The organism is Pontiella sulfatireligans (genome assembly GCF_900890705.1).
GTDB classification, from domain to species: Bacteria; Verrucomicrobiota; Kiritimatiellia; order Kiritimatiellales; family Pontiellaceae; genus Pontiella; species Pontiella sulfatireligans.
This window is the reverse complement of sequence record NZ_CAAHFH010000001.1, coordinates 57,672-115,342: the sequence shown is the minus strand read 5'-3', so window position 1 is coordinate 115,342 and position 57,671 is coordinate 57,672. Positions and strand designations below refer to the sequence as shown.

Below are 57,671 nucleotides of genomic sequence, written 5' to 3'. Positions count from 1 at the left end.
TTTCAGATAATCCAAATGTGCTGCCGGCGCCGTATACACGACTTCCGTTCCTGCATCATGCAGTTCTGCATTATGACTCTTTTTTTCGGCCGCGTTTACGGTACCTACCATTGCAACAAACAACAGACTACGAACACTCACGATATATTTTTTCATTCCCCATCCCATCCAAATTAAAGCCTACACTTATTGACGTCACCGCTTCGCCAAAACTAGACAGCACCGCTACTCAGACCAAACTCCGGCACGATAAAAACGAACGGCTTCCATCGAATTTGTATCCGTGATCATTGAATCAACATCAACCGCCAAAACATTTTCCGCGCCGGGCAAAAGAAGCCACTCGTTCAGATTGGTTGAATATTCCACAAAGTAGGTTCTGCCCGGCACACTCATCCACAGCAACTGATTCGATGCGACGCCGGTATAGAGCCCCGAGATCGCAAATACGGATTCAGGATCGTTCGGAAGGGTTCCGGCAAACAGCTCATTGCCGTTCGACATGCCGTCTGCATCAGCATCCCCGTTTGCATCCGCTGGATCGTCCGGCTTGAAGCCGTAGAAGGTTTCAGCGATATCGGGCATACCGTCTTCGTCGGAGTCTGCGCGTGTCCCGATCAATTCGACGATCAACGCGGTGAACCCTTGAGAACCGCTGTCGCCAGTAACCGTCAGCGTGGCGTCTTGCGGAAGCCGTTCGGTTGCGTCAAACGTATAGGAGCTCGTCCCAATCAGCGAGTTGCTCTGGCCATCGCCCCAGCTGAGGGTAAAGTCTCGCGCGCCGGCAAATTGGATGTGCTTCAAGGCCACCTCTTGATTGAAGCGGAACACGATTCGCTCATCCACATCGACCTTCCGGCTATCCGCTCCGCCATCGACCCCAAGGTTGGCAAGATTCCCGCCAAAAGTGGATTCCTCGGTCAAGTTGGTGTAGGCCGTTGCATAAATAATCAGGTTTGCTCCGGTCGGGTCAAACGTCATAAATCCATCGTCCGACATGATCGATTGGCTGTCATCTCCGCTGGTTGCCGTCCGGGCATTGGTCCAGATCCCGCTGCTGAAGCTCATCCCTCCCGTAACGTCCGGGTTGTATAGATCTAATATCGGAGCATCTCTGTTGCAGGCGAACTGAATCATTTCGCCGCCCGGAATCCAGTAGTCGTCATCCATCGGGTTCATGGGATTGCTTCCGGCGGCTACCTCGGCGCCGTCATTTATGCCAGCCCCGTCGCTGTCGGCCAGCAAAGGATTGGTTCCGAGAGCGGCTTCCTCGGCATCGGTGAGTTGATCGCCGTCGTCGTCGGGATCCAAATCATCATCGATGGAGTCGTTGTCGGTGTCGCGAACGTTGCGCGTCAGCGTGACATCCTGGTAGGTTTCTGCTTCGACTCCGGTCAAGCCGAGGAAGTCGCCGTGGGACGCGCTGCTCAGCAGGGCTCCGTAATGGGCTCCCGGCGATCCGTCGGTTTCATGATAAACCTGAATCGTTGCCGATGTGACGCGCTGGAATTGAGAGGCGGAAAGATCAACGACCAGATTGCTGACCACGGTGGCGGTTGCAAGCGTCGGCGAGAGCGTGGCGCTGGCCACCTCCGTATTGGCGCCGCCATTGACGCTGCACCAAACCCGGGTGGTGTGGGTTGCGGCATGGTCGGCCCGGGCGAGCCAGTTATAGGATAACTCATCCAAACTCACGGTGGTTCCGGGGTCGGCGGCTACCGTAAACGCAAGGATCGGTTCGCCAGAGGGCGACAGTCCGCCGGTGGTGGCCAGCAGCGATCCGTCGGCGGAGGTGGCGGCATCAAATGCCGAGGCATGAGGCACGGCATCGGACGCCATCGAGTTGTTCTCCGAATCAATGGATACCATGCTTCCGCTTGGGAAATTATACCGTGCGATATCCGGCGGCGGTATGCGCGGCATTCTGGGCCATTCTACCACGGAGAAGGAATAGGTCAGGTTTTTCGCCCGCGACACATGCCAGCAGGAAACTTCCTGAGGGTTTGCCAGCGAGAATAGAACCTGACCCTCCGAGAAGGTATTATTGCTTCCGGCGGATTGGGCGGTATGCGCGCATTCTCCCATGATTGACGCGTTTTCCGTGGCAGAAACAGGCTGGATGGGTTGGGTCCAAACATCCGGCGAGGGCGCTGCTGTATTTGCGGTGCGCGTTTGATTCGATAGCTGCTGCACATTCATCGCAATCTCAGGATCCGATTCAAGATTTTCAACCACCCAGACGACGGCGTGGTTATTGGCTGAAACGGGCATGGAGAAGGAGAGCTCATCGGCATCGCTGATCCAGACGTTTCCGGTGTCGTGATCGGCTCCCGAGTTGGTGGCTCGCTGCTGGACATGCAGGAATGCTTTGGATACCTCCCGCAGCGGCGGGGTGATGGCGGCCGTCGTGGTGCTTGAGCTGGCAAAGTCCTGCTCGATCCGCCGGACGGGGGCCCAGTTGGAGCCAGTGAATTCGACGACCGCGTAGCTCACGATGCCCATTCCGTTTATGGCTGAGCCATCCATGCGGCTGAAGATGGGCTGGTTCGATGCGTTGAGCTCGGCGGTATGCAACGCATGGTAGAGATATGCACTATCGGATCCGCTGGCCTGGCCGCTAATAAAGACCACGGTTTTGTTTGGATCCAGGATGCTGTTGACCGCGCTGGCGGTATTGGTGGTTATCATGGCCTGGTCGCGGACGACCATGGCATTCCGACCATTGGCGGGGCCAATGTATTCGAGAATCTCCCAGTTGACGACCTGATCGTACATGAAGTCCCGGCTCGGGCCTTTCCGGGTTCCTTTATACACGCCTTCGCGGGAGATGGTGATGGAGTCGGCCAGGTTGCTGGGATTCTCGATAAAGGCCAATTGATGGCCGGGTTTGATGGAGACGACGCCTTCGGTGTTAGCACCGCCGCACAACCGGTTTCCAACCAGCCGGATAAAGGCATTCGCCGCGGTGGAGGAACGCTCCAGATGATAGTCAACGCCTGCGGTTAGCGTGGTGCTTTCCCAGCCGCGCTTGAGGGTGGCCGTTCCGCGGTGCGTACGGAAATGGCCGACATACACCTCCAGCGTGACGGTGGCCGTCTCGCTGAGGGAGGTTCCGTCTGTGGCGATGTAGGTGAAGGTATCCTCTCCTGCATAATCCTCATCGGGCGTATAGATGAACGAGGTCGAATCGATTTGGGTCAGCGTGCCGTGTTGAGGCGGTGTAAAGCTCGTGATCGAAATGGGGTCGCCGTTGATGTCGATGTCGTTGTCGAGCACCCACAGGGTGGTTTCCTCTTCGGGCGTTACATGGAGGCGGTCGTCGCGAGCCAACGGTGCGGCCGGCAGCGCGACCGTCTTGGGCTCAAAGATGAAGTCTCTAGAGAGCCAGGAGGTTTCGACATCGGTCAGGGAGCGGTTCCAGATGAGCGAGTCGTCCAGATAGCCCTTGAAATAGGCGCCGCTCCGCACAACAGAGGCGCCCGCTGACGGATCCCAGAACCGGCTGGAATCATCGGATCCGCAGAAGGTGGTTTTTCCGGAGGCACTGTCGATAAGGCCGATCCCGAGATCGGTGGCTTCAACCCGGGTGAGCCAGGCATTGTCTTTAAACAGATAGCCGCGCAGGGATTCCGTAGCGCCATCCGATACGAGAGTCACCGCATACCACTGGTTGCTTTCCAACGCGGGGACGCCGTCGGTGGCATGAAGATCGATGTGTGTTTCCAGAAGCGTACTGTTGCTCGTCGCCCAGATCCCGATCCAGAGCTTGTTCTGGTTGAGGTAGATCGATCGGCCGGCGGACGTATCGCCATCCTTGTACAGCACCTGATAGGGCTCGGCCTCGCCACCGAACTCGGTGGCCGCAAACCACAGGCTGACGGAGCGGTTGGATACGCTGCCAAGGTGGGTGGCCGGCGCATGGATGAATCCGCTTCCCTCAGAGCAGTCGAGTACCCGGTCGGCATAGCCGGAGAGGCTTCCAACCAGCGTGCCGTCGGGGAGCGGGGTGGCCAGATAATCGGTTGAACCCATAGAGGCCGTATTGGCAAGAGTCGAGCCGGAGATCGATTCGTTAAATGTAAACCGAACCGCAAATTCGCGGTCGCCGACATAAGGCACGAGATCGATTCCTTCTCCAACGAGGCCGTCCTCGTCATCGTCGGTGGTGTCTCTGTACCAGGTTCCCGCCAGAATCTCATCAATATTATTTTCGCCCCGATCAAAATTTTGAAGCCCTTCCACATTGAGGTCGTTGGCATCTCGGCCACTATAAGGTCCGATTTTTCCCGTATCCCAAAAGTTGATCAGCAGGTCGTGATCAAGGTCCTGTTCTGCATCGCTCGGGTCGTCAATGTGAAAACTCCATTCGGTGGTGGCAGGGTCGGATGTCGCGGGCACGGCGGCTAAGAGCTCCCATGCATTCCCAAGGCCATCCCCATCCATATCGGCATTGATCGAACGATCGGTAAAGTTGGTTAAAGAGCCTTTGACCAAGGTGGGGAATCCGTCGCGCGGATCGTTGGGATTGAGCCCCGGCACCCAGCCGCATTCGAAGGTATCCATGATGTTGTCCCAGTCGGAGTCGCAGTCGTAGGGATCGGTGCCATACACGTTGATTTCATCATAGGTCGAAACCAGATCCCCGTCGGGGTCGTTCGGGCGGATGATGTCGCCGCGTCCACCAGCGATGACCATTTGCCATGCTTTCGCATCGGTGTATTCGCCATCTTCGATATACGCTCCCATGGTGAGGAAGGTTCGGTTGACCTTGTATCTGGCCCGATCATCGAGATATTGGCGCTGATATTGGTAGGCCCGCAGGGCGCTGGGTTTGTATCCGCTCAGATAGCGGGAGTCTTCAATCTTGGAGGCATCCACCAAAACGGGTTTGTCGAGAATGTTCATCTGATTCAGAACCAGGTCGGCATTCTCTTCCCACCAGAGTTTGTCCGCCTCGCTGTCCAAGTGTTTCGTGTTGAGCCAGTTTCCGGGGGAATGCCCGGCATAGAAATAATAGTCTCCTGATCCGGTGGTGATGCCGTCATCCGGATTGAGGTCGGCATACGGAGCGGTCAAGTTCGGGAGGTCATTTAAATTATGAGTGTGATAAATCATGATCCGGTTGGCATTGCCCGGATAGAACCTGGTCTCTTCGGTCAGATCCCGATAATACTCGTCGAGTTCGAGGTCATAACCATGCTCCAGGCAGGGTTCGATCGCCATGCGGTGTGAAAAAAACTGGATCTCGCCGATCGCCGTGCGCCACTTGTCAAAATCCTCCGGTGAACTGAGCGCCGGATGGCAGTAAAGCCCGTGACGCATCACCTTTGCAACGGCTACCTTGAGCTCTGCCGCGGTGTAGATGTCTTTGCCCCAGTGAATCCGAAAGTGACCGAATCCCCCTTTTTTTGTGGCGACAATATCATCTTCCGGCATATCTTTGGGCTCCTCGATAAACCCTTCTTTCATGGCGGCGACATAATCCGCCGGCAGGATCGGATCATCGGGGGCGGCGGTCAGGATGCCCGCGGCCAATCCATACACGGCGTTCGTGGAACTCGCATTGGTGTCGGTCACCGAGACCTGAACCCACTGCGTGGCGGGCTCCATGTAAAAATAGAGGTCTTCATAAAATTTCTGGCTCGCGACGGCCGTCCATTCCCCTTCCGTTGGTTCGGCGGATTGTACGAGACATTTGTAGGCATAGGCCTCCACAGGCACCGAGGAGGTTGTGCTGATGTGGATGTGATCGGATGCAATCAAGGTTTGCCCGCTGACATCCGTTCCCGCCCGGTTAATCACGGTAATCACCGGGGCCGCATGCGAAGAGGAAATAAACATACCCGCCATCACGAGGCCCATCCCTAGAAGCTTCCTGTTTTTCATTCCGTCTCCATTTTCCATCACAACTGCTCCTGCCATCCTTCGCATTTTTTTACTATTCAGGTAGAACACCCACGCGATAAAAGCGGACATCGATGGTTTCGTTGCTGTCGATGACCCCGGTTTCGATCCCGCTCGCCAGCAGACTCTCAGCGTCCGGCAAAGGTGACCACGTCAATAGATCGTCCGAATATTCAACGGCATAGGTTCTGCCGGATATGCTCGACCACTGGAGCAACGACTCCAGGCTGCCTGCATCGAGCGACGAAATCATGAAGAGCGAATCTGGATTGACCGGATGGGTTCCGGCGAATATTTCATCCCCGTTGCTCATGCCATCTTCATCCTCATCCCCGTCGGCGTCGGACGGATCGAGCGGGTCAAACCCATACAGATTTTCGAGGGCATCGCTCATGCCGTCGTTGTCGTCGTCGAGGTCGGCGCTGTCGCCGATTCCGTCGTGGTCGGCATCGCGTGTTTCCGAACCGTTTCCGGGGAAGGCATCGGAGATGTCGAGCACGCCGTCGGCATCCGTGTCGAAGGCGTAGAGCCGGTCGCCGAGCATGCTCACGTCGATGTCGTAGAGCACTCGGTTAAACACATTCACATCATCGATCCAGCCGTTGAAACCTATGCCCGAAACCAGTTCGGCGCCACCAAGGCCGCTGCGGGTCAACGGAAGGGTTCCGGTCGTTCCCAGCGTGGCGGAGGAACGGGCGTTCAAACTTCCAAAGGTTGGAACAATGGGTGAACCCGGAACCCGGACGCCGTCGAAATAACCGGTCAGCCACGGGATCAGCGCCCCCCCTTCCCCGCCGTCAAAGGACAGCGCTGCCATGTGCCATTGTCCGGGGACGACCGTGCCGAGCGGCAGGTGGTGCACCACGCTATCGACCCAACAGCCGGCCCACACTTCATTTTTATAAAGATAGACTGCCAGGCCATTCGTGGCGTCGCCCTCCGAATAGATCACCTGATAGTCGTGCGGCAGGTTGACCGCATTGAAGCGCAGATAGACGCCATGCCCATCGGTGACCGTGAGGTCGGTTGAGGGAATGGCTGCGGAATCGCCGGAGCCCAGTTGGAGCATGCCGTTCGTGACTATCGCACCGCCGAGCAGCGTGCCGGCATTGTCCGCGCCGTAGCGGGCGGTGTCCGCGGCGGCGGCATTGAATTCATAGCGGATCACGTTGGCCGCATCCGAAATGAACGGACGGGTATCGCCGCTGATGATGCCGTCCAGGTCGGGATCCTCGTCGTCGAGCGGGTTGGTTCCCGCCGCCCATTCGGCGGCATCCAGGGTGCCGTCGCCATCGCTGTCATCCTCCTCGTTCGATTCGGCATTGCGGGAATTGTCGGCCTCGGTGCGGGCCCACGCTTCATAAACCGAAAGAAGCGTATCGCCGTCCAGGTCGGTTCGCGCATCATTCGGGTTGAACGGATCCAGGCCGGGATAGTGAACTTCCCAGGCATTGAGGATGCCGTCGCCGTCGGCATCGCCGCCATATTTCTGATTCCACGGATCGATGCCGTCACGCGGGTCGAGCGGGTCAAAGCCGAACTGAACTTCCACGTGGTCATACATGCCGTCATAGTCCGTATCGGCCCAGTCGGAATCGGTGCCCAACGCGGCCTCTTCGTCGTTGCTCAGCGTATCGCCGTCGCGGTCATTGGCATCCACAAACGAATCGCCGTTGAGGATTTCGAGGGTGATTTTGCTGTAGTAGCTTTCCGGCCGGAAATTGCCCAGATCGTCATACTGCCAGTCCACCGACATATTGCTGTCTGGAAAATCAGCGCAGATCGAAGGGATCGGCACCGGTGTGGAAGAGAGCTTGTCGTAGAACTCCTTGACGTGCTGGATGCGTTGCGCCCGCATGTAGAAGCCCTGCGTGTGGTTGTAGACATCCATAAAAACCGCCTTGCCGGGATTGGCGTTGCAATAATCGATCCCGGGCTGAAGGAAGCTCAGGTTGCGATCCTGCTGACTGCGGTACCACGCATCGTTAGCCCCGCCGAATCCCTTGTGGAAGGAATACATATAATAACCTCCATATGGAGTTTCGAGGGCCGGCAGATAAAGGTCGAACTTCGGGAAGGCCTCCGGCTCGTTGCGGCTCTTGCCTTGGTAGTCGAGGATGCGTGTCGGCGTGATGGAACGGATAATAGGCGTGATGTGGTTATGCATCGCCTCCAGCGTGGGATACTGCGCGCCGTTGCGCAACTCGATGAAATAGGCAAAGGAGACCCGGTGGGGAAAGTATTTGTAGACCTCCGCCACGGATGTCCAGGCATTGGAAAAGAGGTTCTGCATCTCCGGGGTGTAGGAGGTGTGCTCCATCAGATGCGAGTAGGTGTCCATCGGCTTGCCGTCGGTGCCCGGTGCGGGGTCGGTGAGCGGCGGGACATCGCCCTGCGCAGCAATGGTAATGTAGATGCCGTGGCGCAGCTCGATTTTGATGCGCCGCACCTCGTCTTCGATGCGGGCAGTATCCCCGGTTCGGAAAGCCTCCATGTCCATGTGGATGCGCGACGCGGTAAAGCCGTATTTCTTTTTCAGGACAATGTTGCCCTCGGCCTTGATGTCAAAGGATTCATCCACATTGCGGTTGCGGTATCCCCCGCCCTGCGCGCCTGCAATCCACTCCTGCGGCGAAATCGGATCGTCCGGCGGCGCGGTCAGAACGCCGCCCTGCAAGCCGACCACCTCATCGAGCGTGCTGCCCGCCGCGTCCGCCACGAAAATGCGCACCCACTGGTTGGTCGGCTCCCGGTAGAACCACATGTCCTTGTGGAAGGGCGCCGAATCCAGCGCGTCCCATTCAGCCGGTGTGGGTTCGCTCGTTTGCTGCGCAACTTTATAGCTGTAGGACACCACGTTGGTCGGGGATGCTGTTTCGAGGTGGATGTGGTCGGAGTCCACCAGCAATGTGCCCGTCACATTGGTTCCCGCACGATCCGTCACCGTCAGTGTTAGATTCGTTACAGTCGGAGGATTCGTGGTTGAGGTCAGGGTCTCAAATGCAAGGTGCAGCAACCGAAATGCCGGCGGCGCATTGAAGGTCAACGTTTCGCCTATCGCCAATTCCGAATCCTGGAAATCGTACACGTTTCCGCTGATGGCCTCGGAGTGCGTTCCCCATGTGACATTGGTCGGAAGGTCGCCGGCAAAGCCGGCCCCTTTCAGCCTGACGGCTTCATTGAACGAAAAGGAGACGGTTGAGCCCGGACGCATCTGCAACGAGGCGTTGTAGGTTACGGGATCGTTTTCGGCATCCGCGAGCGTTGCCACCAGTCCGGCGCCGTTCGTAAGCGAGAGGGAGGAGAAATCCATACTGGAGGGAATGCCGGAAAAATTTCCCAGTGTGCCCGAAGCTCCGAAAGCTCCGTTTCCGATATTGGTATAGGCACCGTCAAACTGAACAACATAATCCGTTCCCGGCACCACCGGAGCAACGCCGGGCTTTCCGCCGAGTTGAATGAATTCCGCCTGCACAGTGGAAAAAGTCAGTCCCGCTACCAGCAGGCCCATCCATAAAAGTTTAATCTTTTTCATTCTGGCCCCTCTTTCCATCACAATTGCTGCGGCCTACTCCGGCACAACACCCACCCGGTAAAAGCGAACATCGACGGTTTCGTTGCAGTCAACGATCCCGCTCGCGAGAACGCTTTCCGCGCCCGGCAAGGGTTGCCATATCGCCAAGTCATCCGAATATTCAACGGTATCGGTGAGAACCGTTGCCATCAACGGTCGTCGCCTTCACCTGCCCATCAAACGCAACCGAAACGCTTTCGCCAACACCCCCGGTTCCCCAAACCGTGGCGCAACAGGCAAGCACACCAAGGATGTGAAAGATTGTTTTTTTTCATTCCTGTTCCATTATCCCAGAGTCCTGATAAAAAAATGCTTGGGTCTCGGCATACACTTCCAGCCTCGGCCCAAACATTCTTCAACTTCTGATGGTTTGCCCTACGCCTTAAACATTCGGCGAATGAACAGCATGCCCGCGCCCATCGCAACGACCAGACCCAGCGTGGCCGGCTCCGGAATGACGGTCCAGACATCGGTGGTGTCGTTTAGACTATCGTATTTGGAGAGCAAGAATCCTTCTGTGGTACTGAGCGCTTGATCATAGTCCACGCCGAAAGCAAGCGTGGCGATATCCACAAGTCCACCACTCCCGTCAAACGTTCCATCCAGTACCCCGCTGGCGACATCGGAGGTACGGTCGCCTTCCCAAACCAACAGGCCGTCGGCCAGGAAGTTCATGTTGGTACCGACAAGAGTGGCCGCCGCGTTCCAATTCAACGTTCCGTTCGCTCCAATCGAGATCGACCCCGCATCAATGGTGCCGCCGTTGAGGTTTGCGACACCTGTAGCCCCAGCTAAACCACCCACGTTGAATTGATCGACCGTAAGCAGGCCGCTCGCATCCACCGTCAGGGTTCCAGTACCGCCTTGGGCTGTTCCCCCAACACGTACCCTATTAGCAGTCACGGATCCGCCAGAGAGAAGCGCGGTGCCGGTTCCATACATGCCGACGGTAAAATCGCCGACAATATCTGCTGCACCCCCGCTGATTTCAAAGTGTCCCGAGTTGGCCGGATCCTGGTAGGAAGCGATCATCAAATCTTTGCCGACACTCAGGGATCCACCGGTCACATAAACTTCCCCCCGCGAACCCGCATTTCTGCCCAGATCCAAATCCACGGTGTTAACGAAAGATCCTGCGCTCAGATTAACAATCCCTAATCCAGAATAACCAACCGCACCATTGCCAGAAACATTGGTCAACGATCCGCCTGTAACATTAACCGTCGAAAGACTCCCCGCAACATCCGCAATCCGGAATTGCTCAAACGAAGCTCCACCACCAGCAAGCACATTGAGCGTATCGCCACCGGTCTTATTTCCCATCTGAAAATTGCCGGCAAATGCGCCTATATTGGAATCGATGGTCACAGCCGCACCATTACCATTAACGATTTTTGCATCAGCAGGCACCGGCAACCCGGTGGACCAGTTAGCCGCGTTTGTCCAGTTTCCAACGACTGTGGCAGACCAAATGTTCGCCGCCATCGACGTGCCGGCCAGGCCGAGCACCGCAATGCTCATTGCCAGTCCTATTGTTTTACTTTTCTTCATGTATTTTTCCTTTTTCTGTTTGTGTTTCCGTACATCCCGAAGCCCGTGGAGGGCTCCGGGTTCCAAATCCATCCGGTTACGGTTCCTGAACGTTCAGGCCGATAAACTTCACATCAATGTCGGTCGGAATCGCATTGGTCACCCATTTGTATTCACCAAACGAACCACCCAGATTCGGGCCTATACCCGTTTCAACATAGGTGCCGGAGTTGTTTGTCCAAGCAGCCCCATATAGGAGATATGGAGTTTCCATCACGGTATAGACCGGCTTCGGCTCGTTCATCTTGCGCGGAGTAACAAACAGGATGTTGGTTCCTGTAGCATCCACCCCCGCATACTGAGGTGCCTGACCCTTGCTGGCCGGATCGGCTGGATCACCGAACAGACCCCACTCGTAGATGTTGTCCACGCCATCCATGTCCGGATCGGCATCAGCTGCCGCATCCGCATTGTAGATGCCTTGGCTGTCCGTCCACAATTGCATTGTGGTCGGCTGCTCCCCGACCACCAGCCGGAACGAATCGACATGGGTGTTACGCCCGTTGTCGTGGAAGAATCCAACCGCTTGGACATCGTTGAAGGCCGGTGCGGCGGCGAACGAGGCCCCGATTACCGTCATCATGTTGGTGGAGGTACTCGTGGCAGCAACCAGCGGTGCCCACAACTCGGAACCAACGTCCGGGATTTCCAGCGGTCCAGCAGATGTGATCCCACTTTGGCTGACATACCAGTCCGATGCACCATTGCGAAGAGCGGCATGGACCGGTCCACCAAGGGCGATTCCCTGCAACGAAAGGTCGAACGAGGCACTCTGACCGGTCAGGTTGACCCCGCCGCCGGTTTCGGTCCAGATCAGCACAGAATGCACTTCCACCGCCGCATCGGTCTGATCTTTGGTGCGCAAACGAACATAATCGAAGGGGGCGGAATTCCGCATCTGCCAGTTATACGGATTAATTGAACTGCCGGGCAGTTGAAACAGCTGGCTGATGCCCCATAGGGACGGAACGACATTCATATTATATGTACCAACCCCATCCGTCCACATGGTTCCATCAACCCCGTTGCCAATACGAAACTCGATCGTACCGCCTGCCGTGGGAACCTGGGTCTCCGCGAACGTTGGGTTGACCGATGTTGTGACAATAGCACCGGACGGCCCCCATTGCGCCGCAGCGCCGCGGCCGAGCGGCCGAACCGGAACCCAATCCGACAGCACTTCGCCATAGATTCCATAGTCCGATGCCACCTTGTAGAAATAGGTGGTGCCATTCACCAGGCCGTCGGTATCCGTATACGTAAGCTCAGTTAATCCGTTGGTCAGCTGTGTATAAGCCCCGTCGTTGTCGTATGCGCGGTAGACCGAATAGCTGCTGACTTCTGTTCCGGCAAACCAAGAAATGATGGCCGTTGTGTCCGATCCCTCGCCGCTAACCGTGCCCGGCGCAGCCAGCTGCGGAGGTTGACTGTCGGCCTTGGTCAGGCTCAGCGCATCGATTGCCACATTTATAATCGTTCCGCCCTCTCCCGCTCTGCGATAGTGCCCCATGGAAAAGCGGGCCAGCTCCGCCGGATAGAGGTCTTCCATCGTGTTGGACAGATAATATCCCGAAACCGCATTGGCGTACGTAGTGCCTCCGATCGTGACCGAGGCTTCGCCGTAATAGACTCCCGCATCAAGCGTCTTGCGGAATTTCCAGTCGATGGTCATCGGGTCCGTCTCGAAATCCGGCGCCGCATTGGTCGTAACCGCCCACGACGGATCCCATCCGGCCTGTGCCGGCGTAAGGGCCACCATTTGCTGATTGGCCAAAAAGTTGCCGCCAAAGTTTACATAGATCTGGCCTTCTGAATTTAAGCGAATCAGCATCAGCGCGTCATGGCTTTCACCAGCCTGGTCCCGGAGCGCGTTATCTTTGTCCACCTCGGTGGTCAGGCCCCATGCATACGGGGACTGATGCGCCACAATCGTTGCAGTCTCTGCAATGTTGGTGACGCCTTCAACAATATTGGTGACCCATTGGCCGGGCAACGGATCAATCTTCAGCTGCAGCGTGGTGCTTCCCGTCCATTCGTCGCCCACGTTGTTGGACATCAGCTTGTTGAGATAGACATAGTTTCCGAAGGCGTCGCCATCCGAGAGGGACGGTTTGAACGAAGCCTCATAAGGCTCGGTGTCGGCATAGCCCGCTCCGTCGGCATCCGTCACCATGAAGGCTTGCGGTCCGGTGTTGGCGGCGGCTCTCCAGCCTTGCTGCCCGGCCAGATCGATGTTGTTTGCAAACCCTTCGGTCGTTGTGAAATGCACGTCGTCCAGTATGGTTCCCGTAACCGCGGTGTTCGGCTCCCCGATCGCCTCGTTGGAGTCGACATCAGCGGACCCAGCGCGGCTGGCTGTAACAATATAATAATACAACTGGCCGTTCACGAGTCCGGCGGTATCGACCATGCCGGTGCCGTTGGTGGTTCCAACCGTGGTGGAATAAGGCCCCCCCTCAACCGAAGAACGCTTAACGGTATAGCCGGTGGCTTCCGGATCACCTTTCCAACTCAATTCCACGGTCTGGTCCGAGCCTTCGGCCGTGAGAGCCGGGGCGGTCAAAACTGCTGCCACGCCACTGGATTGGTCCACGATCAGCGACTCGATCGCAATGTCGACCAGCGATTCATTAGGAGAGATATCGGTGCCGTTGCGGTCGGCACTGGCATTGTGCCCCATCGCCAGAAAAACGCTGGCGGATGCATACAGATTGCTCTTGGTGGTAAAATTATCAGCGTCAGCCAAGCTAAACGTCGAGACAGCGGCCGTCGTCAGGTTCGAGAGTACCGCAGTGCCTTTGTAGGTTTGATCAATGGTCGTCTTGCGGAGGTTCCAGGTCATCCGGATGGTGTCGGTTTCAAAATCCGCACCCGCCGCATTTGAATTTTCAGGATCCCATCCGGCATCGTCCATCGAAAAGCTGTCGGCAATAACATTGTTGCCGCTGAACTGCACCACGAGCCCGCCAGGATTCTCGACGCGCACAACAAGCGCAATATCTTCACCTTGGGTCGTATTCAAATAGTTGGTCGTGTCGCTTCTAGTGAGGCCAATGTCGTAGACCGAGTGTACGTTGCCTATATTGGCAACATTCTCGTCGTTGTTGGTGACCCCCGCCATGGGCGTGGTGGACAGCTTGAAATCCACCGTACCATCCCATTCGTCGGCAGCGGCATTGCCGAGAGAGGAATTCAAATACACATGGTTTCCGTTGGTGGGGTTGAAGCTGCCGGCATACGGCGCGGTCGCGGCAACTCCCGCGGCGGCATCCACGCTGAACGCCTTAGGCCACGAGAGCTGCATCTCAGCCCAGCTCTGCTGCCCGGCCAGATCCCCATCGCTATAATCGGGGCTTGTAAAGTCAGCATCGATCACACTGACGCCTAGCGATGCGGAAACCATTCCCACAACTAACATTAACATACCAACTGTTCTTTTCATGGCCCTCTCCTTCTATTTATACCGCCCGACTCCATCGAATGAACCGTTCATCCAAACCCCGACCGGCACAGGTCATTCACTTTGCTTCATAAGCACTCCATTAATTTATCCGTATCTGCCACGGTAGTAGTGGACACCTATTTCCTTTTTTTTTGAATGGGTCTCCCTGGTAGTCTTTTTATTGATAGAATCCAGCTGGTTTCCTTGGTTCTTAAACTGCCACGCCAATGCATGCCGTTCAGCCCAAGCGAATCCATCGATTCATATCTCCGGCTTCAAGCCGGTCAAGCACCCAGGGGCAGCCTTTTCCGCCGCTCCCAAGCATCATTCACATTGCTGTGTGGTTGATTTTATTGCAAAGCCCTGGGTTTAATACCTTTCTCAAAATCTTGTCGGTATAAACCCCATCTGCCGCAGGAGGGAAATTAAACACTAAGACACAAAGTACTCTAAGAATTTATCGAGCAGACTGCTTGGTGTTCTTCGTGCCTTAGTGTTTGAATATATACTGTTAAGTTTTCGTGTTTGGTATAATACCCCGTAGCTTGCTGCGAATGTAGATGGAGCTTCCAGCTCCATTGCGCATGCCGAGCCGTTCGTGCTCAACGAAGCTGGAAGCTTCGACTACGTTGATACACCGCTGCTTGCTGCGGGGAGGTTTATTTTTCAAGAAACCCTGAAGCCCGCAAACGGGCTTCAGGATTCAACGGTCTCCGGTTACGGCTCCTGAATGTTCAGTCCGATAAACTTCACATCAAGGTCGGTCGGAATCGCATTGGTCACCCATTGGTATTGGCTAAACACTCCACTACCCGTATTCGGACCGAGATCCTCAACATAGGTGCTGGAGTTGTCCGTCCAGGCAGCCCCATATAGGAGATATGGAGTTTCCAGCACGGTGTAATCCGGCTTCGGAGCGTCCTTCTTGCGCGGATAAATAAACACCATGTTTGTTCCGGTGGCATCCATCCCGCCATATTTGATATCCCTGCCCGTGGAACTCGGATCGGTCGGATCGCCGGCCAGCCCCCATTCGTAGAGGTTGTTCACGCCATCCATATCCGGATCGGCATCAGCCGCGGCATCTTCATTGTAAATGCCCTGAGTATCCGCCCAGCTCTGCAGCGCCGTGGGTTGCTGCCCCGTGGAAAGACTCCACCGCTGGATGCCAAGCGACAATTCACCTTCGCCCAAGACGCCGATCGCCGTAATGTTATTCAGCACAGTTCCTGCAACGTCAAAGGTTGCCCCGACCACGTTGGCCAGGCTGGCTGAAGTCGATGTCGCCGGCGTATAGGCCACCCAGTTTTCGGCGACCAGATCCGGAATAGTACAGACAGCACCACCGGCCAACGCTACGGCATTCCCCGGGCTAACCGACGTTTCGCTGACATACCACTGAGTCCCGTTCCGAACGGCGAGATGCAGTCCTTCTGTGACCGTACCCGACCACTTGTGGGTAGCAAACTCGGCTTCCAGTCCATAGGTCTGGCTGGTTGCATCCGCGGAAGCGCTCAATTCGGTATAGAGGAATGCCGTACCTTGTGATCCCGGAAGCTTTCTTCGAACAATTATATAGTCGAACGGTTGGTCATCCTTGTTCATCACGCTGAACGCAAAGTTCAAGCTGGTATCCCCACTGATATCCACCTGGAATACACCATACACCGGCGGTGCGACAAGGACGTCGTAATCTGACCACCCATCATACACGAGCGCGCCACCGGGGCCATTTCCAACACGGTTGTAGATCGTTCCGACCGTAGTATTCGCCACGTCCAGATTTTGGTTGAGCTCTGTGAGCATGTCCGCACTCTCTCCCCAACCTGTGCTGACCTGAGCGAGCGGACGGGCGATGGCCTGGGCCGACATCGGGCCGAAACCAAACTCGCCATAATAAGCTTGCAGCACATGGAAGTAGGTTCTGAGGTTTGTCAACGGACTGTTTGTGAGAACCCGGTCCACCAGATTGCTTCCCAGCAGGGTGTATGGCCCGCCATCCACATCGGAATACCAGAGCGCGTAGGACACGGCTTCGGACACGGCATTCCATGAAGCTTCGATGCTGGTGCCGTCGAGGGACGCTGCCGTGAGCTCGGGCACAAACATTTCCGGCGGAACATTATCGCTCTTCAGCAACGAGGCATAGTTGACCGAAACCAGGATCGGCGAAATGACCTGGGCGTTTCCGTCAAGGTCTTTGCCTTTGTCCGCATCGCCTTGATGGGTCATGCCGAAGATGGCCAGATCGGATGCATAGGCGTCCGTTGCAGCCGTTGTGGTTCCCCATCCCTCGGAAGAGGTGTTGGTGGTTCCGGTGATCGAGCTAATGCAGGTCATCTCGGCAGTGGCCATGTAGACGCCGCCGGAGGACTTTCTCATCCGCCATTCCAGCGTAATCTCGTCGGTCTCGAAGTCGGGGCCATTGGTGTTTGTGCTGTCAGTCCAATCCGGGTCCCATCCCATTTGCACAGCAGTCAGAGAGGCAATGGTGTCCCCGTTGTTCAAGCGGATCGCCAGGTTTCCGTCCGAGGCCGTGGTACGCAGATTGAGCCCCACGCTGGTCGAGCCGTTGTTGTTCAGGCGGTTATCCTTGTTTTCAGGTGCCGTAACACCAAAGTGGAGGATCTCGTTGAAGGTCATCCCGGTAATGTCGTACGTATCGATCGTCTCGCCAATGACATTGGTTCCGGTCGCGTCGTAGACATCGTTGGTGCGGGTGACCGACTGCCCCGCCGTCGGGCCGGTGGAGAGTGCGAAGCTGAACGTTCCGCTCCATTCATCCGCCACATTGTTCGACATGATCGTGTTATAGTAGACGCCGTTGCCGAGATCGGTGTCAAAGGTGGCCGCCGTCGTGTCGGCATATCCTTCGTTTGCGGCATCGGTTACGGTAAAGGCATTCGGACCGGTGGCGGCCTGTGCTTTCCAGCGTTTCTGTCCGTCCAAATCGGATTCGGTGTATCCTTCGATTGCCGTGAAATCCCAACCAAAGATATCGCCGGTTTGCGCCGATTGCGGCTCGCCGATCACCTCGTTGGAGTCGGCATCTGCAACCCCTGCGGAACTGGCGGTTACGATGTAGTAGTAGAGCGTCTCGTTGACCAAACCGGTATCGGTAAAGCGGGTCCCGTTGGTGGTCGCCACGGTGGTGCTGTATGGGCCGCCCGGTGCGCTTCCGCGCTTGAGGGTGTAGCTGGAGGCATCGATGACCGGCGTCCATGAGAGGTCAACAAGTCCGTCTCCCCCAGCACCGGAAAGAACCGAAGACTCAAGAACCGGCAGGTTGCCGCTGGTCTGGTCCACCGTCAGCGAATCGATCGCAATGTTGACCAGCGAGGCTGTGCCGTCGTCATCGGCATCGGGACCATGCTGCATCGCCAGCTGAGCCGTAGCCGATGCATAGAGATTGGAACGTCCGGCGGCATAGTTAATGTTGCCGGCGTCGTCATAGACTGAAAAGGCGCCGGTGGTCAGGTTGGAAAGTACCGCAACGGCGGAATAGGTGTCGGGGGTGCGCGTCTTGCGGAGCGTCCACGTCAGGCGCAGGTCGTCCGTTTCAAAGTCAGGGGCAACACTGTTCGTGCTGGTAAACTCCGGATCCCAGCCCAGCTCATCGCTGGTGAATTCCGCCAAGGTGGAATAGTTTCCGTATTTATTGATGGTCACCTGCATCTGCGCGGCGCTCTTGATGCGGAAATCGAGCATCACATCGTTGCTGTCGCCCGTAGCCAATCCATTGGTGGCGACCGCGGTCAGGCCGATTTGATAGAAGTCATTTGCAGAACCAAAGAGGGCTACGTCGCCAATGTTGGTTACCGTGCCGATGATATTGGTTGCAATCGTTCCCGATGCCGAGGTGGCCACCTTGAAGTCCATGGAACCGGTCCACTCGTCGTCGATCGCATTGCCGAATGTTCCGGCGAGAACCACGGCATTGCCGTTGGTGGTGTCGAAGCTGCCTGCATAGGGGGCGGTATCCGCCACGCCTGCTGTGGCATCCACTTTGAACGCCTGAGTGCCCGTGAGCGGCAAGGCCGACCAGCCCTGCTGTCCGGCCAGATCCGCACTCGTGTACGGGGATGTAAAGTCCGTACCAATAATCGGAACTGCCAGCGATGCGGAAACCATTCCCGCAGCAACCAGTAGTGTAACAATTGTTCTTTTCATGCTCTCGCTCCCTTTCGGTTACCTGACTCCGCCGGATGAACCGTTCATCCGAACCCGAGGCAGGCACTTATACTCACCTTTTCTTACTAACAAGACCCTTATATATCATTTATATATCCGTTGCGTGTAATATCGTACTGGTAAATTTTACACATTTAAAGTGACACGATCCAAACCGACCACGCAGCATCGAATTTACTACTCCGCGACTTCGACCCGATAAAAGGCCTGCGCGTTATCTGCCGCAATCTCGATGGTTCCGCCTGTTATGCTGGTCGGCCCTGCCGACCAAGCTCCGGATTGCAGATTGGTTGAGACCATTATGTTGTATTGAACATTGGTGACTCCTGGCCACGAAAGGTGCAAGGAACTGTTGGATCTTATCGTCCCGTCCAGGGCGGGAAGCGTGCGTTGAGCAGGAATACCGAGTGGCGGAGCGGCCATGAGATTGTAGCACCCGGGGCTTTCGGGAGCCGTACGGATGGCCTTGGAATATTGGTAAACCAGCGCCTCGTATCCGGGCTCCCCGGCCAGGTTGACGGTTTCGAGCGGATCGTTTACATAATCATACAAGTCGCGGCCGATTACGGTGTCGCCGGAAACCTGCTCGATGTAGCGATAGCGCTCGGTGCGGAAGGCATAATTCCCCTTAATGCTCAAGATACCTTGGCGAACGGCCTTGCTTTCGCCGGTCAGCAGCGGGACGAGGCTGACGCCTTTGAGCGGGCGTCCGGTCAGTTGCGTGTCATCCATGGGCTGCTCAGGAAGCGGCAGGTTCGCCATTTCACAGAGCGTCGGGAAAAAGTCCAGGAACCCTACGGGAGAGGAGACGCCCGGTACGGCATTGGTGAGAAATGGCGAAGAGATAATCAGCGGAGTCCGGGTGCCCTGCTCCATGTTGGTATGCTTGCCCCACTGGTTGTGGTCGCCGAGATGGTAGCCATGGTCGCCCCACAGCACCACGACGGTGTTGCTGCTGAGGCCAAGCGCGTCCATCTCGTCCATCAGCAGGCCGATCTGGCTGTCGATCATGGAGACGCAGGCATAATAGCTGTGAATGAGTTCCAGCTGTTTGTCGGGATCAATCGGATCGGGCCAGGTGCCCTCAACATCCCATTTGTCATGCACCTCCGTGCCTTCTTTCCAGGAGGCGGCAATCGCGTTGAAGGGGCGGTTGGTGAAGCTCGCCCGCTCAAAGTCGGCGCGATCATACATATCCCAGTGCCGTTTGTTGGCATACCATGCGACGTGCGGCTTGTAGAAGCCAACCCCGAGGAAGAACGGCTTGTCGCCGGCAGCCATGGTTTGCATGAGTTCAACGCCGCGCAGCGCGACGGCTCCGTCGATCATTTCCGCATCGGGGATATCCGGCCATTCGCAGGAGCGGCTGGTTGGGCTGCTATATCCGCCATCATTCGCTAGATAAGGAATCGACCAAGACAAAACGTCGTCGATCTGTCGGCCGTTCAGGGTGCGTGCGGTGGCGCTGTCCGGATCAGGGTTGCCAACACAGCGCGGGTCGTTGAGCTTGCCGCGCGCGCCGGTTTCGTAGCCGTGCGAGCGGAAGTGCTGCGGAATGGTGGTCAAGCCCGGCAGAATGCCGCGCATGTTTTTAAAGCCCATCACGCCGGTCTCTTCCGGCATCAGGCTGGTCATCAGGCTGGCGCGCGACGGCCCGCAGACCGACCACTGGCAGTGGCTGTTTAAAAAGACCGTTCCGCCATCGGCCAGGCGATCAATATTGGGTGTTACGGCCAGCGGATCGCCATAGCAATGAAACAGCGGTTTGCAGTCGTCGATGGCAATGAACAGGACGTTGGTTCCGTTGAAGGGCGTCTTGGCCGAATCGGCTACAGCGATGATCATGCGTGCGGTGTCCGCTCCGCCGTTGCCGTCTTCGACGGTCACGGTAAATTCGTGCGGACCGAGATTTGCGACGGACGGCGTGCCGGACAGCGTGCCGTTGGCGGCAAGGATCAGCCAGTCGCTTCCGGTTGTTTTCGTGTAGGTCAGAACATCGCTATTGGCATCTGCGGCCATGCCGGCGATAGAGCCGGAATAGGGGCTGCCGAGCGTGGCTGGATCTGAAAAGAAAGCGCCATAGTCGAGCTGGAACTCCGGCGGCGTATTCACGACAGTAATGCGAAGAACCGTGGTATTGGTGCCGCCCTGGCCATCGTGAACCGAGATGTCGAAGGTGTTCAGATCGAGATCGGCGGATGTTGGCGTTCCGGAAAGGGCCCCGTCGGCCGCCACCTGCAGCCAGTCGTTTCCGCCGCTTTTCCAAAAGGTCAGTTCGTCAAAGTCCGGATCGCTGGCATAACCCGCCAGCGTCGCCGAGTAGTCGGCATTCCGCGCGGCATCCGGCGCGGTGATCGGGTCGGCTGAAAATTCCGGCGGGCGGTTGGTGGTGCTCACCACGCCGGTGTTCACCACGAGTACGGGGTGATTGGAGGCGCCTTCTGTGCTGGTAAACTTGCTCGGTGTTCCGCCAACCGGAGTGGTCACAACAATGCTGACGATGCCCGCATTCGTGATATAGGGGGTAACATCCACCTCAAACCAACCCGTGGCGGCCAGCCAACCGGTGCTGATGAGCGATCCCAGCGGCGGCGTGTTGGACCAGGTGATCGTACTCGCACTCCAGGAATTATCAACCGCCCATGCATCAACCCGGCCCGCACCGTCATCCGACAAGGCCTCGGTGTAGAGCCTTAAACGCGCGCTGACTACATTGGTGGCCGAACCGAGGGCCGTGAGATCGAATTTAAGAAAAGGAGTCCGCTCAAACGTATTGCCGTATTGCTTAAGCAATAGCGGCGTCACTCCTCCAAAATTTTCTGTCGGTTTGTTTTTCTGAACAAACGTATCTTCGATCGCGGTAAAGGAAAATTCTGCGGCATGTGCGCAAAACCCAACAACCAGCATCGCCGTCCCTAGCACTAGATCCCTGAATTTCATAATCTCTCGCTTTTTTAATGGCGCTACAGCACATACCCGCTAACGCGATTCTAAAATGACACTCACAACAAATAATATGTATATAACACTACTATCTCATTGTCACTGAAAATCTAATCTGTATTAATAATGGGTCGATTCTAAATTGAAATGTCGCAACCCCCTAGCCGGCGGAAAAAGAAATGCCATGAACGCAATCAACCCTATCCGAAAAAAGATTGCTTGCCTGTGCGTATTGCTTTTTCTGGCGGGAGCGTGCCGCCTGATGGCCGCCCCGGTGATCACGGTATACGACCGAAGCCGCACCGATGTCTCGGCCCAGGAGCTGATCGATTCCGACAACCTTAAGATTGTGGCCGTCAGCGCCGCGACCAACATCACCGACTACAGCTTCAAGCATTTGGTGCAGGAGACCCTGCCGACCCCAACGGAATGGGCGGCGGCGCCGCCGGAAGTGTTTTATGAGGATCTCCATTTTTTCCGGAAGCCGACCCATCAATGGGTGCGGCTAAGTGTTACGGATGCGCTCGGATCAAATACGGTGAAGGTCTGCGGACTGGCCGGCGGCATTCTAACCGGAGCGCCGGATGAGCCGATCCTGCCGCGCGACTATGTGGACGGCATGGGACTCGGCTTTATTGCCGAGGGCGACGGCCCCGATTCTTTCGAGGTGCAGGAAAACCATATGGTCGACATGAAAAAGGCCGGCTTTCACCATATGCGCCTGCACATGGGCGATTCCGACAGCCGAGGATACGTGCGGGATCCCGACTATTTCGACCGCTTTGACCGGCTGGCCTCCACCTTGCTGCGCCATGGCCTGTTTCTGCATATCGGCCACCGCTCCGAAAATCCGGAAATCGATGATGACTACGATGCCAACAGCGGTTCGTGGACGAGCGCGGAATTCGACACCTACTATGCGGCCCATCATGATTTCCATCTCGACTGGTGGACCCAGGTGGCGGCCCATTGCCGGTTTTACTCCCATCGACTGGCCTACCATACCTTCTTGGAAACCAAGGGCGGAACCGCCTTCACCTCCAGCGGCGCGCGCCTCGGCAGCCTCTACGATGAAATGACCCGCCAGATCCGCCTCATCGATCCCGCCCGAATGCTGATTTATGCGCCGCCCGTTCGAAACGACATTACTAAATTCGACGACCTCGGTGCGCCGTATGCCGACCATGATGCCAACGACGGCGTCGATACCGCTACCGGCACCTATTTTTTTACAGACCATCACAGCGGATTTGCCGGCGGGGCCGATTGGCTTACGGATGCCGACCGCGCCGCGATAGACGACAACCTTCAACGGGTGGTCGACTTTACCGCCAGCCGCAACATCCCGGTCATGCTCAGCGCCATATCGGCGAGCAACGCCCATCTCAACAACAATGAATACCGGGCCCAGCGTGCGCTGTACGTGCAACACGTGGTGGATCGCCTATGGCAGGTTCCAACCCATAAAATCAGCATGACCTGGCTCACCTTTACCGGCTACTACGACACATCAAACAACCGCTGGACGACTGAAAACATTCTCTTCACCGAACAGATGAACGGGGACGGCGTTATTCATCCCGACGACACCGACGGCGACCTGATCAGCAATGCCGATGAACTCACGCTGTACCATACGGATCCCGCCGACGTTGATTCCGACGGGGACAACGTGCTCGACACCTACGAGTGCGATCCGCTGTATCCCTACATGAATCCAAACGACCCGTCAGACGGAGACCCGCTCGGCAATCTTGAAATCAACGCGGACTATGATGGCGACGGGATGCCGAATGCGTGGGAGTTCCATCATATTTTTGACGCGCGCGACATTAACCGCGGCGTGCCTTCGCGGATTGACACGCCGCTGAAGCCGGCGGATCCGGCGGATGCCATGATCGATGCAACCGATGGCGATGATATTCCGAACCTCTGGGAATATGTGCTCGACTTCACCCCGCACTATAACAAGTCGGTTGGTAAAAACCCCGACGACACCTACGACCACGACAACGATGGTGTTTCGACCGAGGATGAAATCGCCGCCGGAACCTGGGCGCGCAGTAATTTTGACCGCGACCTTGACGGCCAGTTGAACGGCGCCGATCCAATTCCATACGTCAGCGACCAGAACCATGTCGTCTTTTATAACTTCAGCGAACCCTACTCCGCCTTCCCCGCCGACGAGTCCACCCAGGGTGCAGGAAATGACGGAACGTGTGTCGGCGGCGCCGCTCAGGTGCTTAACTCGGAGACCCTCCTCAATTCGCTCTGGCTCGATGGCGTCGATGACGCGGTCGTCATCCCGGCAACGGATTTGGGCGCCGCCTCCAATGCAACGGCGCATCTCTTCTTCAAACCTGCAACACTGGCCGGCAAACAGGTCCTCTTCCATGCCGGAAGCAGCGAGGCCGGCATGTCGATCTATCTGAATGCCACCGACCTGTATGCGGCCGTCTGGGAAGGCGCCGCCTCCTCGGTGATGCGGATCAACACCGTTGCGCTCGAGACAAACCGTTGGTATTCCACGGGCGTGGTGTTCGATGGCGACCGGGGAACACTCAAAGCCGCGCTGTTCGGAGACAACATGTCGAACCCCCGACTCAATCTTCGCACGGGGGAAACGAGCGTGGGGCTGATCCGAACCGGCGCGGTGACGGCCTCGCTCGGCGGCGCAGTGGGCGGCGCCTATACGGCCAACTCGGAGGGTGCGCCATTAAGCTGGGAAAACGGAAATCATTTCGAAGGGGAGCTCGATCACGTGGCCCTGTATAACCGGGCACTCAATGAATCGGAGATTTCCCTGCTGGCCCGCACCGATCTCGTCCAGCCCATCGTTCGGCCGTATGTCAATCCCGACGCCGATGGCGATGGCTTCCTCTCCCTGAGCCTCGACATCGCAGCGGACACCTTCGTACAGCGCAACAAACCCACTGAAAATTATGGAAGCGGCACCAAGCTGACGATGCGCGAATTTGCAAATACCTTCGCCCGCATCCCCCTGCTCAAGTTTGATCTCAGCAACATGAGCTCGGAGCGGATCTATTCCGCCCGGCTGCATATATACAACCTAACGGAAACCAATAGCATCCAAGCGTTCGCCACTGGCAACGCTTGGGAGGAGGATTCCGTAACGTGGGACACCATGCCGGCCAAAGGCGCACTGCTCGCCACCGCCTCTTCCGCGATCGAAAACTGGATTGAATTCGACCTGTCCGACTACATCGCCAGCAACGGCGTCTTCAGCATCCTTTTGAACGAAACGGGAAACAATGTGGGCAACCTTGCCAGTCGGGAAAATACAGAAGCCCCATATCTCTCCATTATGACCACCGGGTTTGACTCCGATCAGGACGGCATCACCGACGACTGGGAAACCGAGCACCACGGATCCCTCGCCGTGCTTGGCCGCCATACCGATCTCGACCAGGATGGCGTATCGGATTCCCTCGAGTTTATATCCGGAACCGATCCGGACGACCCCGCCAGCCTTCTTCGACTGGAGGCCATGGCATCCGTCCCCGCGTTCGAGCTAAACTGGCCGACCGTAACCAACCGGCGATACGCAGTCTGGGGCCGCACCAATCTCACGGAAGGTTCGTGGGCGCCTGCCTCCCCCCTGTTGACCGGATCCGGCACCAACGAACACTGGTCTGCCGAGCCGGCCAACCCCTCGGAATTCTACCAAATCCGGGTCCGGCTGCCGTAATCCGCTCGCTATCGTCCATCGGGTCTGGTAGGTGAAGGGAATAATGAATCTTTTAGTTCAATTGATAACCCAAAGCGACTCCGCAGCAGAGATTGAATGGCAACGAATCCGAACCGCCGATAAATTCGTTGCTTTACATTCATTCGTTGCTGAAAAACCTGCGTTATTGCTTGGAAACAAGCAAGTAAAGGGTCGCCTTCCAAGAAACGCATTTTGGATAGAAGTTGAAATGGAAGGGACTAACGATGTCACTCTAGCCGGAAGGCATCAGCAGGGAGCATATAATGAAAATGATTTTGATGATTCTGATTCTTTCAGGAGTAACGGCCCGGGCCATGGAGCCGGCTGATCAGGTTTTGCAGAACTATCATGCCGCGATTCAGGTAGAAATTATTGAGAACTATCCCGACTTTTCGCGGGATCAAATCCATCAAAAAATGATTAAACTTGGCAACACGCACCTGCTGGCAAACAAGGAAAAGCTTCATCCGCGGGCGGTTCAGCGCTTTCAGGCGCTGCCCATCTTTGCCCCGATTAATCTAAAAAAGCAAACCCAGCTGGCCTGGGTTGAGCGGAGTTCCTTGCTGGCCGACGGGATGCTTGAACCGGAGCTGGCCAAGCGGCCGATGGATCAGGTATTAGTCTTCTTTTCCCCGGAAAGTCTTGGATCGGAGCTCCACCGCTACAGCTACGCCCCGGCCTGGTGGGATGCCCTTGCCGCCGCCAAAGACATGAAGAAAATGATCATGCGGCGGGGGCTCGATGGAGACGATATCAGCGAACGCGAGCATGTTGAACAGTATGCACCGGATCTGGTGTATCGGATGAACAGCGATGCCGAGCGGCCCATCATTGCCTTCTTCAACGGACAGGAGCTGCTGGTGCTGGAGCTGCGCTATCATACCACCGGGCAATATACCCTGGAGGCCATCAAATGGGTGCTCTTGCCGCCGGCCGAACTGAAATACCACCGCAACTCGCAGCAGAAGAAATGAACCACCTGAAAGCGAAGCGATAAATAATTTCCGAAGGAAATAATGCCCGGGGCATGATTCAATTCTCACTAATCGACACTAATAATTTTTCCAACCAGGATTAGTGAGAATCAGTGCAGATTAGTGGTTAAAAATCTTCATCAGCAGGTGAGCGCGGACGCCCCGAGTTCCATACATTGGAAAAACAGCTCAAAGACGAGTTGCATGCGTTTATGAATCCGAAGGATTCTTAACCTTTCATGCGAGATTATTCACAAGACTATTGATAACAGGACGATTTAAATTTTGTTGTGCTACTCACTGTGTTGAAAAAACAGTCTTGTTATCCATCGTCCTGTAATCCCTTCGTGCCCATCATTTTCACCACCCGGTTGAGTTTCGCATACGCTCACTCTCTACGCTGCGCTTGTCACTGGAGACTCGGAGGAACGGAGATTCTTATTGCTCCGTGCCTCAGTGCCTCCGTGGTAAAACTATTCACTCACAAGGATGGCGGTTTGCCCCTTCTCTAGCTGAAGATTAAAAACCTGATCGCCGTGGTTGTTTCGACTGGTCTGGGCAGGCTTTTTCTTCCCGTCAACAAACAACTTGAAGGTGCCGCTGAAGGGCACTTCCACCCGGCATGGATGGCCGGCCTCGCTCACAATCCGAACCGACTTGAGCTGGCCTTCCTTCTTTTGCGCCGACACCAAAAACGCGCCTTCTGCCCGCAGGTTATCAAAGCGAACATCCTTCCAGCTCTCAGGGATGGCGGGGAGAATACGAATGCAGTATTCGGACGGATCAAACGACCAGCTCTGGAGCAGCATTTCGCCGACGGACCACATGCCGCTGAGCGCGCTTTCGATAGCCACACCGGCACCGGCGAAGTGCGTATTCGGCGTCAGCTTGTTCGGAATCCCGTAATCGAGAATTTCTGCGGCAGCATCGCCGTCGCGCAACCAGGCGCGCATGGCCGCCTCGCCGCTGACGGAAAAGAAATTCCGACCGGTTGGCCAATAGCTCGCCCAGTTGTCGACCGACTTTTCAAACAAGGCGGCGCCTTCGGGTGACTCCGGATCGATCACACATAACGGGAAAAAGGCCAGCAAGTGTGAATAGTGGCGGTGGCCCTGAATGAACGGCGTATCGGAACCGACCATTAGGCCGGTTTCGTCGATCGGCAACGGCGAGAGCTTCGCCTGCACCTCGCTCCAGCGGGCGGCCTGCGGATCGCTCAGGTTGAACTTTTCATTCAGATGCTGGAGAATCTTCAGATTCCACATTAAGGTGGAAATAGCATAGTGCGAGTCTTCCACCATCGCGTTGCCGTTCTTGCCCGGATATTCCGGAGAGATGTCTTTCGGGAAGTGATAGAACCCGTCGTCTTTCATCGTCAGCGCATTAATGCTCAGGTTTGCAGATCCTTTCAGCAGAGTAAACAGCTGGTTTTTCATCAACTCTTCGTTGCCGCTGTAGCGGCAGTACAGCCAGTAGTCGTGCAGCGCCCACGGAAGATTCCCGAATTCCTTGCGAAAGCTGGTATAGCCATAGACGTCCTGCATCCGGCCCAGCCCCATCGCTCCATTGGCCTTCCATTCTGTCGGAACAGCATCCCGCAGGATCTGATGATTGCTGTTAAACAAATTGATGAAAGGCTCGCACAGCTCCAGGTGATTGGCGGTCAGCGGGCAAAGATAGGCGATCTGAATATTGAGGTTGTTCCAAACGCGCACCCAGGCGGATGCGCCCGGCCAGGGGCCGAGCTCGTCGAGCACCACGCCGTCGGAGCGGGTGGCCGCCCCAATCTTATAAATCTGGCGCCAGTAATAGCCCTCGATGACTTCATCGGGAAGCGAAACATAGCTCTTCGCATAATACTGTTTCCACCAAGACTGATGGCGTTTGACCTGAGCATCAAACGCTTCACTCCATGCGTTGTGGATCATCTGAACGGCTTCGTCGCTGTTGGGCGCCCCCTCGCGGTACGGAAGCAGCGTGTAGGCCATCAGAGAAGATCGCTTGCCGGTTTCTTTCAGCCCCCAGGCCACCACAAAACCGCCGCCGTCTTTGTACGGTTGCACCACCCACTCCACGCCTTTGGTTTTTCCGCGTGTCGATTCCGGGTGCGGGCTGGCCTTACGGTCTTTCTTCAATTCCTCAACAATCGGATCATAGACCGGAGCGGAAAAATCGCGAACCGGATGCTTCTTCAGCCCGAACTTCGGCCCCAGTGTCTTAATGGCATCACGCAGCACACCCGGCAGGATGCAGGGTAGCTGACTGAAGTCCACGCTGACCTTTTCCTTGCCTTCAACCCGGAACTCAACCAGCCCGACCATTTTGTCGTACGGGATGATCGAACGGCTGTGGATCACGCCTTGATCGGTTTCAATGCGCGAGGAAACCTCGGCCGTGTACAACGACTGATGCATGGTGGAGCTCTTCGGCGTTCCTTTCGGCTTCAGCAGCAACTTCCCGATCAGTGTCCGGCTCGAAAGTCCCGGCCCGGTGAGGTACACATCATTGCGACCCAGCTCCCAGCGAAGCGTTTCTCCCTTGCTCGCCCAGATACTGGCGCCGAGCATACCGTTGCCGATAAAGGAGCCGGTCTCCCGTGTGGTCGGAATGGAATCCCAAATAAAATCATGTTTTGAAATCGTCGCCTTGTGATCCGCCGGAGCCGCAGAGGCCGAAACGGCCAGCAGACTCAGCCCCGCCACACACCGCTGCAGCACTCGTGCGTTTTTTTTAATTAAAACCGTCATCATTCTCTTCTCCATTATACTTGTTCTATTGATTAAAATTCAGAAACGCTCTACTTCCGCTTCATCTGTTTCTGCATCGGCTCCCATTCCTCAAGCGCCGTCATGAGACGTGCCGCAACCTCCGGATGCGAGCTCGTTAAATTGATGCACTCGGCCGGATCTTTTTCGACGTTGTAGAGCTCTGCATGCCCATCCGCCATCCAGTAGATCAACTTGTACGGCCCCTGGCGCGCGGCCACGGAGGGCTTGTGCCCCAACCCGTGTTTATTGGGATATGCCCAGTACAGCGTCCGATCCAACGGCATCAAGGCGCCTTTGATCGCAGGCAGAATACTCTGCCCATCCAGATGCTGTTCTGGCATCGAATCCAGCCCGAGCCCCTCCAGCATCGTCGGATAAAAATCGGTGTTCACCGTGACCGTTTCGTTCACAGAACCCGCCGCCGCACACCCGGGCCATTTGATCAGCAGCGGCACGCGCAGCCCGCCCTCATAGTTAAAGGATTTTCCAAAGCGATATGGCAGCGCCGAGCTCACCGCCAGCCCCTTGGTGGTTCCCATGCTGCCCTGATCGGAGGTAAACACCACCACCGTGCGATCCGCCACCCCCAGCTCCTGCAATTTATCCATCACCCGCCCGACGCTTTCGTCGACCGATTTGATTTGTGCAGCGAACTCGGCATTGCGTTGATTCGTCGCCATCCAGACCGTCTGATTCCCATGCGTTTCCTCTGCAAACTTTTGTTCCGGATCCGGCAGGGTTGCGAGCTTCTGCTTAAAATAGTCCACATGCTCTTTTTTGCCCTGGGCGCGGCGGTTGCCCTTGGCCCCGAGTTCACCAGCCGGCTTGTGCACATTGTAATAGGAAAAATAGAGCAGAAAAGATTCATCGCCGTGTTGGTCGAGAAAGTGCAGCGCCTTATCGGTCAGAACATCCGTCAAAAAGTCTCCGTCCTTTCCATCCTCAAGTCCCGGCACATCAAAAACAGACGGAACGCCCTTGTAGGGAAAATAATAATCCCCCGGCTGCCCTTTGGAATGCCCGGCGACATTATAATCGAAACCGTTGGATTGAACACTTTCCGCCGAGCCCATGTGCCACTTGCCTGTAAAATAGGTGGTGTAGCCAGCGTCCTTGAAAACCTTCGGCCAGATGACATTGCCCGCCACGGATCCGCCGACCGAGGTGCACCCCAACCGGGCGGGAAAGCGCCCGGTCATAATGGCGGAGCGCGACGGCCCGCAAACCGCATGCGACGCATAGGCATTGGCGAACTGAACGCCCTCTTTGGCGAGCCGATCAATATTCGGGGTCTCATGGAAATCGCTGCCGTAGCAAGCCAGATCCATCATCCCCAGATCATCCACCAGAAAAAAGACCACATTGGGTCGACCCGAATCTTGTTGAGCGGGCTCAGCCGCCGCAACGGCTGAAAAAGCAAGTAAGCCTGCCTGGAGCGCAATGGCGCTTATTCGGTTCATTACATTTTTAAACATTATCATATTCCTATCGTTAATTGATTTGGTTCAGAAGGTGGCGGCAGCGGGGTTCGAGTCCGGCGTTTTTGATGATTTCCAGAGCTCGTGGATCTGTCCAGGGGGGCGCCAACGGATCGATCACATTTTCTTCGAAAACGGAGGCGGTTCCTTTCAGATCAAACAGGGCCCCATTACTGAAGTTCCCTCTGGCAACGCTGTCATGGCAATCTTTCGACCAAAGCGAGATTGCATGGCCGTTGACCTCTTCGATCACGTTGTTTTCGATGGACCAGTAGGAGGCGCCTCCGTCGGGGTGTATACCATTCGCCTTGTTTTTACCCGGCTTGGCAATGCCGTGCGCCCGTGTCAGATAGTTTCCGCTGATCCTCGAATCCGGGGAATAACCCAGCGTATAGATATGCCCTCCGTCGTTCAGTTTTAAAAGGACATCATCAATTCGATTGTTGCAGATTCGGTTATTCCTCATCACATCAGATGGCGGGATTTTGGAATTCTTCCACCACCAACCGAAGCTTATTCCAGAGTAGGGAAATCCTTTGAGGTCATTGTGGGAGACATCGGTGTCGGCCACAAAATAGGCAACGATGCCGGGGGCTTGAATGTGCTCATAGCTGATGTGCCGCAGGACGTTGTTGCGAACAACCGATCCTTTGCACGGACCTTCCACGCCGTCGCCGAAAATTTCTCCATCGCCGATTTTGTAGTGCTGCGGATGTCCGAGGTTCAACGCAGAGGCTTCGATATACTGAAAAATATTTTCTTTCACGTGACAATCGACGGTGTCGTTCAGAAAGCTCAGGCCGATGCCGGTCAGGTTTTCGAAGCGGCATTGGGTGAAGTTTATTCCTTCGGCGCTGCTGACTTCAATGGCTGCATCCATTGGACGGGTCATATTGTATTCGCTCTTGTGCCAGTTTCCGTCTTGGCGGTATTTCACGGTCATGGCGGTGGCCTGAATCGTTCCGCATCCCTTTTTACCACGTTCCATAAGGAGGAAGTTGTTATGCTTAAAGGCGATCCCGGAGAACGAGATGTTGCTGACGCGTTCGTCTGTGGATGTGCCGGTGAGGGTGATGAGTTTCTCAAGAATCGGCGCGACGACGTTCGCGGTGGCGAGATCTTCTTCGGCGCGTTTATAGTAATAGAGGGTCTTTGTCTTTTTGTTGAAATAGAACTCTCCGGCTTCGTCCAGCAGCTCAAAAGCGTTGACTGCCTGCCACGGATGGGAGGGTGTACGTCTTCCCCACTTCTGTCCTTGGACGAGGGCAAATCCGGGCTGAACCATTTTAGCAATGGTGAAGTCCCCCTCTTGAAAAATGTCTTTCACCGCTGCGCGTTGCCGGCACCAAGTGGAGGGCTGAGAGACCAGTTCGATGTCTTCGGGGTTTTGATACAGCCCGAATTCGCTGCTCTTGAATTTGATGCCCATCGGCTGGCTGCCGGGGGTCTGGGCCCAGGGCTCCTTGCCGGTAATGACAAATTCACCCCAACCGCCCTGGCCCTTGACCAATACGCCGCGCGCCATGCTGGCCGGGATGCCGTTGACATACAGCGCGCGCAGTTTTAGGTCATAATCCAGTTGGGCTTTGTAGATGCTGCCCGCGTGTTGCGTCCAGCCCGTCACTTTGCGGCCGCCGCTGATCACCGGGGTCTCGTCTGGGTAGGCCTTATAGATAATTCGATGCCCGTTGCGCGCGGAGTCGGCCGGAGCGAACGCGAGCGGCTTCGTGAGGGGATACACGCCCCCTCGCAGAATCACGACAAGGTCCCCCGTCATATTCGCGGTGAGTGTACGGACGGTCTCTTGCACCTTTTCCAAGGATAGGAAGGGCTGGGCGAGGGTTCCGTTGTTGGCATCGTTCCCGGCGGGTGAAACATAGAACTCGGTCTGAGCGGCCAGCGATGAAAGCGACAGGCCCAGAATGAGCACAAGAGCTCGTGGTGTTTTATGCATGGGGAAGTTCCCTTTTTATTTTATCGATTGGCGGTTTGCGGCTTCTTTCCAATCTTTCGCCGAGGTCCATGCGGGATCGCTATAGGTCGGGGTGATCAGTTTAACCGGCGATGTTTTTGCTTCATTGAGATAGGCCTCCATAGCCCGCTTCATGGATTGCTCGAGTTCCACCATCGTGCCGATGAGGTTATTGGCTTCCACGCGATCCGACTGCAGGTCATACAGCTGAAAGGTCGGCTCCGGATTTTTCCTGGAAGCGCCCCGAATCAGTTTCCAGCGGCCATTGCGGATCATGGCATTTTTCCGGATGTTGGAGGTGAAGAACAGATCTCGATGGGGCAACGGGGTATTGCTGCGGAGTGCGTCCAATACGCTGATCCCGTTATAGCTCAGCGAATCCGTCACCTTGGGCAGCGGGATGCCGGCTGCATCGCAAAAGGTCGGCAGCAAATCGACCTGATGCATCACCTGGGAGCGTTCTTCGCCGGCCGGGATGCGGCCTTCCCAGACGAACAAGGAGGGCATGCAGATGCCGCCGTTCATGAGCGACATCTTGCCCTCTCTGAAGGGAGCATTGATCTCGGGCAGGTTGGCAATTTTCAAGTGTCCGCCGTTATCCGATGTGAATGCGATCAGGGTGTTTTCATAGACGCCGGCTTCTTTCAGCGCGGCAACAATTTTACCCACCTGTTCATCCATGTGGGTGATCATGGCGCAATATTGCTGAAGGTTTTTATTTTCTTCCGGATCGCCAACGTATTTTCGGTTTTCATAATCCTTCATGATATGAGGTGGTGGGAGCTCGATCGGCGAGTGCGGAACATCGAACCAGACGTTTAAGAAAAAGGGTTGTTCGCTGCCTTGTCGGCTCCGGATATACTCGCAGGAATAATCGCCTTTGGCGGTGGTCCAATGGCCGTCGTAGGGCGGAATCCGATCGTTATCGCGGTAGAGGTAGCGCGTGCAGTTGACATAGATCCCGCCGCCATCTTGGGTGGAGAGCATGCGGAAAGACTGATCCTCCATCATCACGACGCTGGTATCAAAGCCGTGCTCGAGCGGGCCGTCGGTGATTTTTTTGCCGGCTTTCCGGGCGTCAAATTCTTCCGGCTTGTTAATGCCGCCGAGGTGCCATTTTCCGATATGTGCGCAGTGGTAGCCGTTGTCATGCAGAACGGCCGGCAGGTAATCGCGACGTGCCGGGAGATAGCGGCCATCCTTTTTCAAGATCGCAAACGGAATGTCCACCCGCAGCGGGAATCGCCCGGTGATCACCGCGGCCCGAGAGGGCGAGCAGGTGGCCGAGCCGGAAAAGAGCTGTGTGCAATTCACCCCGCGCGCAGCCAGTTGATCAATGTTCGGAGTGGAGGTATGCTGGGCCCCGTTGATTCCAACGGAGCCAAAGCCGAGGTCATCGCAAAAGAGAAAGACAATATTCGGCTTCTGTTCCGAACGCGCCTCTGCAAATGCGGGCACGCAACACAACGCCATCAAACCAACGATAACCTTTTTCCTCATGACTCCCCTTCTCGCTTTCGCGCAAACATATTTTCCAAATCAACAATGTATTTTACGGCCGCCGCCTCGACTACCTTGTCGCGCGGCCTTCTCCGACGATCGAAACTTTCGGCGTGGTTCGGTAATCGATTTCGCGCTCCAGCGGCTGCGGCTCGCCCGGCGTGCTGCGCCCGCTTTTCGTAATGCCGTCAATTAACTCAATAAGGCCCGAGACGACCTCCGGTTTGGCGCCCAGCAGGTCCGTGGCTTCTGACTGGTCCTCCTTCATGTTATAGAGTTCAAGCGGAGGAATAATATCCGACTTAGGCCCTGAGCCCGGGAAGAGCAGTTTCCAGTCACCCTGACGAATAGCGAAATTTCCTTTCATGGAATGGTGTACGACCTGGTCGCGCAATCCCTTCTCTCCACGGATGGCGGGCAGCATGCTCAGGCTGTCCTCCCCGACGTTGTCGGGGTAGTCGGCATCCAGCAGATCGGCGAAGGTCGCCATCAAATCGGTTAAACAAACGATCTGATCACTCGTCGTCCCTGCCTTTACGCCCCCCTGAGGCCAGCGCAGAATGAACGGCACCCGGTGCCCCCCCTCGTACAATTGGGCCTTGTGACCACGGTTGATGCCGCCGGGGTAATGTCCCAGCTCCTCAAAGGTCTTGCCATCGGCCCGCGCATCTCGGTTCACATTGCCGCCGGCCGGCGCGAAGCCATTGTCGGCGGAGAACAACACCATGGTGTCATCGAGGATGCTGTTTTTCTTCAGTGCGCGAATCACTTCGCCGACGGCCCAATCGGTCTCCATCACAAAGTCGCCATAGATACCCAATTTACTTTTTCCGACCCATTCGGCGGATGGAACAACCGGCAGGTGTGGCGAATTAAATGCTACATACAGCAAAAAGGGCTGATCCGTAGCGCTCAGGCTGTCCACCTGCTTCACCGCCTGCTCGGCCAGTGTTTTCAGCACCAGGCTTGATGCGCAGTTTTTGACTATCGTGTCGTTCTCAACATGCGTATTGAGGTCCCCTGAAGTATTGTACCCGTAGAAATAGTCAAATCCGTGGAAAAAGGGCGTATTTTTATGCCTTGTTCCAACGCCCGGAAGCGTCGGCCGATGCGTATCGGTACCGAACGCCGCTTTGGCATCGAATGGCGCGGCCTTCGGCCCGCCGCTGGAAAAGCCAAGATGCCACTTTCCAATGTAGCTGGTCCGATACCCCTGTTCCTTCATGAACCCCCCGATGGTCTGGCGGCCGGGCGCAATCATGCAGTTCCCATAGATCGTCGGTCCGCGTCCAACCCCTTCGGTTCGCAGCGTCCGCCAAGAGTAGCGCCCGGTCATCAGGGCATAGCGCGAGGGAGTGCAGACCGAGGCGCCGGAATGGCCGTCGGTAAAAGTCATGCCCTCATGCACAAGCCGGTCCAGGTTCGGGGTCGGCACAATGCACCGATCCGGATTGAGCGCCTGCACCTCGCCATAGCCCATGTCGTCCGCCAAAATAATGACAATGTTCGGTTTCTGCCCCGAACGCGCTTCTGCGAATACGGACACGCAACACAACGTCAACAAACCAACGATAACCTGTTTCTTCATGACTACCCTTCTCGCTTTCGCGCAAACATGTTTTCAAAATCAACCACGTATTCCATATCCATCGCCTTGATACATAGCCGGCTGCGGCGAGAAACCATAGGTTGCAAGCACATACGCATAATACGCATCCCAAGTCGCAACGGCCTCGTCGTTACCATATAAATTGGCGACATCGACGTAGCCCACATAGGCCCCGTTGTTGAGCATCGCCGTATTCACAGCCGACTGATTGTTAGGAAACCGCGCGCGCCAAAGCCACGGCTTATGGGCCTGCGGATTATCCGGAACCTGCAACGAGGCTGCATGCCCGTTGATGGTAAAATCATGCTGAACCACCGCGCTGGCTTGGAGCGCCATCACGGCAAGCAACAGCAGCATCCGCATACTCGTAAAAACCCATTTCTGCTTCATTGAGCGCACCTTTGCTTTTTCTATATTATATATCTATATCACTATCACACACCGTATTCGTTTATTCAACTTCGATTTCCGGCGCAGGATGAATATGCGCTTCGATCCTGGCGGCATTCCCCGGGTTAGCCGTCTTCCAGACATTGAGCTTTTCTCCGGATGGGCTACGGAAAGCAAAATAGATGGCCGAGGCCGCAAGCAGCACAACGGTGGATAGAAACTTATAATTCATCAGCCCTTTGCACCGGGAATCCGTAATGGCGTCAATGGCGAATCCCAGACGAGCTTCAGATTTTCTTCGGTGTTGGTATCTTTATCCAGCAGCGAAACCACAATCATGATCAGGATGCAGACAGACCGCGCCACAACCGACCGTGATGATCATCAGCACGTAGTCGATCAAGATTCCAAAACCCAAAAATTCAACATCTCTATTTCCCGCCCCCGCAATCAACATAGATATGACCTTAAAACACTAAAATCATTAGCCACAAAAGACCGTAGAGATCACAAAGAAATGTTCTGTTTGCTTTTGCGTCCTTTGCGCTCTTTTGTGGCAATCCCTCATTACTGATGGAACTCAATATTTACTCGCCTGAGCAATAATCAAGCAACACCGCTCCTTGCCCCTATCCGGCATATCGCTCCGCTTCTTCCATTACAATCAGCGACCACTCCCACAGCCGCTGCGGCTGATGGCGCACGGTGGAAATATCCTTCATGATCAGCTCAACATGGCTTTGCCCTTCGGTCAGGTCCAAGAACTCGCGGATCTGCTGACGCGCCTGCTCAGGGCGCCAGGTGTCTGTGGCAAGAATGGCCGGGCTGGGCTTGCGGCTAAGCACATAGTCCGAGCCGAGGCCTTCAATGATTTTAGCGGAGTTGCACCACGGGCTGACGGAAACCTTACGTAGGTTCGGGATGCGCCGCAGCAGGTCCATCTTGATGTCCAGAGGCTCGCAGCAGCCATAATAATTCACGCCCCAGCGTTCCATCCAGCGCATGTCGTGGGCGACGGCAAAGTCCCAATGCATCTCGGGCGAGACGCTGGAAAAAATCTGGGCGTTGGAGCAACCCCACATGTTGAGCGGCTTTACGTGCGCCGAATCAAAATCACTGCCGGGGAGTTCGGATATATAGCCGTAACCTCCGGAACCCACCCGGATGTTATTGTTGTCGAGAGAAAGCAGCTTTTGCGCTTCGAGCTGATCAAGCTCCGTCATCCATGCATCGACCAGCCGATCAATACCCGCATGGTAGAGCTCCGGCTCTTCGTAGAGCCCGATCATGGCGTTTTCGATGCCGGTCCAGCGAATCAGAAAATCCCAGGGCGTAAACCAAATGTGGGTTTGGCCAACGGTCTTAACCGGCATAATATCCCCGAACACCTCGTTAAAGGCGTGCTGCTGAAATGCAGTGGCCGCTTCGTTATGCGTCACCTCCGGCATCTTGATCAGCTCCAGATCGGCAAGCTCTTCGATCTGTACGTTAAAGTGGCGCGACACCACATCGTTTTCATGGTCGGTTTCGGCAATGTCCGTATCTTCCCGGATTCCAAAGTCGGTGCTGTGAATCGCCTTGGGGCATTCGATCCACGGGTTCACCACCATGTCGCCGGGCAGATGGTTCCATTGATAGAGCTCACGGCGCAGCAGCAGCTCCTGTTCGCGCGCCCAGCCGCCTTCGCACCGGAGCGTCAGCTCGTCATCGACGTTCATTTCGTTCCAGCAAATCTCGTTGATCCAAACCATCGGCCGTTCGGATTTCAGATCGTTCATGGCGGTCCAGAGCCGCGCCTTTTCCTGATGCACCGGCAAGGCCCCTATTTCGGCTTTCTGCCCCGCCAGTTCGCGCAGGATTTCCTTATCCTGCGGAGCAACCTGAATTTCTTCGGCGACAACCATCGGGGTGTGATGACTTGGATCGTGCAGCATGATGACTTCCTTGTTTTTATGTTCAGACTAGTAGCTACTCAGTAAATATTTTCCTGTTCAGCGGTGACTCTTCAATTGCGTTAAATGACCGCTAAGACGCAAAGAAACAAAGGTTCCTATTCCTAGCGCCTTCGCGTCTTTGCGGTCATATCTCCTGCATTTGTTCCTTAAGGTGTACTAGTTTCCGCCGACCGGGGTTTTCCAGTCGGGTACGGTGTCGCCCTGCGGGGCGGGGTTGAATTTCCAATGCGGCGCCGGATCGGTTCCTCGGCAGCGGATGGCGCCGGAGGCCCAGTTGCTCTCCATCGGCATTACGCTCGGCGGGCAGTAGCGAATCGTCAGGCCGCAGCGCCGACGGTCGGATGTATTGGCATCGGAACCATGCGCGAGCATATCGGCGTGCATGGAAAACTGACCGGCCTTCAATTCGTTATAGACGGCCGCGCCCATCTGATCGGCGCCGCAGATTTCCTGATCAAGCACGGTGGCGGAAGCGGTTTTTTTCCACTCCAGATGGCCTTCGTTGTGGGTGGCGGGAATAAACTTCATGGCCGCGTTTTCCCGGTCGGCATCGTCGATCGCCAGCCAGACGGTCACGGTTCGCGACGGCGTGAGCGGCCAGTAGGATGCATCCTGATGCCACGGCACAATCTTCGGGTCGCCGGGATCCTTGCAGAAATAGTGCGTGGCCCAGCAAATGATTTCGGGGCCCAGCAAATCCTCGACATAATCGAGGATGACGGGATTCATTGCCAGATTGTAGATGCTTTCGCAATGAATCTGAAAGCCGTTAAGCGCATAGCTGTCGGCATCGCCCCGCACCGCCTTGACCTGCTCCAACAAATGGTCAAAACCTGCGCGGTTGGCATCCGCCTCTTCGGTAGAATACGCCGTGAACGGACTCAGATAGCCCTGCGCGTTGTAAAATTCTATTTGCTCCGCGGTCAGTTTTTTCGGAGCAGGGTTTTCCACCAATTGGAAAGATAGATCCTTTTCAGACGGGTTGCTTTCTATGTCCATGATTGCACCGATGCCGGCATCGCTATGGCCGGCTCCTTTATTTTATTGATGGCAATTTGCTGCAATGCGGGCAAAATGTGAATGGACAAACCATCATATTTTTTTGTACTTTCCTGACTCATGGAACCGATCAACAGCATAGAAAACTCAGGGCGATACCAGTGGAAAAATATTTCGGAAGATCCGCTCTTTTCCCGAATCAGCGCCCACGTTTTCTGCGCATACCGCAGTGAACTCGGTAAAGAATGGGTACGTGGCTTTGCCAGAAACCCCTACGACCGCCTCTATTTCGTTGAGTCCGGCACCGCCGTGATCGCCACGCCCGAGCAAGTATTCCACCTTCAGAAAGGTTGTTGTTATCTGATTGCCAGCAATCTGCTCCATCGGCATGCCTGCACATCAAAGGTCGTCATCCACTGGTGCCATTTTCAAACCCTGCTCGATGGCGCCAGCGATCTTTTTCAGGAGATTGTTATTCCGATGGAGGCCTGCCCCGCCGGCCGCTCCGCCTATCTCGAAACCTTCCATTCATTGGAAAAAACCATGGACTGCCACGAACCGTGGTGCCACCTGCAGCGCACGTCCCTCCTGCTGCAGCTGATTCAACCCCACCTCAAAACTGCAAAGCCGCCCACCTCGAAGGCGATGGAAGGCCGCCGCCGGTTCTTTCCCGTGCTCAAACACATCGACGAACATTTGGATGAAACGATTCTGGTTGAGGACCTCGCTCGGCTAATGGGGCTGAATAAGGAATATTTTTCGCGCTTTTTCCATCGGCACTTTCACATCCCTCCGAAAAAATACATTCTGCAGAAACGGATCCAGCACGCCCAAAAGCTGCTGTGCCATACCGGTTTGCAGGCGCAGGAGATCGCCCTCCGTTGCGGCTTCAACGATCCCTATCATTTTTCCAAAAGCTTCAAAAACGTGGCAGGCATCCCCCCCTCGGAATATCGTCGCCTCTACCTGCAGCAAGGCATGTAGCCCGCATTTCTTAAAGAAATGAGGGAATCCCTAAATCCGAAACACCCAAGTCCGAAAGCATCAAAGCGATGCTCTAGTCAGGAATACGCAAAAGATTGTCCAAATTAGTCCATCTGCAACGGCTTATTATGATGTTATGGTAGTGTTATATATTTAATGTGATATAAATTTATCGCTATCTAGAATCATGGGAATGAGCCCGAACACTCGCGCTTGGGAGTTAAGGACAGATGAGAAGAACGAACACATTGATCATGACGGCTCTACTAGCCTCGGCATGTGCACATGCCGCAACCACCGCACCACGGCAGCACTTGGTGATCCAGAGCGGTCAGTCCAATATGGTGAAACTTCATAGGCTGTGCGCCCCGGATATGCCCATGCGTGCAAAGCTGGAAGCGCAGTTTCCAAACGACGATTTTTTATTCATCGACAATGCTTGGGGCGGAAAACCGATCCGCATGTGGGTTCGGGATCCTTCGAATCCGGTTGCTCCAGACAGCGAACTCTACGGGGTATGGAAGAAACCGGCCTACTCCGGCGTGTTTTTCGACAACCTCACGGTTGAGGTCGATGCCATCGACCTCGAAACGACTGATACGGTCACGTTTATCTTCACGCAGGGCGAATCGGATGCCGCGCGGGAAATGCAGGCAGTTTATGAAGCAAGATTGACGGCACTGCTCTCTCAGGTTGAAGAGCTGTTTCCGGGGAAACCGGTCCGCTTCGTTATTGTGCAGCTTGGAGCACTTCCCGTCATCAAGCCCGAGCGCAAACCCCACTGGCAGGAAATACGTGATGCCCAGGCCGCAGTCGCTGCGTCAAAACCCAACACCGTGCTGCTGAAGGCGGAGGGGTTGGAACGAGAAGCCGTAGACGACATCCATTATACAGAAGCTTCCCTGCGCACCATGGAGCAACAGTATGTTGATGCCACAGCAGAATTTATTTCAGCAACCGGCGATAAATAATTAGAGGAATACACGGAATGAACAACAAATACAGAAGCATACAGATTGCAACAGCAGTCTTCGTATTGGGAACAGTTGGAGCGATGGCTAAACCGGCCGACCAACAACCGGCAGAGAAAAAACCGCTTTCGCGGGTGGAACAGGCCAAGCTCAGCGGCACGAAACCGCTTTTGGAGGAAACCGTTCAGTTTACCGGATTGCGCACACCGCCCTCCAAAAAATATTGCCTCTGGTACGACAAGCCGAGCCATTCCTGGAGCGACGCCCTGCCGGTCGGAAACGGGCGGTTGGCCGCGATGGTCTACGGCGGCATCAAATCTGAAATCCTGACGTTGGGCGAGGACACCCTCTGGGGCGGCCCGCCGAAGGTGATTGAGATGCCGGACTCGATCGAGGGCATCAAGGAGGCGCGTAAGCTTTGTTTTGAGGGCAAGATTCCAGAAGCAGAGAAGGTCCTTCTCTCAAAGATTTTCCCTCCGGGCATCATTTCCAGCAGCTACCAGTTTTTGGGGCAAATCAATATGGAACTCGATATCAACGGGGAAATCACCGACTACCAGCGCGACATGGATATGAGCACGGCGGTTGCCTCGGTTTCCTATAACGTCGATGGCGTTCCCTTCTCGCGGGAGGTTTTCGTCTCGCCAGTCGATGACGTGATTGTGATCCGCCTCACCGCAGAAAAGCCGGGACTCATCACCGGAAAAATGGCCATCCTGCGCGATAACAAACGCAAGCTCGAGCAACTCGACGCCGTCAGCAGTTCACGACTGGTCATGAGCGGACAGTGCTATCAAGCAGTGCGCCCCAGAAACAAACAAATCTTTGATTATATTACCGAGAGCGATTGCGAAACGTTAGGCACCAAATATGCCGCGCACTACCAAGTGGTCTCGAAAGGCGGAACGGTTGCGACGGTTGAAGACCATCGCCTTGGCCATGCATTCCAATTCAAGGGATGCGATGAGGTGCTGATTTATGTCACCGCGGCCACCGACTATAACAAAAAAGATCCGTACGCACCGCTTTCGACGGATCTCAACGCAAAATGTGAAGCGATTCTTAAACAGGCGATGACGAAAAAGTTCCAAACCTTGGAAAACGATTCCGTTGCGGCTCATCGCGAGGCCTTTGCCCGGGTCGATCTGTCGCTGGGAAAATCTGATAAAGCCCACCTGCCGACCGATGAACGGATTCGGGCGGTTACCGATGAAACCCCCGACACGCAGCTCGAAGCGCTGCTCTACCAATACGCCCGCTACCTGCTGATCTGCTCTTCCCGCCCGGGAACGCAGACCATGGGGCTCCAGGGGCTCTGGAGCACCGGAACCAAAGCCCCGTGGAACGGGGACTACCACATTAACATTAACCAGCAGATGAACTATTGGCCGGCCGAAACGGGGAACCTTTCTGAATATCATGAGCCCTTCTTTGACATGATCGATGGGTTGCGACCCGTCGGGAAAAAGTTTGCCCGCGAGGCGCTTGGCTGCCGCGGGTTCATGGCCGCTCACACGACGGATCTCTATTATTACGTTTCCAACTTCGGCAAGTTAAAATACGGCATGTGGGTGGTCGGCGGCGCCTGGTGTTCCGCGCACATGATGGAGCACTACCGCTACACCGGCGACACCGGGTTTCTTCAGGAGCGCGCCTTCCCGGTCATCAAAGAGTGCGCCCTTTTCTTTCTCGACTGGCTGGTGGAAGATCCAGCCACTGGAAAACTGGTTTCCGGCCCGACCTGCTCACCCGAAAACAAGTTCAGCATCGAAGGAACGGGAGTTGGCGGACAGGTCAGCATGGGCCCGGCGATGGATCAGGAAATTATCTGGGAAACCTTCACGAACTATTTGGAAGCGCTCGACGAACTGGGGATTCAGGATGAGCTGGCCGACGATGTTCGCAAGGCGCTCGCCAAGCTAGACCCACCCAAAATCGGCAAGAACGGCCGCATTCTGGAATGGAGCAAGGAGGCGTTTCTGGAAATGGAATTGGGCCACCGCCATGTCTCGCATCTCTATGCCGTCTATCCCGGCTTCCAGTTTTCCTGGAACAAAACCCCGGAGCTGATGGAAGCCGCCAAGAAGTCGCTGGAATTCCGCCTCGCCAACGCCGGCGGACAAACGGGATGGAGCCGCGCCTGGACCATCAACTTCTGGGCGCGCTTTCTCGACGGCAACAAGGCCCACGACAATCTCGTGGTGGCGCTCAAAAACAACTCCTACGACAATCTCTTCAACGTCAACCCGCCCTTCATCATCGACGGAAACTTTGGCTATGGCTCGGGAATCGCCGAGATGCTGCTGCAAAGCCATGCCGGCGAACTGCACCTGCTGCCGGCCCTGCCGTCGGTCTGGGCGGAAGGGTCTGTTTCCGGCCTGTGTGCGCGCGACGGATTTGAGGTTGATATGAAATGGAAATCCGGGAAAATCATAGCGGCCAAGGTTCGTTCGAAACTTGGAAAAGACTGCACGGTTCGGTTCGGCAACACGGTCAAAACCTTTAAAACCAAACCGGGGCAGGAATATGACCTAAAACCGGTTTTGGGGCTGTAAGGCCATGATAAAACGACATCACGGTAAGAATTTCACACTGCTCTTCGTCGCTGGCCTTGCCTTTTCTGCAATTGCAGAACGTCCCCGCCCCAATATTCTGCTGTTCTTTGTCGATGACATGGGGATCGGGGATCTATCGGCCTATCAGGCCTTCACCGGAATTGATGACTCGGTTCAAATCCACACGCCAACAATGGATGCGCTGGCGGCGGAGGGCATCCTTTTCACCGATACCCATACGGCCGCATCGCTCTGTTCCCCGTCACGCTGGGGTCTGCTGACCGGCAAACACCCATGGCGGCGCGCTGATGTTGGCCATACCCTATTGAGCAGCAAGGAAAAATGCTTTCTGGGGGGAGAAAAAACCCTGCCCGAAGCCATGCAAAAGGCCGGTTACCGCACATACGGGGTTGGCAAATGGCATGTCGGCCTAGGCATCAACAAACAGAAAGTGCTGACCCAAGGGCCGCTCGACTTTGGCTTCGATCACTTTTTCGGACAGCCTCACAATCCGGGGATCAACGGCAGCGGCCCGTTCATTGAAGAACGGGGATTTTCAGCTCTGGATGCAGATATGAAACTCCTGCCGGTTGGAGTCAAAGGGCCGCGGGTAAAATTCACCTGCGCGCAGTACGGGCAGAACTATCTGGATCATTTCCGGAAATATGCCAGCGAGGTGGCTGCGGGAGGCGAGTTTTCTGGCAAGCCCTTCTTTATGTATTTTTCCCCGAACTCAAACCACACGCCTTACTGGCCCGCCGAGCAGATTGACGGCATTCAGGTGATTGGCGAATCGCGGACGCTCTCCGGCGAAAGCACGGTCACCAAACTCGCCCCGCTGCTCGATGACCATCGGGATGATCAAGAACGCTACAAGCTGACCCACGACAGCAAAAAACGCGGCGACATGATTCTGGAAAACGATGTCATCCTCGGCCGTATCCTGAAATGGCTCGACGAAACCGACGACCCGCGCTATCCCGGCCACAAGATGCGCGACAACACGCTGATTGTCTTTACCAGTGATAACGGATCAGACGTTCGCCTGCATCAGAACGCAGAGAGAAGCGTCCCCGCACACGGTCAACTCAGCGGCCATAAAAACACCCAGTTTGAAGGCGGCCACCGCGTGCCCTTTTTTGCGGTCTGGCCGGGAAAAATTCCAGAAGGAAAAACCAGCGATCTCCCGATTTCGCTGCTGGACCTCTTTGCGACCTTTACCGAACTGGCCGGAACGTCACCGGATGAGGATGCGGCCCCCGACAGCATCAACCTGCTGCCCCACTGGCTGAACCCGGATACGGCATTCTCTCGCAAAGCACCGCTCATCACGCTCGGAGGAAAAGCCACTCCGGACATGATCAAGGGCGAAGGCGGCAAGGATTGGATTTCAATTCGCGACGGGCAGTTTAAACTGACGCTGACCAAAGCCGACTTTGTGAATGGAACGGGCGAGCCGGTTGGACTCTATGATTTCAGTAAAACACTCGTAGAGGATTCCAAGACCAACCTGATCGACAATCCCGAATATGCCGGGCAACTGAAAAAGATGCAGAAGGCGCTTAAAAAAGCGGCCACGGAGGGGCGCACCCGCTAATTCCTTATGAATAATTTCCACGATCAAACCACTTACCGGAAACGGCTCGCCACGGGGATTTTTCTCTCGTTGCTGGCTTCCCTGCTGATGACGGTTGCGCAGGCCGATCGTCCCAACGTACTCTTTATCGCTGTGGACGACCTGCGTCCGCGGCTCGGGTGCATGGGCGACGCGCATGCCATCAGCCCGAATATCGATCAATTGGCGGATCAAGGGTTCTTGTTCAAGCAGGCGTTCTGCCAGGCGGCCGCCTGTTTTCCGTCGCGCGTGAGCGTGCTCTCTGGCTTCCGCCCCGAATCGATCGGCATGACCGGAACCTTCGAGTCCGAGAAGGTGCCCGCCGGAACCATCGCACTGCCCCGGCAGTTTAAGCAGCATGGCTACACCACCGTCATGGCCGGCAAGGTGTGGCATAATTCCAATGACGATACGGGTGGCTGGACGCGCATCCGCGATGATCATGGAATCCGAGGCGGCTACAGCCCGGGCTACCAGCTGAAGTCCAATCAGGACAGCGTCCAAAACTATCTAAAAAGCGACAAGCTTCCCCTCGAACTACCGCGCTCCGAATCCTGCGAAATGATCGATTATCCCGATGACCTCGCCCCCGACGGGGTGATCGCCCAGATCGGGATCGACGAGCTTCAGAAACTGAGCCAAGACAATAAACCCTTCTTTTTGGCTCTCGGCTTTTACCGCCCCCACCTGCCCTATACTCCGCCAAAAAAATATTGGGATCTGTTTGATCCGGACACGTTGCCCGTCCCCAACTTCAACCCGGTTCAAAACGGACTGCAAGAGTGGTCGTCTCATGAACTGCGGCGCTATGGAGATATTCCCAACGAGGGAGACCTCGTGCCGGGAAGCGAGGTGTTCTCGGCGGAAAAAGCCAGGCAGCTGATGCACGGCTACTATGCCAGCGTGGCCTTTGCCGATAGCCAGATCGGGCGCGTGCTGAACGAGTTAAAGCGACTGAAACTGAACGAAAACACCATTGTCGTGCTTTGGAGCGACAATGGATTCAGCTCCGGCGACCATAGCTGGTGGGGAAAATACACCAACCTGCGAACCAGCACGCAAATCGCCTTGATGATTTCCGTCCCCGGGAAGAAAAAAGGGGTGGAGAGCAGCGCCTTCGTGGAGTTGGTCGATCTCTATCCGACCCTCTGCGAGCTGACCGGAATCGCCAAGCCGGATTGGCTCGAAGGAACCAGCTTTGCTCCATTGCTCGACCAGCCGGATCGCCCCTGGAAAGAAGCGGTTTTCACCACGGCCCATGGGCGCGTTCCGGCCATCCGAACCCGCGACTATCTGTTGACGATTCACAAAAGAAACAAAACGCCCGGTGGATCGAGCTATGAGCTGTTCGACCTGCGCAAGGATCCCAACGAAACCATCAATGTGGTCGACAACCCGGAATATGCCCCGACCGTCGAAAAACTGCTCAAACAATATCAGGCGGGCTGGAAAGCCGCCCAGCCAAAGGGCATGAAATGACCCCGCGCGAAAATTTCCTGCGAACGGTTCGCTTCGAACGGCCCGAGTCGATCCCGATGACGTTTCACATCAATGCCGCCTGCTGGCATCATTACGACCCAAACGCCCTGCAGGATTTGATGGAAGCCCATCCGTTTCTCTTCCCGGATTTCCAGCGGCAGGAGCGCGTTGAACCGGTCTACGAACTCAATCAACTGAAGGACAAGCCCTATACGGATCCGTGGCAGTGCGTCTGGGAAACGACGGACGATGGAATTACTGGTTCGGTCCATCAGCATCCGTTGCTCAATTGGGAGTCGCTCGCGGCCTTTCCAGTTCCAGACCCCGGAGCCTCCGATGGAACCTACCCGGTTGACTGGAGCGCGCTGCAGTCGCGGGTCGAACAGCAAAAGCGCGATGGAAAACTGGTTTGTGGCGGGCTTCCGCATGGGCACACCTTTCTGCGCCTTCAGGATCTGCGCGGCTATGAAAATGTGATCTTCGACATGATCGACGAGGAACCCCGGCTCAACACGCTCATCGAAATGCTGGCCGATTTTAATCTCGGCGTGGTCAACCGCTGGCTCGAACTCAAGCCCGATATGATGAGTTTTCCCGAAGATCTCGGCATGCAGGTTGGCCCGATGCTCTCGCCCGATAATTTCCGCACCTACATCAAACCGGTGTATGAGCGACTGATGGCGCCGGCCCGCGAACAGGGTTGCATTGTCCATATGCACTCCGACGGCGACATTCGAACCCTGGCCGCCGATTTGATCGACGGCGGGGTGGAGGCGATCAATCTGCAGGATCTCGTCAACGGCATCGACTGGATTGCCGACGCGTTCGCTGGCCGCACCTGCATTGACCTCGATATCGACCGACAAACCATCACCCCCTACGGAACACCGGCTCAGGTGGATGCCCTGATTCGCGAAGAGGTCGAAAAACTCGGCACCAAGAAGGGCGGACTCATAATGATCTACGGCCTCTATCCCGGCGTGCCGCTGGAAAATATAAGCGCCTTGATGAACGCGATGGAAACGTACGCTTTTTATTATGCATGACGTAGTGAACTTGAAAAAACGAATCTAACAAAAGGTAGGCAGAGAGGTCATAACGGATGAAATCAAGCACAAAAAAAGGATGGATCGGGCTCGTTTTGATGGTGGGAGTATGTTGTGGCCAAGCGGCGCCGAAGCTGGATCCGTTCGCGCCCGCGATTGTCACGGAGGCGAGCCAGATTGAGGCCGCGCGCGGCGTAATTGACCGCCTGGTTCCGGGATTGAGCAAACAGCTGAAGCTGGAGATCATTCCGCAGGAAGAGGGAAAGGATGTGTTTGAAGTAGACCGCGCCGGCAAGCAGGTGGTGCTGCGCGGATCGAGCGGCGTGGCGCTATGCAGCGGCTTTAACTGGTATCTGAAATATTCCTGCAACTGCCACATTTCGTGGTGCGGCGATCAGCTGAACCTTCCCCGTCCCCTGCCCCTGCCAGAGAGCAAGGTGCGCAAGCGCTCGCAGGGAGCCCATCAGGTCTATCTCAACTACTGCGTCTTCAGCTACAGCATGTCGTGGTGGAACTGGGAATGCTGGCAGCGCGAAATCGACTGGATGGCACTCAACGGAATCAATATGCCCCTGGCCGTGACCGGCCTCGAAGGCGTCTGGTACCACATGCTCCAGCAATTCAAAATGTCGGATGAAGAGATCCGCTCCTTCATTGTCGGCCCGTCCAACATGGCGTGGCAGTGGATGACCAATCTGGAAGGCTACGCCGGCCCGTTGCCGCAGAGCTGGATTGACAGTCATATCACCTTAGGCCGCCAGATTCTGGAGCGCGAACGCTCGCTGGGCATGACGCCGATTCAACAGGGATTTTCGGGCTATGTGCCGCGCAAGTTTCAGGAGCTCTATCCCGACGCAGAAATCGGAATGGGCCGCGGCTGGGGACTGGGAAGTTTTAAGGCGATCTGCCAGCTTGATCCAACCGACCCGCTCTTTGACGAAGTCGCCAAAGCCTTCTACGAAACCCAAACCGCCCTCTTTGGCACCAGCCATCACTATGCCACCGACCCCTTCCACGAAGGCAAACCACCGAGCGAAGAGCTGGACTATCTGGTTCAGGTGGGAAAAACCATCTACAAAAACATGGTGGCCGTCGACCCCGAGGCCACGTGGGTGATGCAAAGCTGGTCGATCCGTAAATCCATTGCTTGTTCGGTCCCGAAAAACCGCCTGCTGATCCTCGACCTCAATGGCGGGAAGTCGGGGTCCAGTGATGGCTTCTGGGGCTATGAGTTTGTCGATGGCATCCTGAATAACTTTGGAGGCCGCACCCGGATCCACGGGGACCTCGCTCGCTACGCAGAAAACCCGTTTGCATATAAATACGAAAAATATGCCACCATGAACGGCATGGGTTCCTTCAGCGAAGGGATCGACAACAACCCCGTCTTCTACGACCTGGCCTGGGAAATGAACTGGCACGAGGGGACGGTCGATCTCGACAACTGGCTGAAACAATACGCGGACCGGCGCTATGGTGCTCGCAGCGAAAAGGCCCATGCCGCTTGGAATATTCTGCGTCAAACCGCCTATGCAAAAGGAACCGGCGGAACCGAAGCCAGCTCGATGCTGGCCGCCCGCCCCGCACTCACGGTGATGAAATCCGGCCCCAACCGGAGCTTCATTCTGACCGGACAGAACAGCGAGATGGCGAAGGCCTGGGCATTGCTCCTAGCCGATGCGGACCAGCTCAGCGCCTCGGCTGGCTACCAATACGACGTGGTAGATATCGGCCGGCAGGTTCTCTCGGATCTCGCTCGCGACCACTACGTGAAGGTCGCCGACGCTTTCCGCGCGAAAGATCTGAAGACCTTCCGCAAAGAGAAGGCCTTCTTCCTCGGCCTCTTTGCCGACGTCGACCGCCTGATCGGAACGCGCACCGAATTTCTCTTTGGCAAATGGCATGCCGATGCCGTTCGCTGGGGCACCACGCCGGAGGAGAAACAGCGCTATGCCTACGAAGCCTCCATGCTGCCCACCTGGTGGGGCGGCGAAACCGGCCGCTATGGCATTCACGACTATGGCTGGCGCGAATGGAACGGCATGGTCGCCGACTACTATGGCGGTCGCTGGACGCACTTCCTGAACTTTCTGGAAACCTGCATCAAAAACGGCACCGACTATGAGGATGCCTCCATCACCAAACGGCGCATGGACTCCAACCCGATCTTCAAAGAGCTCATTGAGGTCGAACGCGAATGGATTGAAAAAGAGAAGCACTATCCCGCGACGCCCGTCGGCGACAGCATCGCGATCGCCCGCGAGCTTCAGAAAAAATATGCAAAGCCCCTCGCGGAAACCGAGAGCGTGATGCAGCTCGAATGGGTGCAGAAACGAAAAGCCCGCCTGATTATGGATTAGATTTGGGCGGACAGAGAGAAACCACAAAAGAAAACTGTAGGGCGAGACCTGACATGATGAAGACCGTTTATACACATAGGATATCCATAGGACTTTTACTTTGCGGACTGATCCTTCCGGCTGTTCAGGGTGCTCCGAAGCGTCCTAACATTATTTTGATGGTGGCCGACGATATGGGCTATGGCGAAATCGCCACCTATGGGGGCAGCGAGCTATTGACCCCCAACATGTCCAAGCTGGCCCGGTCCGGCATGCAGTTTAATCAGTTTTATTCGGCGGGCTCGGTTTGCACTCCATCGCGCATCTCCATTCTGACCGGCCGCTACCCGCATCGTTTCGGGATTAACAACAGCATCTTCAAGGATGACGGCGGTTGCCTGCCGGATGCCGAATCGACCACCATCGCCGAGTTGCTCAGCAAGGCGGGCTACTCCACCGCGCACATGGGCAAGTGGCATCTCGGCGGCACCGGAATGTTCTGATACCAGCTCAGATCATTCGCCTCGGGCCGGTTCTGATAATCGACGCCGTAACAGGGGTTCTCCGCCTTCGGGAACGAGCTCTGGGCGCGCACCGCGTGGTCGGCCACATAGTGAACGTCCGGCGGAAAGAAACTCTGATAGTTATCGTGCACCTTGGCGGCGACATTCGCCCACCAGCGAAAGGTCTGCGTATAGGGCGTCCGATTAAACAGCCGCGCCTTCAGCTCCACCAGCGAACTGCCCGTTTGCAGACAGATGCCGTGCAGGCCCTTCAGCCGGTTGATCGGATCGTGCTCCGACAGCCAAACGATTTTTGTTCCGTCTGCCGCCGTTTCTTGATGCACATCCGCCGGCATAAAGGTGCCGGGCTGATGATGCTGCGCCAGTTAAACTCCACCCCGCCCGAAATCCACGGACCGGCTAAGCCGACCAGCGCCGGCTTGATCACATCCTGCCGATAAAAGAAATCGTAGTCGGCATTCGCTTTGTCCTTCCCCAGGAAAATCCGCCCGCCGATCTCCGGCAGCATCACCAACCGAATAGTTTCATTCTCTAATCGGACCGAGTCGTAGGCCTGTGGCTGCGGCTCGTCGAACACCTTGTCGATAAACGGCACCGGATAGACCTTGCCGCACGATCCCTGATAGACCCGCTTCTCAAAAAAAGCGGGATTCTTTTCGGGCTGGCCGACTCCATAGGCTGGAATGTCGAGTGGTTCCCGAACAGATTGAACTTCCATAAAAAAACAACTCCTGAACTATTGGTATTTTTCCAAGGTTTGGAACATGGCCAGTAAATTTTCCAGCGGGATTTTGGCCTGCACATTGTGCACGGAGGAAAAGACAAACCCGCCGCCGGGCGCCAGCGTTTCGATCTGACGCGCCACCTCGTCGCGAACCTCCTGCGGGGTGCCGAACGGCAGGGTTTTCTGCGTATCGACGCCGCCGCCCCAGAACGTGAGTTTTTCGCCGTATTGCTTTTTGAGCATCGCCGAATCCATATCGGCGGCGGAAAACTGAACGGGGTTGAGAATGTCGAACTCAGCCTCAACAATTGAATCCAGCAAAGGAACAATACTGCCGCAGCAATGCATGAACGTTTTCCAGTTGGTATGTTCATGGATCCAACCGTTCACCTTCTTCTGGTAGGGCAGGAACAGATCCTGATACTGCGCCGGCGAACAGAACGGCCCGTTCTGGGTTCCGAAGTCGGTTCCGTTCGTCTGGATCACCGAAATCCTGTCGCCCACCGCCGCATGCAGGCGGGCCAGGTTTTGAATCGCGATCTCTGCCTGCTGCTCAAACACCGCCTTGATATAGTCCGGCCGGATCATCAGGCTGACATACCACTCTTCAATATCGCGAATGCCTTTCGGGTCTTTTAGAAAGGTGCCGGGCACCAGCGCAATATCGCCAAAAGTCAGGCCACCAAAGGTGCAGAACAACGCGCGATCGGTCTGCTCATAAAGCCGCTTGGCCCGATCCGCAATCAGCGTGAGTTCATCTGGTTCGATGGGGCCGAACTCCTCCAGGTTGTCCGCCGGATCCATGTTGTCCTCATCCAGCTCCGGTTGCCGCACGATGGCGTCAAAAAAACAACCGCCGTCGGGCATGCGGGCGGACGGGCCTACCGACCGGTCGTTACCCGGATATTGGAAAAGGTCGCCGCTCGCTTCGTATTCGGTATTAAACCCGCCGGGCACCAGCACGGGAGTTCCGTCGGAGAAGGTCCATTCCTTGAAATCTGCCGCGGGGAAACCGAACATCGTGCCGCTTCCGCAAATCGACACGGTATCGATACCAAGCACATCCTGCAGATCGTCCTTCACTTCGCCGAGCATCTGATAGGGTTCGACAATCTTTACCGGCGTGCCGGGAGCATCCAGTCCATAATGCTGCCGCAATTGATAGACCGAACTGGCGTGGATTCCAGCCTGAAACCCGCCGCCAAAATCCACCGCCAGCCGGTCGGGCTCCTGATGATTGCATGTCGATTCAATACGTTCTCTTGAAGTCATGGCCTTTTCCTTGTTCAAATTAATCCATCAGTTCGAGTTCAATTTCTTCCAGCGACTTGCCCTTGGTTTCCGGCACCTTTTTCAGGATATAGAAGAAACCGAGAATATTGATCGCCGCATAGAGCCAGAAGGTGGTTGCCGCGCCCAGACCGCTGTTGAGTATCGGGAACGTGTAGGAGAGGACAAAGTTGGCCACCCAGAGAGACAGCACCGCGATGGACATGGCCAGTCCGCGGATATGATTCGGAAAAATTTCCGAAATCAGAACCCACATCACCGGCCCCAACGTCGCGGAGAAGCAGGCAATTGCACCGAGCACCAGGATCAACACGCCAACGCCGGTCACATTGAAATGGAAGCAAAACCCGACGCCGATGTAGCACGCGCCCAGACCGAGCGAGCCCCACAGCAGCAGGATTTTCCGCCCAACCCGATCGACGAGCCCCATCGCAACAAACGTGAAGACCATGTTGATGATCCCGACAATCAGCAGGTTAAAGAGGATGCCGCTCACGTCGTAACCGGCCGCCTTGAAGATATCGTTGGCATAGTTGAAAATCACGTTGATGCCGCACCACTGCTGGAAAACGGCGAGGATCACGCCCATGGTGAGCACCTTCCGCAAATGCGGCTTAAACAACTCGCGCCAGGTTCCTTCCTTGTGCCCTTCCGTAAGGGTGTTCTCGATATCCTTCAGGGTCTCGTCGGAATAGCTCTGGCCGCCAATCTTTTCGAGCACCACGGCGGCTTCGTCGTCGCGCCCTTTCTTCACCAGCCAGCGCGGACTGAAGGGAACCATGAACATAAAGACAAAGAAGAGCACGGCCGGAATCGCCTCGGCCCAGAACATGACGCGCCAGCCGGTCGTTCCGTTCCAGGAGGCCTGCAGTTCATTGTCGTAAAAGGTGCGCAAGGCCTCCACGGGAAGCTCCGCGCGCGGAATCGAACCGGATTTCAATACCGCGATCATTGCCGAGGCATCGGCAACGGCAGGATCGAGCCCCTGCAGAAAGGATCCTCCCTCCAGCACCTTAATCTGATCTTTCGACAACAAGTCCGCGGAGGAAATGGTTTCCAGCGAAGCATCCAGCTTCGCCAGATTCTGCTGCATCGAAACCACCAGCGGACGGCTGGTTTCGATGTCCGAAGGAATCGGATGGGAACTGACGATGAGATAGTTGACAAACTGGGCCAGCAGGATGCCGATCACGATGGTCAGCTGGTTTAAGGAAACAAAGCGGCCGCGCATGCTCGCCGGCGACACCTCTGCAATATACATGGGCGACAAGGTGGATGCCATGCCCATGCCGATCCCGCCGAGCAAACGATAGAGAACAAACTGCTGAAAGGTCGGCGCATAGCCCGAACCCACGGCCGACAGAAAAAAGAGCACGGCGGAAAGAATCAACAGGCGTTTACGGCCATAGGTATCCGACGGCTTGCCCACGCCCAGTGCACCGATGATGCAGCCGACAATACAACTGCTCACGGCCCAGCCCTGCAAAGCCGGACTGCTCAGCCCGTAAACCAGCTCGTAGAATTCCTTTGCGCCGCCGATGACCACGAGGTCATAGCCGAACAGAAGGCCCCCGAGAGCCGACACCAACGAGATGCCGAAAATATACCCCAGATTAAATTTATGTTCCCGTTTCATTCGTTCTCCTTAGTCATCACCCGTTACACGCACAACCAATTCCCAGCAAACCGTCTCCGACGGTTCAATCTTCTTTGCACATCCGGCCTCCAGCGCGTCGGCCAGCGCATCGTACGGCGCGGTCGTCGGCTCCAAAGCCAAATTAAAATAGGGCGCCGAGCCGCAGCCCGACCACGCGCCATAGTTGATCCACAGTCCCAGATACGGAACCTGCGCCACGTCCCACGCCATCGTCAGGCGCTCCGAGCCGGACGGATCGGTCAGCCGAACCGACGACACTGCCCCCGCCTCGGTAAACGCTTTCACCGCCAGCGGTTTAAAATCGGGCGCCGCGGAATCGGGCACGGTAAACAGATGCGAAGGATTAGCCCGCTCGGGGTCACTCGCAGAGCGCACCTGCAACGCCGTCCACTCCGGCAGCTCAATCGTCATGCCCGGCCCCAGCGCAAACAGCGGATGCGCACACCATAAAAAGGGAAAGGCGGTTTCGCCCCGGTTTTCCAGCTGATACGAAAAGCGGAGCGTCGGCCCGTCGAGCCGCAGGGTGCGCATGAAGACAAACGGCGCGCATCGGCCCGCCGTCCGCAAAAGAAGCGTCTGCTCGTCCGGCTGCTCCCACGTGCAGGGAAGCGCCACCAGATCGCCGTGATCGGGAATCTCCAGCCCCGCCACCACACCGGGCGATACCGACGGAAAAATCTCATCCCAGCCGCCGCTGTCGAGCTGTTCAATATAGGATTCGCCATAAACCGCCGGACGAACCGGCAGCACCGGATTGCTCCACAGCCATTCGCGGCCAGACGCCTTCGAAAGCAAACGACGGAGTTTTCCGCCACATTCCGGCAAAACCTCCACCCTCCACTCTGCGTTCTCCAGTACCAGCGTATCCAACGTCGTCCCCTTCTCCGATGCATGATCCTTACAGTTAAAGCCATACTACACACCCTGAGCGAATCTTCCATAGAGCATTTTCCGGCAATGATGGACTATTTTACGATAAAATAGTGTTTTCGATCCAGATCTACCTCTACTATCTTGTTGAATACAATCGCTGTTCTATATAAACAGGATAAACCAATGGACAATTATCGTATAGAAGAAGGATTTGCCGGACAAATCATGCACGTGCTTCCGCGACCGCTGCTGGCAGAGGTCTCCACCAACGTGCTGGTCGGCGAACTGCACCCCACCGACATCGGCTGGTTTCCCCATGCGCTAAGCCACTACCGCGACCGCCCCGACGGATCGGAGCAGCACATCCTGATCTATTGCGCCGCCGGTCGGGGCTGGGTGGAGCTCGATGGCGCCCGCAGTCCGGTTCTGCCCGGGCAGATCCTGCTCATTCCGCGCGGCGTCCGGCACACCTACGCCGCAGACGAGACCGACCCCTGGTCCATCTACTGGGTTCATTTTTCAGGAATGGACTCCGACTGGTTCGGCCAAACCCTCAATCCCGAAAATCACCTCATCCCCACCGTCGCCGACGTAGAGAGCGGCATCAGCGATCTCTTCAACCGGATTCTGAAACGCTTCGACAACGGGATCACCCTGAACGCCATCCTCTATGCCAGCCAGGCCTTGCGCTACCTGCTCGCCATCACCTTTTTCGACAACCCCGCCTTCACCCTCGGCAATCCCTCCCGCAAACCGCATGAATTTCACGACGTCATCTCCCTGATGCGCCACCAGCTCGCCTCCGGGCTGACCCTCCAACAGATGGCCCACCGCGCCGGACTATGCACCTCCCGCTTCACCGAACTGTTCAAAAAGCAAACCGGTTTCCCGCCGGTCGAATATTATATCCGCCTGCGCATTCAAGAAGCCGGACGGCTGCTCGACACCTCCACGCTGTCGATTAAAGAAGTTTCTGATCGGGTCGGCTTCGAAGACCCCTACTACTTCTCGCGCTGCTTCAAGAAAATCGCCGGCCTCTCCCCCCGGCACTACCGACAGCGCATCAAAGGCTAACGTACGCTTCCGCTGAAGAAAACTCTTCAGATCCATCTAATTTTGTTATATATCTATACCCTACGTATGATCCGTAATCGCCAACAAGGAAGCAGCATCAAATTTGGTAACTGGAGAATCCCCGATGAAAAATATAGTTCTGTTTATTTTACTTATTGCGCCCACCCTTTGGGCGCAGCCCAAGCCCTTAATGATCGTTCCAGAGAAACCCGTGTTCTGCAAAGAATTCGACAACAAAAGCGATGTGGACAAGGCCTCGGTCAAATTCAACAAGGAAACCCAATACAAGGTCGAAGACGGCTGCCTGCATGCGATTCCGCCGCTGATTGCCTTCGCAGGCACCGGTCGCGACAGCAAGAGGGCGTCCAGTTCATTTTCCCGCGTCAATTTTCCCGAGCTGCCCAAGGATTATGTCTGCCAGTTCCGCTGGAAATACATCGCGCCCAAAAGCAAGAAGCTTCAGGCAAAAGGCATGGCCTATATGGATATGGGCCATCGCTGCATCCGCACCACCCTCTCCCGCGACGGCGTAAAGCTTTTGTTGGAAAATCATATGGTCGAAGAGAAGGCGGGAATCAAGTCCAAGCTGCTTCAACAAAGCGATGAGCTGAAGCTTGAAGATGACCAATGGTACGAAGTAACAGCTGAAGTAAAAGGCGACGAAGTGGTCATGCAGATCAACGGGCACATCCTATACGGGAAGGATGACCTGATTGCCGGCGAACGTGCCAACACCTTCAACATCGATATTAACGGCGAGGGCTATCTGCTGGACAGCATCATGATTTGGGAAGCCGGCGGCTATCAGCTCGGATGGGCATCAACGAAGAAAAAACTCGCAAAAAGCAGTCTGGAACATTGATCCGAATTTGAGGCAATTTCACCCAATCAAAGGAGATGCCATGCATACGCATTCCGCAATACTGACCTCACTCACTATCCTGATCAGCAGCATAGGCTTTGCAAAAGAATACACGCTGGATACCTCAATCGATTATGGTCAGGTTCTCGGCCGGCACGACATGGTCTTTAAGGATGCCCCGGCCAGCTATGATGACTGCGTGTTTATCGGCAACGGCATGATTGGCTCCACCATCTGGGCGCGGCCAGGCGAAGCGATCCACTGGAGCCTCGGACGCAATGATGTCTACAACACGCGCGAGGAGCGCGGCTCGCGCCTGCTGATCGGAAACCTTTCGCTGAAACTGCAGTCGCCGGTGGTTGCGCAACCCCTGCGTCTTTCGCTCCACAAGGCCGAGGCCAGCGGAAGCATCCAGACGAAAAAAGGATCGGTGGAATGGCGTTGCATCACCCCGCAAAGCAGCGATGTCGGCCTGATCGAATACACCATGACCGGCAAGGAAAAATTGGAAATCGTCTTTGAGGCCCTCCCCCCCGTGACGCCCGGCCAGCTCAACACCTATCTGAAGGAAAACTTTCCCAAGGAAAACTGGCCGGCGAAAAAGTTCAAGATCGATGAATATGGAAATCCGCTTTTCACGGCGTTCTACAAAACGCTCC

Annotated in this window: 37 protein-coding genes (2 of these 37 cut by a window edge); 14 read left to right on the top strand and 23 right to left on the bottom strand. The window is 55.9% G+C overall.

All coding sequences use genetic code 11. The features are described from left to right. The 8 genes from SCARR_RS00425 to SCARR_RS00395 form a co-directional block, all read right to left on the bottom strand. Window positions 1-156 carry the 5' end (the start) of an alpha-L-fucosidase gene (locus SCARR_RS00425; protein ID WP_168432861.1) on the bottom strand. The gene continues 1,683 nt to the left of window position 1, outside the view, so 156 of the gene's 1,839 nt are visible here — the first part of the coding sequence; it begins with the start codon at window positions 154-156; its stop codon lies off the left edge, out of view. Window positions 157-225: 69 nt separating this feature from the next. Beyond that, window positions 226-5,886, bottom strand: coding sequence for an Ig-like domain-containing protein (locus tag SCARR_RS00420; RefSeq protein WP_168432860.1), 5,661 nt, complete (start codon window positions 5,884-5,886; stop codon window positions 226-228). A gap of 52 nt (window positions 5,887-5,938) precedes the next feature. Continuing rightward, window positions 5,939-9,439: a LamG-like jellyroll fold domain-containing protein gene (locus SCARR_RS00415; RefSeq protein ID WP_136059573.1), complete on the bottom strand. Its 3,501-nt coding sequence runs from the start codon at window positions 9,437-9,439 to the stop codon at window positions 5,939-5,941. Window positions 9,440-9,472: 33 nt separating this feature from the next. After that, a complete protein-coding gene (locus tag SCARR_RS27975) occupies window positions 9,473-9,628 on the bottom strand; it encodes a hypothetical protein (RefSeq protein ID WP_168432859.1) in 156 nt (51 codons plus the stop codon). Window positions 9,629-9,853: 225 nt separating this feature from the next. Further along, window positions 9,854-11,029 carry a PEP-CTERM sorting domain-containing protein gene (locus SCARR_RS00410; protein ID WP_168432858.1) on the bottom strand — a complete coding sequence of 392 codons (1,176 nt, stop codon included), beginning with the start codon at window positions 11,027-11,029 and terminating at the stop codon, window positions 9,854-9,856. A gap of 76 nt (window positions 11,030-11,105) precedes the next feature. After that, window positions 11,106-14,510, bottom strand: coding sequence for a fibronectin type III domain-containing protein (locus tag SCARR_RS00405; RefSeq protein WP_136059571.1), 3,405 nt, complete (start codon window positions 14,508-14,510; stop codon window positions 11,106-11,108). A gap of 717 nt (window positions 14,511-15,227) precedes the next feature. Further along, window positions 15,228-18,680, bottom strand: coding sequence for a fibronectin type III domain-containing protein (locus tag SCARR_RS00400; protein WP_136059570.1), 3,453 nt, complete (start codon window positions 18,678-18,680; stop codon window positions 15,228-15,230). Window positions 18,681-18,878: 198 nt separating this feature from the next. Further along, on the bottom strand, window positions 18,879-21,641 hold the full coding sequence (locus SCARR_RS00395) for a sulfatase-like hydrolase/transferase (RefSeq protein ID WP_136059569.1): 2,763 nt from the start codon (window positions 21,639-21,641) through the stop codon (window positions 18,879-18,881). 187 nt (window positions 21,642-21,828) lie between these two features. Here SCARR_RS00395 and SCARR_RS00390 point away from each other — a divergent pair, with 187 nt between their 5' ends. From SCARR_RS00390 to SCARR_RS00385, 3 genes are read left to right on the top strand one after another with little or no spacing between them, the layout of a single operon-like run. Then, the gene (locus SCARR_RS00390) at window positions 21,829-25,353 is read left to right on the top strand and encodes a CBM96 family carbohydrate-binding protein (RefSeq protein WP_136059568.1); all 3,525 of its coding nucleotides are present in this window, start codon (window positions 21,829-21,831) and stop codon (window positions 25,351-25,353) included. A gap of 43 nt (window positions 25,354-25,396) precedes the next feature. Beyond that, window positions 25,397-25,702: a hypothetical protein gene (locus SCARR_RS27970; protein WP_168432857.1), complete on the top strand. Its 306-nt coding sequence runs from the start codon at window positions 25,397-25,399 to the stop codon at window positions 25,700-25,702. After that, window positions 25,638-26,348 carry a hypothetical protein gene (locus SCARR_RS00385; RefSeq protein ID WP_136059567.1) on the top strand — a complete coding sequence of 237 codons (711 nt, stop codon included), beginning with the start codon at window positions 25,638-25,640 and terminating at the stop codon, window positions 26,346-26,348. Before SCARR_RS27970 ends, SCARR_RS00385 begins: the two co-directional genes overlap by 65 nt. 473 nt (window positions 26,349-26,821) lie before the next feature. Here the strand turns inward: SCARR_RS00385 and SCARR_RS00380 are convergent, their stop codons facing one another. The 10 genes from SCARR_RS00380 to SCARR_RS00345 form a co-directional block, all read right to left on the bottom strand. After that, window positions 26,822-29,098 (bottom strand): glycosyl hydrolase family 95 catalytic domain-containing protein, encoded by a 2,277-nt coding sequence (locus SCARR_RS00380; protein WP_136059566.1) that lies wholly within the window; start codon window positions 29,096-29,098, stop codon window positions 26,822-26,824. Between the two features lie 47 nt (window positions 29,099-29,145). Next, window positions 29,146-30,591: a sulfatase gene (locus SCARR_RS00375; RefSeq protein ID WP_168432856.1), complete on the bottom strand. Its 1,446-nt coding sequence runs from the start codon at window positions 30,589-30,591 to the stop codon at window positions 29,146-29,148. A gap of 16 nt (window positions 30,592-30,607) precedes the next feature. Continuing rightward, the gene (locus tag SCARR_RS00370) at window positions 30,608-32,548 is read right to left on the bottom strand and encodes a right-handed parallel beta-helix repeat-containing protein (RefSeq protein WP_136059564.1); all 1,941 of its coding nucleotides are present in this window, start codon (window positions 32,546-32,548) and stop codon (window positions 30,608-30,610) included. A 15-nt stretch (window positions 32,549-32,563) separates the two neighbouring features. Further along, on the bottom strand, window positions 32,564-34,066 hold the full coding sequence (locus SCARR_RS00365; RefSeq protein WP_136059563.1) for a sulfatase family protein: 1,503 nt from the start codon (window positions 34,064-34,066) through the stop codon (window positions 32,564-32,566). Window positions 34,067-34,136: 70 nt separating this feature from the next. Further along, on the bottom strand, window positions 34,137-35,654 hold the full coding sequence (locus tag SCARR_RS00360; RefSeq protein WP_136059562.1) for a sulfatase family protein: 1,518 nt from the start codon (window positions 35,652-35,654) through the stop codon (window positions 34,137-34,139). Window positions 35,655-35,693: 39 nt separating this feature from the next. Further along, a complete protein-coding gene (locus tag SCARR_RS00355; RefSeq protein ID WP_136059561.1) occupies window positions 35,694-36,065 on the bottom strand; it encodes a hypothetical protein in 372 nt (123 codons plus the stop codon). 61 nt (window positions 36,066-36,126) lie between these two features. Continuing rightward, window positions 36,127-36,297 (bottom strand): hypothetical protein, encoded by a 171-nt coding sequence (locus SCARR_RS27965; RefSeq protein ID WP_168432855.1) that lies wholly within the window; start codon window positions 36,295-36,297, stop codon window positions 36,127-36,129. Beyond that, on the bottom strand, window positions 36,297-36,431 hold the full coding sequence (locus tag SCARR_RS29000; protein ID WP_281281076.1) for a hypothetical protein: 135 nt from the start codon (window positions 36,429-36,431) through the stop codon (window positions 36,297-36,299). Before SCARR_RS29000 ends, SCARR_RS27965 begins: the two co-directional genes overlap by 1 nt. Before the next feature lie 263 nt (window positions 36,432-36,694). After that, window positions 36,695-37,999, bottom strand: coding sequence for a hypothetical protein (locus tag SCARR_RS00350; RefSeq protein WP_136059560.1), 1,305 nt, complete (start codon window positions 37,997-37,999; stop codon window positions 36,695-36,697). A gap of 177 nt (window positions 38,000-38,176) precedes the next feature. After that, window positions 38,177-39,019 (bottom strand): phytanoyl-CoA dioxygenase family protein, encoded by an 843-nt coding sequence (locus SCARR_RS00345; protein WP_136059559.1) that lies wholly within the window; start codon window positions 39,017-39,019, stop codon window positions 38,177-38,179. A 120-nt stretch (window positions 39,020-39,139) separates the two neighbouring features. On the opposite strand from SCARR_RS00345, the gene SCARR_RS00340 reads away from it, so the two are divergent. The 8 genes from SCARR_RS00340 to SCARR_RS00305 all read left to right on the top strand — a co-directional run bounded on the left by SCARR_RS00340 (window position 39,140) and on the right by SCARR_RS00305 (window position 50,511). After that, window positions 39,140-40,003 (top strand): helix-turn-helix transcriptional regulator, encoded by an 864-nt coding sequence (locus SCARR_RS00340; protein ID WP_136059558.1) that lies wholly within the window; start codon window positions 39,140-39,142, stop codon window positions 40,001-40,003. A 230-nt stretch (window positions 40,004-40,233) separates the two neighbouring features. Next, on the top strand, window positions 40,234-40,974 hold the full coding sequence (locus SCARR_RS00335; protein ID WP_136059557.1) for a sialate O-acetylesterase: 741 nt from the start codon (window positions 40,234-40,236) through the stop codon (window positions 40,972-40,974). Between the two features lie 17 nt (window positions 40,975-40,991). After that, the gene (locus SCARR_RS00330; protein WP_136059556.1) at window positions 40,992-43,529 is read left to right on the top strand and encodes a glycoside hydrolase family 95 protein; all 2,538 of its coding nucleotides are present in this window, start codon (window positions 40,992-40,994) and stop codon (window positions 43,527-43,529) included. A gap of 4 nt (window positions 43,530-43,533) precedes the next feature. Beyond that, window positions 43,534-45,126: a sulfatase-like hydrolase/transferase gene (locus SCARR_RS00325; RefSeq protein ID WP_136059555.1), complete on the top strand. Its 1,593-nt coding sequence runs from the start codon at window positions 43,534-43,536 to the stop codon at window positions 45,124-45,126. A 6-nt stretch (window positions 45,127-45,132) separates the two neighbouring features. Next, window positions 45,133-46,623, top strand: a complete 1,491-nt coding sequence (locus SCARR_RS00320) for a sulfatase (protein WP_136059554.1) — start codon at window positions 45,133-45,135, stop codon at window positions 46,621-46,623. Further along, a complete protein-coding gene (locus tag SCARR_RS00315) occupies window positions 46,620-47,669 on the top strand; it encodes a uroporphyrinogen decarboxylase family protein (RefSeq protein ID WP_136059553.1) in 1,050 nt (349 codons plus the stop codon). Before SCARR_RS00320 ends, SCARR_RS00315 begins: the two co-directional genes overlap by 4 nt. Window positions 47,670-47,725: 56 nt before the next feature. Then, window positions 47,726-50,029 carry an alpha-N-acetylglucosaminidase gene (locus SCARR_RS00310; RefSeq protein ID WP_136059552.1) on the top strand — a complete coding sequence of 768 codons (2,304 nt, stop codon included), beginning with the start codon at window positions 47,726-47,728 and terminating at the stop codon, window positions 50,027-50,029. A 53-nt stretch (window positions 50,030-50,082) separates the two neighbouring features. Continuing rightward, window positions 50,083-50,511 carry a sulfatase family protein gene (locus SCARR_RS00305; protein ID WP_168432854.1) on the top strand — a complete coding sequence of 143 codons (429 nt, stop codon included), beginning with the start codon at window positions 50,083-50,085 and terminating at the stop codon, window positions 50,509-50,511. Here SCARR_RS00305 and SCARR_RS28995 read toward each other — a convergent pair. The 5 genes from SCARR_RS28995 to SCARR_RS00285 are packed head-to-tail and all read right to left on the bottom strand — an operon-like array spanning window position 50,457 to window position 55,073. Continuing rightward, window positions 50,457-50,855: a DUF5107 domain-containing protein gene (locus SCARR_RS28995; RefSeq protein ID WP_222846109.1), complete on the bottom strand. Its 399-nt coding sequence runs from the start codon at window positions 50,853-50,855 to the stop codon at window positions 50,457-50,459. The two genes, SCARR_RS00305 and SCARR_RS28995, sit on opposite strands and share 55 nt — an antisense overlap. Continuing rightward, on the bottom strand, window positions 50,783-51,250 hold the full coding sequence (locus SCARR_RS28990; RefSeq protein ID WP_222846108.1) for a DUF5107 domain-containing protein: 468 nt from the start codon (window positions 51,248-51,250) through the stop codon (window positions 50,783-50,785). Before SCARR_RS28990 ends, SCARR_RS28995 begins: the two co-directional genes overlap by 73 nt. A gap of 18 nt (window positions 51,251-51,268) precedes the next feature. Further along, on the bottom strand, window positions 51,269-52,528 hold the full coding sequence (locus SCARR_RS00295) for a uroporphyrinogen decarboxylase family protein (protein ID WP_136059550.1): 1,260 nt from the start codon (window positions 52,526-52,528) through the stop codon (window positions 51,269-51,271). A gap of 19 nt (window positions 52,529-52,547) precedes the next feature. Beyond that, the gene (locus tag SCARR_RS27960; protein WP_168432853.1) at window positions 52,548-54,182 is read right to left on the bottom strand and encodes a sugar porter family MFS transporter; all 1,635 of its coding nucleotides are present in this window, start codon (window positions 54,180-54,182) and stop codon (window positions 52,548-52,550) included. A gap of 9 nt (window positions 54,183-54,191) precedes the next feature. After that, on the bottom strand, window positions 54,192-55,073 hold the full coding sequence (locus tag SCARR_RS00285; RefSeq protein WP_136059549.1) for an aldose epimerase family protein: 882 nt from the start codon (window positions 55,071-55,073) through the stop codon (window positions 54,192-54,194). 186 nt (window positions 55,074-55,259) lie between these two features. Between SCARR_RS00285 and SCARR_RS00280 the strand changes: the two genes are divergently transcribed. From SCARR_RS00280 to SCARR_RS00270, 3 genes are all read left to right on the top strand, one after another. Continuing rightward, the gene (locus tag SCARR_RS00280; protein ID WP_136059548.1) at window positions 55,260-56,150 is read left to right on the top strand and encodes an AraC family transcriptional regulator; all 891 of its coding nucleotides are present in this window, start codon (window positions 55,260-55,262) and stop codon (window positions 56,148-56,150) included. Window positions 56,151-56,274: 124 nt separating this feature from the next. After that, window positions 56,275-57,012 carry a hypothetical protein gene (locus SCARR_RS00275; RefSeq protein WP_136059547.1) on the top strand — a complete coding sequence of 246 codons (738 nt, stop codon included), beginning with the start codon at window positions 56,275-56,277 and terminating at the stop codon, window positions 57,010-57,012. Window positions 57,013-57,052: 40 nt separating this feature from the next. Beyond that, window positions 57,053-57,671, top strand: partial view of a glycosyl hydrolase family 95 catalytic domain-containing protein gene (locus tag SCARR_RS00270; protein ID WP_136059546.1) — the beginning only. It continues 1,688 nt past the right edge of the window; the window shows 619 of its 2,307 coding nt (coding positions 1-619); the start codon lies at window positions 57,053-57,055; the stop codon falls past the right edge of the window.

Coding starts and splice junctions, on each gene's coding strand:
- SCARR_RS00405 (WP_136059571.1), bottom strand. CDS start 14,510: ATGAAAAGAACAGTTGGTATGTTAATGTTAGTTGTGGGAATGGTTTCC.
- SCARR_RS00395 (WP_136059569.1), bottom strand. CDS start 21,641: ATGAAATTCAGGGATCTAGTGCTAGGGACGGCGATGCTGGTTGTTGGG.
- SCARR_RS00315 (WP_136059553.1), top strand. CDS start 46,620: ATGACCCCGCGCGAAAATTTCCTGCGAACGGTTCGCTTCGAACGGCCC.
- SCARR_RS28990 (WP_222846108.1), bottom strand. CDS start 51,250: ATGGAAGTTCAATCTGTTCGGGAACCACTCGACATTCCAGCCTATGGA.
- SCARR_RS00335 (WP_136059557.1), top strand. CDS start 40,234: ATGAGAAGAACGAACACATTGATCATGACGGCTCTACTAGCCTCGGCA.
- SCARR_RS00310 (WP_136059552.1), top strand. CDS start 47,726: ATGAAATCAAGCACAAAAAAAGGATGGATCGGGCTCGTTTTGATGGTG.
- SCARR_RS00340 (WP_136059558.1), top strand. CDS start 39,140: ATGGAACCGATCAACAGCATAGAAAACTCAGGGCGATACCAGTGGAAA.
- SCARR_RS00295 (WP_136059550.1), bottom strand. CDS start 52,528: ATGACTTCAAGAGAACGTATTGAATCGACATGCAATCATCAGGAGCCC.
- SCARR_RS00320 (WP_136059554.1), top strand. CDS start 45,133: ATGAATAATTTCCACGATCAAACCACTTACCGGAAACGGCTCGCCACG.
- SCARR_RS00415 (WP_136059573.1), bottom strand. CDS start 9,439: ATGAAAAAGATTAAACTTTTATGGATGGGCCTGCTGGTAGCGGGACTG.
- SCARR_RS00400 (WP_136059570.1), bottom strand. CDS start 18,680: ATGAAAAGAACAATTGTTACACTACTGGTTGCTGCGGGAATGGTTTCC.
- SCARR_RS00385 (WP_136059567.1), top strand. CDS start 25,638: ATGAAAATGATTTTGATGATTCTGATTCTTTCAGGAGTAACGGCCCGG.
- SCARR_RS00275 (WP_136059547.1), top strand. CDS start 56,275: ATGAAAAATATAGTTCTGTTTATTTTACTTATTGCGCCCACCCTTTGG.
- SCARR_RS00330 (WP_136059556.1), top strand. CDS start 40,992: ATGAACAACAAATACAGAAGCATACAGATTGCAACAGCAGTCTTCGTA.
- SCARR_RS00360 (WP_136059562.1), bottom strand. CDS start 35,654: ATGAAGAAACAGGTTATCGTTGGTTTGTTGACGTTGTGTTGCGTGTCC.
- SCARR_RS00350 (WP_136059560.1), bottom strand. CDS start 37,999: ATGCTGCACGATCCAAGTCATCACACCCCGATGGTTGTCGCCGAAGAA.
- SCARR_RS00375 (WP_168432856.1), bottom strand. CDS start 30,591: ATGTTTAAAAATGTAATGAACCGAATAAGCGCCATTGCGCTCCAGGCA.
- SCARR_RS00355 (WP_136059561.1), bottom strand. CDS start 36,065: ATGAAGCAGAAATGGGTTTTTACGAGTATGCGGATGCTGCTGTTGCTT.
- SCARR_RS27965 (WP_168432855.1), bottom strand. CDS start 36,297: ATGAATTATAAGTTTCTATCCACCGTTGTGCTGCTTGCGGCCTCGGCC.
- SCARR_RS00370 (WP_136059564.1), bottom strand. CDS start 32,548: ATGCATAAAACACCACGAGCTCTTGTGCTCATTCTGGGCCTGTCGCTT.
- SCARR_RS00305 (WP_168432854.1), top strand. CDS start 50,083: ATGATGAAGACCGTTTATACACATAGGATATCCATAGGACTTTTACTT.
- SCARR_RS00390 (WP_136059568.1), top strand. CDS start 21,829: ATGAACGCAATCAACCCTATCCGAAAAAAGATTGCTTGCCTGTGCGTA.
- SCARR_RS00345 (WP_136059559.1), bottom strand. CDS start 39,019: ATGGACATAGAAAGCAACCCGTCTGAAAAGGATCTATCTTTCCAATTG.
- SCARR_RS27970 (WP_168432857.1), top strand. CDS start 25,397: ATGAATCTTTTAGTTCAATTGATAACCCAAAGCGACTCCGCAGCAGAG.
- SCARR_RS00365 (WP_136059563.1), bottom strand. CDS start 34,066: ATGAGGAAAAAGGTTATCGTTGGTTTGATGGCGTTGTGTTGCGTGCCC.
- SCARR_RS00325 (WP_136059555.1), top strand. CDS start 43,534: ATGATAAAACGACATCACGGTAAGAATTTCACACTGCTCTTCGTCGCT.
- SCARR_RS00420 (WP_168432860.1), bottom strand. CDS start 5,886: ATGAAAAACAGGAAGCTTCTAGGGATGGGCCTCGTGATGGCGGGTATG.
- SCARR_RS00380 (WP_136059566.1), bottom strand. CDS start 29,098: ATGATGACGGTTTTAATTAAAAAAAACGCACGAGTGCTGCAGCGGTGT.
- SCARR_RS27960 (WP_168432853.1), bottom strand. CDS start 54,182: ATGAAACGGGAACATAAATTTAATCTGGGGTATATTTTCGGCATCTCG.
- SCARR_RS00280 (WP_136059548.1), top strand. CDS start 55,260: ATGGACAATTATCGTATAGAAGAAGGATTTGCCGGACAAATCATGCAC.
- SCARR_RS00410 (WP_168432858.1), bottom strand. CDS start 11,029: ATGAAGAAAAGTAAAACAATAGGACTGGCAATGAGCATTGCGGTGCTC.
- SCARR_RS27975 (WP_168432859.1), bottom strand. CDS start 9,628: ATGGCAACGGTTCTCACCGATACCGTTGAATATTCGGATGACTTGGCG.